Source organism: Klebsiella sp. w6, assembly GCF_033100215.1.
Taxonomy (GTDB): domain Bacteria; phylum Pseudomonadota; class Gammaproteobacteria; order Enterobacterales; family Enterobacteriaceae; genus Klebsiella; species Klebsiella variicola.
Genome location: NZ_CP136907.1, coordinates 5,476,102 through 5,532,946, shown reverse-complemented (window position 1 = coordinate 5,532,946; position 56,845 = coordinate 5,476,102). Strand labels below are relative to the sequence as shown.

52 protein-coding genes, 1 tRNA gene and 3 rRNA genes (2 of these 56 running past the window's edge) are annotated in these 56,845 nt (G+C 54.9%); 36 read left to right on the top strand and 20 right to left on the bottom strand.

Annotated features, from left to right (window positions below; translation table 11 throughout):
* A protein-coding gene (gene asnC, locus R0140_RS26870; protein WP_002882510.1) for a transcriptional regulator AsnC crosses the window boundary here: on the bottom strand, positions 1–323 show its 5' portion. 136 nt of this gene lie to the left of the window's left edge; the window shows 323 of its 459 coding nt (coding positions 1–323); the start codon lies at positions 321–323; its stop codon lies beyond the left edge, outside the window.
* Between the two features lie 151 nt (positions 324–474).
* Between asnC and asnA the strand changes: the two genes are divergently transcribed.
* The gene (asnA, locus tag R0140_RS26865; RefSeq protein WP_012543301.1) at positions 475–1,467 is read left to right on the top strand and encodes an aspartate--ammonia ligase; all 993 of its coding nucleotides are present in this window, start codon (positions 475–477) and stop codon (positions 1,465–1,467) included.
* Between the two features lie 4 nt (positions 1,468–1,471).
* Here the strand turns inward: asnA and viaA are convergent, their stop codons facing one another.
* Entirely contained in the window at positions 1,472–2,920 is a 1,449-nt protein-coding gene (gene viaA / locus R0140_RS26860; RefSeq protein ID WP_008806714.1) for an ATPase RavA stimulator ViaA, read from the bottom strand.
* A complete protein-coding gene (gene ravA, locus R0140_RS26855; RefSeq protein ID WP_016162028.1) occupies positions 2,917–4,416 on the bottom strand; it encodes an ATPase RavA in 1,500 nt (499 codons plus the stop codon). Before ravA ends, viaA begins: the two co-directional genes overlap by 4 nt.
* A gap of 217 nt (positions 4,417–4,633) precedes the next feature.
* On the opposite strand from ravA, the gene kup reads away from it, so the two are divergent.
* The 7 genes from kup to rbsR all read left to right on the top strand — a co-directional run bounded on the left by kup (position 4,634) and on the right by rbsR (position 12,541).
* Entirely contained in the window at positions 4,634–6,502 is a 1,869-nt protein-coding gene (gene kup, locus R0140_RS26850; RefSeq protein ID WP_008806712.1) for a low affinity potassium transporter Kup, read from the top strand.
* Positions 6,503–6,687: 185 nt separating this feature from the next.
* Positions 6,688–7,107 (top strand): D-ribose pyranase, encoded by a 420-nt coding sequence (rbsD, locus tag R0140_RS26845; protein WP_002882527.1) that lies wholly within the window; start codon positions 6,688–6,690, stop codon positions 7,105–7,107.
* A gap of 10 nt (positions 7,108–7,117) precedes the next feature.
* Positions 7,118–8,623, top strand: coding sequence for a ribose ABC transporter ATP-binding protein RbsA (rbsA, locus tag R0140_RS26840; protein WP_012543297.1), 1,506 nt, complete (start codon positions 7,118–7,120; stop codon positions 8,621–8,623).
* A gap of 5 nt (positions 8,624–8,628) precedes the next feature.
* Complete coding sequence (gene rbsC / locus R0140_RS26835) at positions 8,629–9,594, top strand: ribose ABC transporter permease (protein ID WP_048268358.1); 966 nt, start codon at positions 8,629–8,631, stop codon at positions 9,592–9,594.
* Positions 9,595–9,621: 27 nt separating this feature from the next.
* The gene (gene rbsB / locus R0140_RS26830; RefSeq protein WP_012969238.1) at positions 9,622–10,512 is read left to right on the top strand and encodes a ribose ABC transporter substrate-binding protein RbsB; all 891 of its coding nucleotides are present in this window, start codon (positions 9,622–9,624) and stop codon (positions 10,510–10,512) included.
* A 100-nt stretch (positions 10,513–10,612) separates the two neighbouring features.
* Positions 10,613–11,545, top strand: a complete 933-nt coding sequence (gene rbsK / locus R0140_RS26825) for a ribokinase (protein ID WP_023340863.1) — start codon at positions 10,613–10,615, stop codon at positions 11,543–11,545.
* Between the two features lie 3 nt (positions 11,546–11,548).
* Positions 11,549–12,541 carry a ribose operon transcriptional repressor RbsR gene (rbsR, locus tag R0140_RS26820; RefSeq protein ID WP_012543295.1) on the top strand — a complete coding sequence of 331 codons (993 nt, stop codon included), beginning with the start codon at positions 11,549–11,551 and terminating at the stop codon, positions 12,539–12,541.
* On the opposite strand, the gene mdtD is transcribed toward rbsR, so the two are convergent.
* On the bottom strand, positions 12,538–13,935 hold the full coding sequence (mdtD, locus tag R0140_RS26815) for a multidrug transporter subunit MdtD (RefSeq protein ID WP_008806705.1): 1,398 nt from the start codon (positions 13,933–13,935) through the stop codon (positions 12,538–12,540). The two genes, rbsR and mdtD, sit on opposite strands and share 4 nt — an antisense overlap.
* 12 nt (positions 13,936–13,947) lie before the next feature.
* Positions 13,948–14,649: a FadR/GntR family transcriptional regulator gene (locus R0140_RS26810; protein WP_008806704.1), complete on the bottom strand. Its 702-nt coding sequence runs from the start codon at positions 14,647–14,649 to the stop codon at positions 13,948–13,950.
* 477 nt (positions 14,650–15,126) lie between these two features.
* On the opposite strand from R0140_RS26810, the gene R0140_RS26805 reads away from it, so the two are divergent.
* From R0140_RS26805 to rrf, 4 genes are all read left to right on the top strand, one after another.
* Positions 15,127–16,666 (top strand): 16S ribosomal RNA (locus tag R0140_RS26805).
* Positions 16,667–16,751: 85 nt separating this feature from the next.
* Positions 16,752–16,827, top strand: a tRNA-Glu gene (locus R0140_RS26800).
* A 190-nt stretch (positions 16,828–17,017) separates the two neighbouring features.
* Positions 17,018–19,921, top strand: a 23S ribosomal RNA gene (locus tag R0140_RS26795).
* 96 nt (positions 19,922–20,017) lie between these two features.
* Positions 20,018–20,133, top strand: a 5S ribosomal RNA gene (rrf, locus tag R0140_RS26790).
* The 16S, 23S and 5S rRNA genes sit together here with 1 tRNA gene alongside, the layout of an rRNA operon.
* Positions 20,134–20,399: 266 nt before the next feature.
* On the opposite strand, the gene mobB is transcribed toward rrf, so the two are convergent.
* Both mobB and mobA read right to left on the bottom strand, forming a co-directional pair.
* Positions 20,400–20,906, bottom strand: coding sequence for a molybdopterin-guanine dinucleotide biosynthesis protein MobB (gene mobB / locus R0140_RS26785; RefSeq protein WP_044650426.1), 507 nt, complete (start codon positions 20,904–20,906; stop codon positions 20,400–20,402).
* A complete protein-coding gene (gene mobA / locus R0140_RS26780) occupies positions 20,903–21,484 on the bottom strand; it encodes a molybdenum cofactor guanylyltransferase MobA (RefSeq protein WP_032741506.1) in 582 nt (193 codons plus the stop codon). Before mobA ends, mobB begins: the two co-directional genes overlap by 4 nt.
* A gap of 71 nt (positions 21,485–21,555) precedes the next feature.
* Here mobA and R0140_RS26775 point away from each other — a divergent pair, with 71 nt between their 5' ends.
* From R0140_RS26775 to dsbA, 3 genes are all read left to right on the top strand, one after another.
* Positions 21,556–21,825: a YihD family protein gene (locus R0140_RS26775; protein WP_002882612.1), complete on the top strand. Its 270-nt coding sequence runs from the start codon at positions 21,556–21,558 to the stop codon at positions 21,823–21,825.
* Between the two features lie 75 nt (positions 21,826–21,900).
* Positions 21,901–22,887 carry a serine/threonine protein kinase gene (locus tag R0140_RS26770; RefSeq protein ID WP_008807918.1) on the top strand — a complete coding sequence of 329 codons (987 nt, stop codon included), beginning with the start codon at positions 21,901–21,903 and terminating at the stop codon, positions 22,885–22,887.
* 27 nt (positions 22,888–22,914) lie between these two features.
* Positions 22,915–23,538, top strand: coding sequence for a thiol:disulfide interchange protein DsbA (dsbA, locus tag R0140_RS26765; protein WP_022065755.1), 624 nt, complete (start codon positions 22,915–22,917; stop codon positions 23,536–23,538).
* A gap of 49 nt (positions 23,539–23,587) precedes the next feature.
* On the opposite strand, the gene R0140_RS26760 is transcribed toward dsbA, so the two are convergent.
* A complete protein-coding gene (locus R0140_RS26760) occupies positions 23,588–24,487 on the bottom strand; it encodes an acyltransferase (protein ID WP_008807916.1) in 900 nt (299 codons plus the stop codon).
* Between the two features lie 396 nt (positions 24,488–24,883).
* Between R0140_RS26760 and polA the strand changes: the two genes are divergently transcribed.
* The gene (gene polA / locus R0140_RS26755; protein WP_012543290.1) at positions 24,884–27,676 is read left to right on the top strand and encodes a DNA polymerase I; all 2,793 of its coding nucleotides are present in this window, start codon (positions 24,884–24,886) and stop codon (positions 27,674–27,676) included.
* A 347-nt stretch (positions 27,677–28,023) separates the two neighbouring features.
* Here the strand turns inward: polA and yihA are convergent, their stop codons facing one another.
* A complete protein-coding gene (yihA, locus tag R0140_RS26750; protein WP_008807914.1) occupies positions 28,024–28,656 on the bottom strand; it encodes a ribosome biogenesis GTP-binding protein YihA/YsxC in 633 nt (210 codons plus the stop codon).
* A 584-nt stretch (positions 28,657–29,240) separates the two neighbouring features.
* On the opposite strand from yihA, the gene yihI reads away from it, so the two are divergent.
* Positions 29,241–29,747, top strand: coding sequence for a Der GTPase-activating protein YihI (gene yihI / locus R0140_RS26745; RefSeq protein WP_008807913.1), 507 nt, complete (start codon positions 29,241–29,243; stop codon positions 29,745–29,747).
* Between the two features lie 188 nt (positions 29,748–29,935).
* On the top strand, positions 29,936–31,309 hold the full coding sequence (gene hemN / locus R0140_RS26740; RefSeq protein ID WP_032736908.1) for an oxygen-independent coproporphyrinogen III oxidase: 1,374 nt from the start codon (positions 29,936–29,938) through the stop codon (positions 31,307–31,309).
* Positions 31,310–31,348: 39 nt separating this feature from the next.
* Here hemN and R0140_RS26735 read toward each other — a convergent pair whose 3' ends face one another.
* From R0140_RS26735 to glnA, 4 genes are all read right to left on the bottom strand, one after another.
* A complete protein-coding gene (locus tag R0140_RS26735; RefSeq protein ID WP_004152951.1) occupies positions 31,349–31,459 on the bottom strand; it encodes a YshB family small membrane protein in 111 nt (36 codons plus the stop codon).
* Positions 31,460–31,569: 110 nt separating this feature from the next.
* Positions 31,570–32,979, bottom strand: a complete 1,410-nt coding sequence (glnG, locus tag R0140_RS26730) for a nitrogen regulation protein NR(I) (protein ID WP_008807911.1) — start codon at positions 32,977–32,979, stop codon at positions 31,570–31,572.
* An 8-nt stretch (positions 32,980–32,987) separates the two neighbouring features.
* Complete coding sequence (gene glnL / locus R0140_RS26725; protein ID WP_008807910.1) at positions 32,988–34,037, bottom strand: nitrogen regulation protein NR(II); 1,050 nt, start codon at positions 34,035–34,037, stop codon at positions 32,988–32,990.
* Between the two features lie 188 nt (positions 34,038–34,225).
* Positions 34,226–35,635 (bottom strand): glutamate--ammonia ligase, encoded by a 1,410-nt coding sequence (gene glnA / locus R0140_RS26720; protein ID WP_004203622.1) that lies wholly within the window; start codon positions 35,633–35,635, stop codon positions 34,226–34,228.
* 378 nt (positions 35,636–36,013) lie between these two features.
* Between glnA and typA the strand changes: the two genes are divergently transcribed.
* From typA to fabY, 5 genes are all read left to right on the top strand, one after another.
* A complete protein-coding gene (gene typA, locus R0140_RS26715) occupies positions 36,014–37,837 on the top strand; it encodes a ribosome-dependent GTPase TypA (RefSeq protein ID WP_008807909.1) in 1,824 nt (607 codons plus the stop codon).
* A 134-nt stretch (positions 37,838–37,971) separates the two neighbouring features.
* A complete protein-coding gene (yihX, locus tag R0140_RS26710; RefSeq protein WP_008807908.1) occupies positions 37,972–38,571 on the top strand; it encodes a glucose-1-phosphatase in 600 nt (199 codons plus the stop codon).
* On the top strand, positions 38,565–39,425 hold the full coding sequence (locus R0140_RS26705; protein WP_008807907.1) for a virulence factor BrkB family protein: 861 nt from the start codon (positions 38,565–38,567) through the stop codon (positions 39,423–39,425). Before yihX ends, R0140_RS26705 begins: the two co-directional genes overlap by 7 nt.
* Complete coding sequence (gene dtd / locus R0140_RS26700) at positions 39,422–39,859, top strand: D-aminoacyl-tRNA deacylase (RefSeq protein ID WP_032741510.1); 438 nt, start codon at positions 39,422–39,424, stop codon at positions 39,857–39,859. Before R0140_RS26705 ends, dtd begins: the two co-directional genes overlap by 4 nt.
* Before the next feature lie 44 nt (positions 39,860–39,903).
* The gene (gene fabY, locus R0140_RS26695; protein ID WP_012543287.1) at positions 39,904–40,845 is read left to right on the top strand and encodes a fatty acid biosynthesis protein FabY; all 942 of its coding nucleotides are present in this window, start codon (positions 39,904–39,906) and stop codon (positions 40,843–40,845) included.
* Between the two features lie 14 nt (positions 40,846–40,859).
* Here fabY and R0140_RS26690 read toward each other — a convergent pair whose 3' ends face one another.
* Positions 40,860–41,777 (bottom strand): alpha/beta hydrolase, encoded by a 918-nt coding sequence (locus R0140_RS26690; protein ID WP_032741512.1) that lies wholly within the window; start codon positions 41,775–41,777, stop codon positions 40,860–40,862.
* A 204-nt stretch (positions 41,778–41,981) separates the two neighbouring features.
* On the opposite strand from R0140_RS26690, the gene R0140_RS26685 reads away from it, so the two are divergent.
* Both R0140_RS26685 and R0140_RS26680 read left to right on the top strand, forming a co-directional pair.
* Positions 41,982–42,224, top strand: a complete 243-nt coding sequence (locus R0140_RS26685) for a ribbon-helix-helix domain-containing protein (protein ID WP_004150355.1) — start codon at positions 41,982–41,984, stop codon at positions 42,222–42,224.
* On the top strand, positions 42,224–42,607 hold the full coding sequence (locus R0140_RS26680; RefSeq protein ID WP_008807903.1) for a type II toxin-antitoxin system VapC family toxin: 384 nt from the start codon (positions 42,224–42,226) through the stop codon (positions 42,605–42,607). The genes R0140_RS26685 and R0140_RS26680 overlap by 1 nt, the downstream gene beginning before the upstream one ends.
* A gap of 173 nt (positions 42,608–42,780) precedes the next feature.
* Here R0140_RS26680 and fdhE read toward each other — a convergent pair whose 3' ends face one another.
* From fdhE to fdnG, 4 genes are read right to left on the bottom strand one after another with little or no spacing between them, the layout of a single operon-like run.
* Positions 42,781–43,710, bottom strand: coding sequence for a formate dehydrogenase accessory protein FdhE (gene fdhE, locus R0140_RS26675; protein ID WP_004150358.1), 930 nt, complete (start codon positions 43,708–43,710; stop codon positions 42,781–42,783).
* Complete coding sequence (gene fdoI, locus R0140_RS26670; protein ID WP_008807902.1) at positions 43,707–44,342, bottom strand: formate dehydrogenase cytochrome b556 subunit; 636 nt, start codon at positions 44,340–44,342, stop codon at positions 43,707–43,709. The genes fdhE and fdoI overlap by 4 nt, the downstream gene beginning before the upstream one ends.
* A complete protein-coding gene (fdxH, locus tag R0140_RS26665; protein ID WP_002882822.1) occupies positions 44,339–45,241 on the bottom strand; it encodes a formate dehydrogenase subunit beta in 903 nt (300 codons plus the stop codon). The genes fdoI and fdxH overlap by 4 nt, the downstream gene beginning before the upstream one ends.
* Positions 45,242–45,253: 12 nt before the next feature.
* Positions 45,254–48,304 (bottom strand): formate dehydrogenase-N subunit alpha, encoded by a 3,051-nt coding sequence (gene fdnG, locus R0140_RS26660; RefSeq protein ID WP_094030659.1) that lies wholly within the window; start codon positions 48,302–48,304, stop codon positions 45,254–45,256.
* Between the two features lie 156 nt (positions 48,305–48,460).
* On the opposite strand from fdnG, the gene fdhD reads away from it, so the two are divergent.
* The 9 genes from fdhD to R0140_RS26615 all read left to right on the top strand — a co-directional run bounded on the left by fdhD (position 48,461) and on the right by R0140_RS26615 (position 54,892).
* Entirely contained in the window at positions 48,461–49,297 is an 837-nt protein-coding gene (fdhD, locus tag R0140_RS26655) for a formate dehydrogenase accessory sulfurtransferase FdhD (protein ID WP_012969233.1), read from the top strand.
* A 128-nt stretch (positions 49,298–49,425) separates the two neighbouring features.
* Positions 49,426–49,638 (top strand): YdgH/BhsA/McbA-like domain containing protein, encoded by a 213-nt coding sequence (locus R0140_RS26650; RefSeq protein WP_004127125.1) that lies wholly within the window; start codon positions 49,426–49,428, stop codon positions 49,636–49,638.
* A 393-nt stretch (positions 49,639–50,031) separates the two neighbouring features.
* Complete coding sequence (locus tag R0140_RS26645) at positions 50,032–51,012, top strand: 6-phosphofructokinase (protein WP_008807898.1); 981 nt, start codon at positions 50,032–50,034, stop codon at positions 51,010–51,012.
* 11 nt (positions 51,013–51,023) lie between these two features.
* Positions 51,024–51,338, top strand: coding sequence for a PTS sugar transporter subunit IIB (locus R0140_RS26640; RefSeq protein ID WP_004151864.1), 315 nt, complete (start codon positions 51,024–51,026; stop codon positions 51,336–51,338).
* Entirely contained in the window at positions 51,331–52,698 is a 1,368-nt protein-coding gene (locus R0140_RS26635) for a PTS sugar transporter subunit IIC (protein ID WP_004203642.1), read from the top strand. The genes R0140_RS26640 and R0140_RS26635 overlap by 8 nt, the downstream gene beginning before the upstream one ends.
* Positions 52,685–53,527: a class II fructose-bisphosphate aldolase gene (locus R0140_RS26630; protein ID WP_008807896.1), complete on the top strand. Its 843-nt coding sequence runs from the start codon at positions 52,685–52,687 to the stop codon at positions 53,525–53,527. The genes R0140_RS26635 and R0140_RS26630 overlap by 14 nt, the downstream gene beginning before the upstream one ends.
* A gap of 58 nt (positions 53,528–53,585) precedes the next feature.
* Positions 53,586–53,855: a hypothetical protein gene (locus R0140_RS26625; protein ID WP_002882858.1), complete on the top strand. Its 270-nt coding sequence runs from the start codon at positions 53,586–53,588 to the stop codon at positions 53,853–53,855.
* A 9-nt stretch (positions 53,856–53,864) separates the two neighbouring features.
* Entirely contained in the window at positions 53,865–54,302 is a 438-nt protein-coding gene (locus R0140_RS26620; protein WP_008807895.1) for a PTS sugar transporter subunit IIA, read from the top strand.
* Positions 54,299–54,892, top strand: coding sequence for a P-loop nucleotide/nucleoside kinase family protein (locus R0140_RS26615; protein ID WP_317703925.1), 594 nt, complete (start codon positions 54,299–54,301; stop codon positions 54,890–54,892). Before R0140_RS26620 ends, R0140_RS26615 begins: the two co-directional genes overlap by 4 nt.
* On the opposite strand, the gene R0140_RS26610 is transcribed toward R0140_RS26615, so the two are convergent.
* Together R0140_RS26610 and R0140_RS26605 are read right to left on the bottom strand one after the other, a co-directional pair.
* Positions 54,889–55,212 carry an AzlD domain-containing protein gene (locus R0140_RS26610; RefSeq protein ID WP_008807893.1) on the bottom strand — a complete coding sequence of 108 codons (324 nt, stop codon included), beginning with the start codon at positions 55,210–55,212 and terminating at the stop codon, positions 54,889–54,891. The two genes, R0140_RS26615 and R0140_RS26610, sit on opposite strands and share 4 nt — an antisense overlap.
* On the bottom strand, positions 55,212–55,871 hold the full coding sequence (locus tag R0140_RS26605) for an AzlC family ABC transporter permease (protein ID WP_012969230.1): 660 nt from the start codon (positions 55,869–55,871) through the stop codon (positions 55,212–55,214). The genes R0140_RS26610 and R0140_RS26605 overlap by 1 nt, the downstream gene beginning before the upstream one ends.
* A 100-nt stretch (positions 55,872–55,971) precedes the next feature.
* Here R0140_RS26605 and R0140_RS26600 point away from each other — a divergent pair, with 100 nt between their 5' ends.
* Together R0140_RS26600 and R0140_RS26595 are read left to right on the top strand one after the other, a co-directional pair.
* The gene (locus R0140_RS26600; RefSeq protein WP_002882865.1) at positions 55,972–56,520 is read left to right on the top strand and encodes a helix-turn-helix domain-containing protein; all 549 of its coding nucleotides are present in this window, start codon (positions 55,972–55,974) and stop codon (positions 56,518–56,520) included.
* 87 nt (positions 56,521–56,607) lie between these two features.
* On the top strand, positions 56,608–56,845 hold the start of the coding sequence (locus tag R0140_RS26595) for a substrate-binding domain-containing protein (RefSeq protein ID WP_012969229.1). Its footprint extends 758 nt past the window's final position; only the first 238 of its 996 coding nucleotides appear in the window; its start codon is at positions 56,608–56,610; its stop codon lies off the right edge, out of view.

The window sequence follows — 56,845 nt, the reverse complement described above, 5'->3', positions numbered from 1 at the left end:
AAGATGCTGTAGTGGCCGGTGGTGTAATAAGCCTCGGTGACCTCCTCCAGGCTTTCCAGGCGGGCAAGGGCGGAAGGGTAGTCTTTGGCGCTCTTGAGAATAATGCCGATAAAGCAGCCGACATCATAGCCCAGCTGCTTGGGGCTGACGTCAATACGCGCACCGGTAATGATACCCGCCTGTTTCATCTTTTCGACGCGCACATGAATGGTGCCCGGGCTGACGCTGAACTGTTTGGCCAGTTCGGCATAGGCGGTACGGGCGTTGGCCATCAGCGCATCGAGAATGCCGCGGTCCAGATTGTCGATCTGATAATTTTCCATATCTTTTTCTTATGAAGTTTGAGGGTTCTTGCTATTTTAGCGCCATATTTTGATGAATTAAAAGTCGATGCGGCTTTTTATTGATTGATTATTGTATTGCGGCCCTGTTTTGTTGCTTAATCAATGGCAACAGGACGCAGGAGTTATAAAAATGAAAACCGCATATATCGCAAAACAACGCCAGATCAGTTTCGTTAAATCCCACTTTTCCCGTCAGCTGGAAGAGAAGCTTGGCCTGATTGAAGTCCAGGCACCAATCTTAAGCCGCGTGGGCGATGGGACGCAGGATAACTTGTCCGGCTGCGAGAAAGCGGTTCAGGTAAAAGTGAAAACACTGCCCGACGCCCAGTTCGAAGTGGTTCATTCGCTGGCGAAGTGGAAGCGTCAAACCCTGGGACAACACGACTTCAGCGCGGGCGAAGGGCTGTACACGCACATGAAGGCCCTTCGCCCCGATGAAGACCGTCTGACGCCTATCCATTCCGTTTATGTTGACCAGTGGGACTGGGAGCGCGTGATGGGCGATGAAGAGCGTCACGTCGGCACGCTGAAGGCAACCGTCGAGGCGATCTACGCCGGGATCAAAGCTACCGAGCTGGCGGTCAGCCAGGAATTTGGCCTGAAGCCTTTTCTGCCGGAACAGATCCATTTTGTTCACAGCCAGGAGCTGCTGAGCCGCTATCCCGATCTTGATGCCAAAGGCCGTGAGCGAGCCATTGCCAAAGAGTTGGGGGCCGTCTTCTTAATTGGTATCGGCGGCAAACTGTCTAACGGTAAGCGCCACGACGTGCGTGCGCCGGATTACGATGACTGGAGCACAGAGGTTTCTGAAGGCTTTGCCGGTCTGAACGGCGATATCCTGGTATGGAACCCGGTGCTGGAAGATGCCTTCGAGATCTCCTCAATGGGGATCCGCGTTGACGCCGAAGCGCTGAAGCGCCAGCTGGCCGTGACTGGCGATGAAGATCGCCTACAGCTTGAATGGCACCAGGCGCTGCTGCGCGGCGAGATGCCGCAGACTATCGGCGGCGGCATTGGCCAGTCTCGTCTGACGATGCTGCTGCTGCAGCTTGACCATATCGGCCAGGTACAGTGCGGCGTATGGCCGGCCCAGGTTCGCGAAAGCGTTTCCGCGCTGCTGTAATGAATTAGCGCCGCCAGCGTCGCAGCAGGCGGCTACGCAGCCCGGTATCAAAGCGCCAGATATGATCGAAGATGCGCATGATGCCGGGTTTGCCGTGTACCGACATCGCCACCGCGTGAAAACGGTGCTGGTGCTTACGCTGTAACTCCCCCACCTGAGCAATCACCTCATCCGGCAACCGCTGGGCGATAAAGTCAGAGATCACGACGGCATCCGCATCCACCCACTGCGGGTTTTGCAGACGTTCAATGATGGCGCGAAAACAGCTGGCCAGATCGGTACCGCCGCGAAAGCGCTGGCTTAAAAAGCGGATCGCCTGCTCCAGCCCGCGCTCGCTGGTCAGTTCGTAATGCACCACTTCGCTGGAGAACAGCATAATAAAGCAGCGACGGTTATCAGCCAGCGCCACGCGCATGAGGGCCAGACAAAAGGCCTTAGCGCACTGCTCGTTAAAACCGCCCATCGACCCTGACGTATCGACGCAGACAATGAACGGCCCGCGCGGTTGCTCATCAAAATCCTGCCGCGTTACCGGGCGTTCGGTGATTTTCTCACGCCAGGCGTCGCCATGCAGCCGGTAGGTGAGCAGCTGCTTCTCCACCAGCTTGCGATAAAATTCAAACTCCAGCTCCGTGATGCCGAGCGTCGCCAGCTCCGGCGGCAGCAGCCGCAGAATGTCGTCACTCTGCTGGAGGCCGTCGACTTGCTCCGGTACTGTCGCCGGCTCGCGCACCAGGCTGCGAAAGGTTTCCATCGGGGCGTCTTTCTTCGGCACCGATTTCGCTTCCCGTGAACGTCCGAGTTGTTCCGCCAGCTGCAGTAGCTCCGGTTGCTGGTTGAGAAAATCGCCATAGCGCACGATCAGCTGATAGTCGCCGCGTTTGAGTTCGCCAGCGCTCATATCCCACAGACGCCCGGCGGCAGTGTCATTTTCCGCCAGTACCGGATCGAGCTGACCGCTGAGCGTCATTCGTTCCTGGACCTCACTGAGTAACTGATCGCGTTCTTCATCCAGCAACTGCTGGTTAAGGCTGGTGGCTTGCACCACCAGGCTCAGGCGCCAGCGCTGTAAAAACAGCGTATGCAACGCCGGGGTAAAGGTGGCATTGTCATCCACCAGCTTCTGCGCCTGAGCGGCAAAAGGAGACTGTAGCTGGTGCAGTTTGCCTAGGATCTGCGGGAGCTGGACGATAAACTGCGAGGTAGAGAGTAGCTGAGCCTGCTGATAGGTTTGCACTTCGGCGTCCAGATCCGGCGGGACGTTAACTTCTTTCAAACGGGCGCGAACGGCTTCACGCCAGCGTGGAATATCCGCCGCGATGATGTTTTTCAGGCGGGGGAATTTCTCAAAGAACACCGCCAGCTGAGGAGAGGCCAGCAGCGCCAGCAGCATCTCCTCGATCATTCCCTCTTCGCTGACTGCCAGCATGACATTCAGCATATCGAGCGTCATGGCTGCTTCGCCTGTTTAATCTGCGCGCCGACGTCCTGCAGGCTGGCTTCGATTCTTCCCAGCCACTCGACCGGGATAAACAGACACTTTTGCTGCTCGCTGAAGCGGTTGTGTTGCTGGTGCCACTCATCATCGAGCGCCTCCAGCTGTTGGCGAATTTCTGCCGGCATGTTCTCCTGCGATGCGCTACCGGGCAGCGCGAGGCGTGAGCCCTGCAGGCTGACGTCGCGGACGACCAGGTGCTGGCTGGTGTCGACATCCATATTGAGCAGTTGGGCAAAGCCGATCCCGTTGAGCTTACCGCGGATCTCACCGCCCTTTTCCAGCCAGTTGGCTAACGCCTCGCGTTCAAAAGTAATGTGGATCACTTCCATATCGTGAAGTTTGAGCGGCTGCTGCAGCAGCAGCGTCAGGGTGGTCCCCTGGATCTCCGCCGGCAATTCATAATGCGGTTTGCGGCTAAACATCCCGCCAAGGCGGGTGACCTTCAACGCCGTTTTGTCGCTTTGCTGCTGTTGGATCTGAATGCGTCTCTGGACAATGGCCCCCAGCCGCGTCAGCATCGCCTGCTGTTGCCAGGCGTGACAGGTCATGAGCGTTTCCAGCTGCTGCGACATCAGGTTCATGCTCTCGACGTTGTGCCACAGACAATCTTTCAGCAGGATCAGATCTATCGGCGCGATGCTGTCGCGCCCGCTGAAGAAGGCGCTGGCCTGCAGCAGGCGAATGGCCTTTTTCCAGCGGCGATCCGAGACGTACGGCGCATTTGGCAGGGCATCCAGCTGCTGGCGGAGCTGGAATATCAGCTCAAACACCGCGTCTGGCAGTTTGATATTGCCGATCTGCTGCTGCCATTGGGTAAACTCTTCGTCGCTAACCTGCAGCGCGCTGGGCACTGGATTGATGTTTTCATCCTGCTGGCTGACCAGCATTGAACGGAAATTACCTTTATCCTGCACTTTATCAAGCCACAGACGGATCAGCATTCGGTCATACAGCGCTTCCAGACTGCTGTCGGCTTCGGGGAGTTCGTTCGACGCGGCCACCAGCAGGCGCATCGGGATTTTCTCTTCGTGCGCCCCATTGCGGAAGTGACGTTCGTTAATCGCCGTCAGCAGGGTGTTGAGGATCGCCGGACCCGCTTTCCATATTTCATCGAGAAAGACGATTTCGGCTTCCGGCAGGTAGCCGGCGGTTAAACGTTCGTAACGGCCTTCATCCTTCAGTGCCTGAATGGACAGTGGCCCAAAAACTTCTTCCGGGGTGGAGAAGCGGGTCATCAGGTATTCAAAAGCGCGCGCCTGCTGGAAGGCGAATTTGAGGCGGCGGGCAATCAGGCTTTTGGCGATCCCCGGTGGGCCGAGCAAAAAAACGCTCTCGCCGCTGAGCGCCGCCAGCAGGCAGAGGCGTATCGCGTGGCTGCGTTCAAAGAGTCCTTTTTCGAGTGCCGCGCTGAGCCGGGAAATTCTTTCAGCCAGTAAATGTGTTTGAGCCATAATTGAGTTGCGTGCTTTGTCATGTATCGTTATTGGGTCGAGTATAGATGTTAGAGCAGGGGCGGTAATAGCCTGAAGAATCGATTTATTTTTTTTGAGCCAGGTTAATATGGTGTCTGTTAGGGGTACGATTTCGCAAATAATCGTGCATACTGTGCGCTTTTTGTGGGCCAAGGGACTAGGCACACATTTGTTTTATAAACGAAAAGACTAGTCTATGAGCACTGATAATAAACAATCGTTGCCGGCATTAACGTTGGCGGCCATCGGCGTGGTGTACGGCGATATCGGTACCAGTCCACTGTATACCTTGCGCGAATGCCTGTCAGGTCAGTTTGGCTTTGGCGTTGAACGCGACGCCGTGTTTGGCTTTTTGTCGCTGATTTTCTGGCTGTTGATCTTTACCGTATCGATTAAATACATCACGTTCGTGATGCGGGCGGATAACGCCGGGGAAGGCGGGATCTTAACGCTGATGTCGCTGGCCGGACGTAATACCTCGGCCCGAATGACCTCCGTACTGGTGATCCTCGGCCTGATCGGCGGTAGCTTCTTCTATGGCGAAGTGGTGATTACGCCGGCGATTTCCGTTATGTCGGCGATAGAGGGGTTAGAAATTATCGCCCCGCAGCTTGATACCTGGATTGTCCCTATTTCCATTATCGTGCTGACTCTGCTGTTTGTGATCCAGAAGCACGGGACCGGCATGGTCGGTAAGCTGTTTGCGCCGATTATGCTGATCTGGTTCCTGTTGCTGGCGGTGCTGGGCGCGCGAAGCATTTACGCTAACCCGGAAGTTCTTCAGGCGCTAAACCCCTACTGGGCGGTGCATTTCTTCCTGCAGTACAAAACGGTTTCCTTTATTGCGCTCGGCGCGGTGGTGCTGTCGATTACCGGGGTGGAAGCGCTGTACGCCGATATGGGTCACTTCGGCAAACTGCCGATCCGCGTGGCCTGGTTCTCCGTCGTGCTGCCCTCGCTGGTGCTGAACTATTTTGGCCAGGGCGCGCTACTGCTGAAGCACCCGGAAGCGATTAAAAACCCGTTCTTCCTGCTGGCGCCGGAGTGGGCGCTGATCCCGATGCTGATTATCGCCACGCTGGCGACGGTTATCGCCTCGCAGGCGGTGATCTCCGGGGTCTTCTCCCTGACCCGTCAGGCAGTGCGTCTGGGCTATCTGTCGCCGATGCGCATTATCCACACCTCGGAAATGGAGTCCGGACAGATTTACATCCCGTTCATTAACTGGCTGCTGTACGTTTCTGTGGTCATCGTTATTGTCAGCTTTGAGCATTCGTCTAATCTGGCGGCGGCGTATGGTATCGCGGTCACGGGCACCATGGTGCTGACCTCCATTCTGTCGGCAACGGTGGCGCGCAAAAACTGGCACTGGAATAAGCTGTTTGTCGGCCTGATGCTGGTGGCCTTCCTGTGTATCGATATTCCGCTGTTTTCGGCGAACCTCGATAAGATTGTCTCCGGCGGTTGGCTGCCGTTGTCCCTGGGGCTGGTGATGTTCACGGTGATGACCACCTGGAAGAGCGAACGTTTCCGCCTGCTGCGCCGAATGCACGAGCATGGCAATTCGCTGGAAGCGATGATCTCTTCGCTGGAGAAGTCACCGCCGGTGCGTGTGCCGGGTACCGCGGTGTATATGTCCCGCGCCCTGAACGTGATCCCGTTTGCCCTGCTGCATAACCTGAAGCACAACAAGGTGCTGCATGAGCGAGTAATCCTTCTGACTCTGCGCACCGAAGACGCGCCTTACGTGCATAACGTTCGCCGGGTGCAGATTGAGCAGCTGTCGCCGTCGTTCTGGCGGGTGGTGGCCAGCTACGGTTGGCGGGAAACGCCGAACGTTGAAGAGGTGTTCCATCGCTGTGGCCTGGAAGGACTCAGCTGCCGAATGATGGAGACCTCGTTCTTCATGTCGCATGAGTCGCTGATTATCGGCAAACGACCGTGGTATCTGCGCCTGCGCGGCAAGCTTTATCTGCTGCTGCAGCGTAACGCCCTGCGGGCGCCGGATCAGTTTGAAATCCCGCCAAACCGGGTTATCGAACTCGGTACCCAGGTCGAAATCTGATGTCAAAAAAGCCCTTCCATTGCGAAGGGCTTTTTGTTTCTCACTCCGGCTGTCATCTCCTGTCGTTGCCTTGCGAAACGTTTCGATGGCGATCACATTTCTCTCTTCTGGTGATGGTTTTCTGCTCACACATTGATAATAATTATTTTAGCGAAACGTTTCGCTAGTGGAGCAAAAGAGAAAAAATGAAAAAAGGCACCGTACTTAACGCTGATATTTCCGCGGTCATTTCCCGCCTGGGCCACACCGATACGCTGGTGGTCTGCGATGCCGGATTACCGGTTCCCCGCAGCAGCACGCGCATTGATATGGCGCTGACTCAGGGCGTACCTTCCTTTATGCAGGTGCTGGAAGTGGTGACGACGGAAATGCAGGTTGAAGCGGCTGTTATCGCGGAAGAGATTAAAACCCATAATCCGCAGCTCCACGCGACGTTGCTCACTCACCTCGAGCAGCTGCAGCAGCACCAGGGAAATACCATTGAAATTCGTTACACCAGCCATGAGCAGTTCAAAAAACAAACCGCAGACAGTCAGGCGGTAATTCGCAGCGGGGAGTGTTCCCCGTTTGCGAATATCATTCTCTGTGCCGGCGTCACGTTCTGAGGTCGCCGCCATGGAAGCCTTATTGCAACTAAAAGGGATCGATAAAGCGTTCCCTGGCGTCAAGGCGCTCTCCGGCGCGGCGCTGAATGTCTATGCCGGTCGGGTGATGGCGCTGGTAGGGGAAAATGGCGCCGGCAAGTCCACCATGATGAAGGTGCTGACCGGGATCTACACCCGTGATGCCGGCTCTTTGCTGTGGTTAGGCAAAGAGACGACCTTTAACGGCCCCAAATCCTCCCAGGAAGCCGGGATCGGTATCATCCACCAGGAACTGAACCTGATCCCGCAATTGACGATTGCCGAGAACATCTTCCTTGGTCGCGAATTTGTTAACCGTTTTGGCAAAATCGACTGGAAGCAGATGTATGCCGAAGCCGACAAGCTGCTGGCAAAGCTGAATCTCCGCTTTAACAGCCAGAAGCTGGTGGGCGATCTGTCGATTGGCGATCAGCAAATGGTGGAGATCGCCAAAGTGCTGAGCTTTGAATCGAAAGTCATCATTATGGATGAACCGACCGATGCGCTGACCGATACCGAAACCGAATCGCTGTTCCGCGTCATCCGCGAACTGAAGTCGCAGGGGCGCGGCATCGTCTATATCTCCCACCGTATGAAAGAGATCTTCGAGATTTGCGACGACGTGACCGTCTTTCGTGACGGGCAGTTTATCGCCGAGCGCGAAGTGGCTTCGCTGGATGAGGACCGACTGATCGAGATGATGGTCGGCCGTAAGCTGGAAGATCAATATCCACATCTCGATAAGGCGCCGGGCGCGGTGCGCCTGAAGGTCGATAATCTCTGCGGCCCGGGCGTGGAAAACGTGACCTTTACCTTGCGCCAGGGGGAAATCCTGGGTGTCGCCGGGCTGATGGGCGCCGGACGGACCGAACTGATGAAAGTGCTGTACGGCGCGCTGCCGCGCAGCAGCGGCTCCGTGACGCTGGATGGCCATGAAGTGGTGACCCGCTCGCCGCAGGACGGTCTGGCGAACGGCATTGTCTATATCTCCGAAGATCGTAAGCGCGATGGCCTGGTTCTCGGGATGTCGGTAAAAGAAAACATGTCCCTGACTGCGCTGCGCTACTTCAGCCGGGCGGGCGGCAGCCTCAAACATAAAGATGAACAGCAGGCGGTCAGTGATTTCATTCGGCTGTTTAACGTCAAAACACCGTCCATGGAGCAGGCGATCGGCCTGCTTTCCGGCGGCAACCAGCAAAAGGTCGCCATTGCCCGCGGGCTGATGACCCGGCCAAAGGTGCTGATCCTTGATGAACCGACCCGCGGCGTCGACGTCGGGGCGAAGAAAGAGATCTACCAGCTCATCAATCAGTTCAAAGCCGATGGCCTGAGCATCATTCTGGTCTCCTCTGAGATGCCGGAGGTGTTGGGCATGAGCGATCGCATCATTGTGATGCATGAAGGGCATCTCGGCGGTGAATTCACACGCGAGCAGGCCACCCAGGAAGTATTGATGGCTGCCGCTGTGGGCAAGCTTAACCGTGTGAATCAGGAGTAAGAAAGATGACAACCCAGGCTGTTACTGGTCGCCGTTATTTCACGAAAGCGTGGCTGATGGAGCAAAAATCGCTGATTGCCCTGCTGGTGCTGATCGCGGTGGTATCGACCATGAGCCCCAACTTTTTTACCGTCACTAACCTGTTCAATATCCTGCAACAGACCTCCGTTAACGCCATCATGGCGGTAGGGATGACGCTGGTTATACTGACCTCGGGGATCGACCTGTCCGTCGGCTCCCTGTTGGCGCTCACCGGTGCGGTGGCAGCGTCGATTGTTGGCATTGAGGTTAATGCGCTGGTGGCGGTCGCTGCTGCCCTCGCATTGGGTGCCGCGATCGGCGCAGTCACCGGGGTGATTGTGGCGAAAGGCCGCGTGCAGGCCTTCATCGCTACCCTGGTGATGATGCTGCTGCTGCGCGGCGTGACCATGGTGTACACCAACGGCAGTCCGATCAACACCGGCTTTAGCGATAACGCCGATCTGTTTGGCTGGTTTGGCATCGGGCGTCCGCTGGGGATCCCGACGCCGGTATGGATCATGGCGATTGTCTTCCTGGCGGCCTGGTACATGCTGCACCATACTCGCCTGGGCCGTTATATTTACGCGCTGGGCGGTAATGAAGCGGCGACGCGTCTGTCCGGGATTAGCGTCAATAAAGTCAAAATTATCGTCTACGCCTTGTGCGGGATGCTGGCGTCGCTGGCCGGGATCATCGAAGTGGCGCGTCTCTCCTCCGCGCAGCCGACGGCGGGGACGGGCTATGAGCTGGACGCCATTGCGGCGGTGGTGCTCGGTGGCACCAGCCTCGCGGGCGGCAAAGGACGCATTGTCGGCACGCTGATTGGCGCGCTGATCCTTGGCTTCCTGAATAATGGTCTTAATCTTTTAGGCGTTTCTTCCTATTACCAGATGATCGTTAAAGCGGTGGTGATTTTGCTGGCGGTACTGGTAGATAACAAAAAGCAGTAACTGAGAACTCTACAGGACATCTTAACTATGAATATGAAAAAACTGGCGACCCTGGTCTCTGCTGTTGCGCTAAGTGCGACCGTCAGCGCGAACGCGATGGCCAAAGACACCATCGCTCTGGTTATCTCTACCCTGAATAACCCGTTCTTCGTGTCGCTGAAAGACGGCGCGCAAAAAGAAGCTGACAAGCTGGGCTACAACCTGGTGGTGCTGGACTCCCAGAACAACCCGGCGAAAGAGCTGGCGAACGTCCAGGATTTGACGGTGCGCGGCGCCAAGCTGCTGCTGATCAACCCCACCGACTCTGATGCCGTCGGCAACGCCGTGAAGATGGCAAACCAGGCGAAAATCCCGGTCATCACCCTTGACCGTCAGGCCACAAAAGGCGATGTCGTGAGCCACATTGCGTCTGACAACGTGCAGGGCGGAAAAATGGCTGGCGATTACATCGCGAAAAAAGTGGGTGAAAGTGCGAAAGTCATTGAGCTGCAGGGCATTGCCGGGACTTCTGCGGCGCGCGAGCGCGGCGAAGGCTTTAAACAGGCCGTGGCGGCGCACAAGTTTAACGTCCTGGCCAGCCAACCAGCCGATTTCGACCGTACCAAAGGGCTGAACGTGATGCAGAACCTGCTGACCGCGCATCCTGACGTGCAGGCGGTATTCGCGCAAAATGATGAAATGGCGCTGGGCGCCCTGCGCGCGCTGCAGACCGCAGGCAAGTCCGATGTGATGGTGGTTGGATTTGACGGCACTCCGGATGGCGAAAAAGCAGTAAACAGTGGCAAACTGGCGGCGACCGTCGCACAGTTGCCGGAGCAGATCGGCGCGAAAGGCGTTGAGACGGCTGATAAGGTACTGAAGGGCGAAAAAGTGGAAGCTAACTACCCGGTTGAGCTGAAGCTGGTCGTTAAGCAGTAAAATGCGATTCGGACTGGCAACGGTCCGAGGGACAATATAAAAAAAGAAAAGCAGGGCATGCGCCACCGGATCCCGGTGGCGCGCTTTCCCGGGAACAGAAATGATGAAAACTGCAGGCAAACTTGTCGTCCTTGGCAGTATCAATGCCGATCACATTCTTAACCTTGACGCTTTCCCGACGCCGGGCGAAACCGTCACCGGCAACCATTATCAGGTGGCTTTCGGTGGTAAAGGGGCCAACCAGGCGGTCGCCGCCGGGCGCAGCGGAGCGGATATCGCGTTTATCGCCTGCACCGGCGATGACGACATCGGTGAACGCATCCGCCGCCAGCTGGCGAGCGATAAAATCGACGTGGCGCCTGTGCGCGCAGTCGCCGGGGAAGCGACCGGCGTGGCGTTAATCTTCGTTAACGCCGAAGGTGAGAATGTCATCGGTATTCATGCCGGCGCCAATGCGGCGCTTTCCGTCTCCCAGGTTGAGGCGGAAAAGGAACGTATCGCTAGCGCACAGGCGCTGTTAATGCAGCTGGAGTCGCCGCTGGAGAGCGTGTTGGCGGCGGCGAAAATCGCCCATCACCATCAGACCACCGTGGTGCTTAATCCCGCGCCAGCGCGTGAACTGTCCGATGAACTGCTGGCGCTGGTGGATATCATTACCCCCAACGAAACCGAAGCGGAAAAGCTGACCGGTATTCGCGTTGAGAGCGACGAGGATGCGGCAAAAGCCGCCGACGTGCTGCATGCCAAAGGCATTGGTACGGTGATGATCACCCTCGGCAGCCGCGGCGTCTGGCTCAGTGCCGAAGGCGAAAGCCGTCGGATCCCGGGCTTTCGTGTGCAGGCCATTGATACTATCGCGGCCGGCGATACCTTTAACGGCGCGCTGGTAACCGCGTTGCTGGAAGGGACTTCCCTGCCGGAAGCGATCCGTTTTGCGCATGCCGCGGCGGCGATCGCCGTGACCCGCAAAGGCGCGCAGCCATCCGTGCCGTGGCGCACAGAGATTGATGAATTTTTAGCGCAACAGGGGTAATGCTTGGCTACGATGAAAGATGTGGCCCGCGTCGCGGGCGTTTCCACATCGACGGTGTCACACGTCATCAATAAGGACCGCTTTGTCAGTGAGGCGATTACCGCCAAAGTAGACGCTGCGATCAAAAGCCTCAACTACGCCCCCTCTGCGCTGGCGCGTAGCCTTAAGCTTAATCAAACCCGTACCATCGGCATGCTCATCACTGCCAGTACCAATCCGTTTTATTCGGAGCTGGTGCGGGGCGTGGAGCGCAGTTGTTTTGAGCGGGGTTATAGCCTCGTACTCTGTAATACGGAAGGTGATGAGCAGCGAATGAATCGTAATCTGGAGACGCTAATGCAAAAACGCGTCGATGGACTACTGCTGCTGTGCACGGAGACCCATCAGCCCTCTCCGGAAATTATGCAGCGCTATCCATCGGTACCGACGGTCATGATGGACTGGGCTCCCTTTGATGGCGATAGCGATCTGATTCAGGATAACTCGCTGCTTGGCGGCGATATGGCGACCCAGTATCTGATTGACCAGGGGCATTCGCGCATTGCCTGTATTGCCGGCCCGCTGGATAAAACCCCGGCGCGTCTGCGCCTTGAAGGTTACCATGCTGCGATGGCGCGCTGCGGCCTGCCGGTTGCCGACGGATACGTGGTGACCAGTGATTTTGAGTTTGGCGGCGGGTTTAGCGCGATGCAGCAGCTGCTGGCTTTGCCGCAGCGGCCGCAGGCGGTATTTGTCGGCAACGATGCCATGGCGGTTGGCGCTTATCAGGCGTTGTACCAGGCCGGTTTGCACATTCCGCAGGACATGGCGCTGGTGGGCTACGATGATATTGAGCTCGCACGCTATATGACACCGCCGTTGACCACCATTCACCAGCCAAAAGATGAGCTGGGAGAACTGGCCATCGATGTGCTGATCCATCGAATGGCCGATCCGCAGCAAAAGCAGCAACGCGTTCAGTTAACGCCGGAGCTGGTGGTTCGTGGCTCCGCTTAGCGTTTGTGCCGCTCGCTAATCAGATTACGGCCATCTTTCGCTCTTAACAGCATAAACATCAGCGCCGACACGATGGTGATCACGCCCATGGTTATAAAGGTGTAGTGAAACTGCTGTACCGTGCTGGCATTGTCAAAACCTTCATAGAAGCGCAGCACCGCAGCGCTGATGGCCACCCCGAGACTGATTGAAAGTTGCTGGGTCACCGCCAGCAGGCTGTTACCGCTGCTGGCATTGTCATCCGTCAGATCGGCCAGCGTAATGGTATTCATCGAGGTGAACTGCGTGGACATCGCCATCCCCAGCACAAACAGTGGCAGAAGAAGCATCCACAGCGGCATCTCTGGCGACTGCAGCGAGAACTGGGCAATCATGAGGCCAATAAATACCGTGATCCCCACCAGGGTCTTACGATAGCCAAACCAGCGCAGCACCTGGGTAACGGTAGATTTCGCAATAATGGAGCCGATAGCGGTAGGGGCAATCATACAGCCGGCGATAATGGCCGGATAGCCGAAGCCAACCTGCAGCATCAGCGGCATCAGAAATGGCACACAGCCGGTACCCAAACGCGTGGCAAGGTTGCCAGCAATGCCGACTGAGAAAGTATGCGTCTTAAATAAAGAGAGCGAGATAAGCGGCGCCGGATGGCGGCGCGCGTGGCGAACATAGGCCACGAGCAGTAACAGACTGACGGCAATCACGGCCAGCGCCAGCCATGTCGCCACGATTTTTTCTCCAAACAGTTCAATACCGCTGGAAAACAGTACCAGGCTTAAGCCAAATAACAGAAAACCGGTTATATCGAAGCGCCTGCGCGGCGTCGTGAAATTTGGCATGAATTTGCGGGCATACAGAATGCCAATCACCCCGATGGGAATGTTTATCAGGAAAATCCAATGCCAGCTGGCCCAGGTGACAAACACCCCGCCGAGCACCGGGCCCAGTATCGGCCCCACCAGACCTGGCATGGTCACAAAGTTCAGCACCGGAAGCAGCTCGCTGCGGGGATAGGCGCGCAGCAGCGCCAGCCTCGCCACCGGCATCATCATCGCCCCGCCGATCCCCTGAATCACCCGAAAAATGACCAGCTCCATTAATGAGCTGGAGAGCGCGCAGGCGAGAGACCCCAAAGTGAACAAGCTAACAGCGATGATAAAGACCCGGCGCGTGCCGAAGCGATCGGCCAGCCAGCCGCTGACCGGGATCAGCATCGCTACCGTCAGCGTATAGCTGATAATGGCCGACTGCATCGCTAAGGGAGAACGATTAAGACTGTGGGCAATAGCCGGGAGGGCGGTGTTAAGAATGGTGGCATCCAGCGCCTGCATAAAGAAGGCCATCGCCGCGATCCACGGCAGGCCGGCCATGCTGCGCCCTTTTTTTCTGCTCATGCCAATTCCTTGTTATTGATTTACGGGGTGAGGGGCGTTCAACAACGCCTGGCAGGCGAGCAAGGCACCTGGCGCATCACTGTTGAGAATGGCATCGACAATCGCCTGGTGGAGATCCAGCTTCACTACTTCATTTTGCGTAATCGACGTGAAGTAGGTGTGGTAGACGGAATGAAATAAAGAAGCGAATGAGCTGAGGAAAGGATTACCGCTCATTTCATAGATATGTTCATGCCAGGCCATATCGACCTCTATCCAGCGATCGCGCTGAAAATGACGTTTCAAGGCAATCATCTCTTCCATTAAAGTATTGAGCTGCGCTTTTTGTTCTGCGGTGCCGTTAGCGGCAGCGAGAAAACAGGCTTGTGGCTCCAGGCTGCTGCGCATGACGAGAAAGTGGCTCACCACTTCTTCGAAGTTATCTTCTGTTAGCCACCAGGACAGGAGTTCCTTATCAAGGAAGTTCCAGCTGCTGCGCGGCATCACCCGGGTGCCAATGCGAGGGCGGGGCAGCAACATGCCTTTTGCCGTTAGCGTCTTCACCGCTTCACGGACGGCGGTACGGCTCACACCGAACTGCTCCCCCAACTCCATCTCGCCGGGAAGAATGCTTTCCGGCTGATATTCGCCAGTCAGTATTTTTTGGGCGAGCTTCTCGGCCAGTACCCAGGAGATGTTCTTTTGTGCCGCCAGTTGCTGTGCGCTTAAAGACATAAATGCCGTTCCTTTCTTTTCTTTACTCTAACAGTATGCCACCAGGCGTCCCGTTTCGTCGGTTAAAACAGCAAAACGGCAGTTTTTTGCGACATTCCTCGCCGCATTGTTGAAAAAAGAGACGGTTGAAAAGTTTTTTTGAATTTCCCCTTGTCACCTCAGAATTACTCCCTATAATGCGCCTCCACTGACACGGAACAACGGCAAACAAGCCGCCGGGTCAGCGGGGTTCCGGTGAGAACCTCGCAGAGAAAAGCAAAAATAAATGCTTGACTCTGAAGCGGGAAAGCGTAATATGCACACCCCGCGCCGCAGCGAAAAACGAAGCGGCACTGCTCTTTAACAATTTATCAGACAATCTGTGTGGGCACTCAAAGTGACATGGATTCTTAACGTCCTCGGACGAAAAATGAATACCAAGTCTCTGAGTGAACATACGTAATTCATTACGAAGTTTAATTCACGAGCATCAAACTTAAATTGAAGAGTTTGATCATGGCTCAGATTGAACGCTGGCGGCAGGCCTAACACATGCAAGTCGAGCGGTAGCACAGAGAGCTTGCTCTCGGGTGACGAGCGGCGGACGGGTGAGTAATGTCTGGGAAACTGCCTGATGGAGGGGGATAACTACTGGAAACGGTAGCTAATACCGCATAACGTCGCAAGACCAAAGTGGGGGACCTTCGGGCCTCATGCCATCAGATGTGCCCAGATGGGATTAGCTAGTAGGTGGGGTAACGGCTCACCTAGGCGACGATCCCTAGCTGGTCTGAGAGGATGACCAGCCACACTGGAACTGAGACACGGTCCAGACTCCTACGGGAGGCAGCAGTGGGGAATATTGCACAATGGGCGCAAGCCTGATGCAGCCATGCCGCGTGTGTGAAGAAGGCCTTCGGGTTGTAAAGCACTTTCAGCGGGGAGGAAGGCGGTGAGGTTAATAACCTCATCGATTGACGTTACCCGCAGAAGAAGCACCGGCTAACTCCGTGCCAGCAGCCGCGGTAATACGGAGGGTGCAAGCGTTAATCGGAATTACTGGGCGTAAAGCGCACGCAGGCGGTCTGTCAAGTCGGATGTGAAATCCCCGGGCTCAACCTGGGAACTGCATTCGAAACTGGCAGGCTAGAGTCTTGTAGAGGGGGGTAGAATTCCAGGTGTAGCGGTGAAATGCGTAGAGATCTGGAGGAATACCGGTGGCGAAGGCGGCCCCCTGGACAAAGACTGACGCTCAGGTGCGAAAGCGTGGGGAGCAAACAGGATTAGATACCCTGGTAGTCCACGCTGTAAACGATGTCGATTTGGAGGTTGTGCCCTTGAGGCGTGGCTTCCGGAGCTAACGCGTTAAATCGACCGCCTGGGGAGTACGGCCGCAAGGTTAAAACTCAAATGAATTGACGGGGGCCCGCACAAGCGGTGGAGCATGTGGTTTAATTCGATGCAACGCGAAGAACCTTACCTGGTCTTGACATCCACAGAACTTTCCAGAGATGGATTGGTGCCTTCGGGAACTGTGAGACAGGTGCTGCATGGCTGTCGTCAGCTCGTGTTGTGAAATGTTGGGTTAAGTCCCGCAACGAGCGCAACCCTTATCCTTTGTTGCCAGCGGTTAGGCCGGGAACTCAAAGGAGACTGCCAGTGATAAACTGGAGGAAGGTGGGGATGACGTCAAGTCATCATGGCCCTTACGACCAGGGCTACACACGTGCTACAATGGCATATACAAAGAGAAGCGACCTCGCGAGAGCAAGCGGACCTCATAAAGTATGTCGTAGTCCGGATTGGAGTCTGCAACTCGACTCCATGAAGTCGGAATCGCTAGTAATCGTAGATCAGAATGCTACGGTGAATACGTTCCCGGGCCTTGTACACACCGCCCGTCACACCATGGGAGTGGGTTGCAAAAGAAGTAGGTAGCTTAACCTTCGGGAGGGCGCTTACCACTTTGTGATTCATGACTGGGGTGAAGTCGTAACAAGGTAACCGTAGGGGAACCTGCGGTTGGATCACCTCCTTACCTTAAAGAACCTGCCTTTGTAGTGCTCACACAGATTGTCTGATGAAAGTAAAGAAGCAAGGCGTCTTGCGATTGAGACTTCAGTGTCCCCTTCGTCTAGAGGCCCAGGACACCGCCCTTTCACGGCGGTAACAGGGGTTCGAATCCCCTAGGGGACGCCACTTGCTGGTTCGTGAGTGAAAGACGCGTGCCGATGTATCTCAAAACTCATCTCCGGGTGATGTTTGAGATATTTGCTCTTTAAAAATCTGGATCAAGCTGAAAATTGAAACGACACACTGTTTAAGTGTGTTCGAGTCTCTCAAATTTTCGCGACACGATGGTGTTTTACGAAACATCTTCGGGTTGTGAGGTTAAGCGACTAAGCGTACACGGTGGATGCCCTGGCAGTCAGAGGCGATGAAGGACGTGCTAATCTGCGAAAAGCGTCGGTAAGGTGATATGAACCGTTATAACCGGCGATGTCCGAATGGGGAAACCCAGTGTGATTCGTCACACTATCGTTAACTGAATACATAGGTTAACGAGGCGAACCGGGGGAACTGAAACATCTAAGTACCCCGAGGAAAAGAAATCAACCGAGATTCCCCCAGTAGCGGCGAGCGAACGGGGAGCAGCCCAGAGTCTGAATCAGCTTGTGTGTTAGTGGAACGGTCTGGAAAGTCCGACGGTACAGGGTGATAGTCCCGTACACCAAAATGCACAGGTTGTGAACTCGAAGAGTAGGGCGGGACACGTGGTATCCTGTCTGAATATGGGGGGACCATCCTCCAAGGCTAAATACTCCTGACTGACCGATAGTGAACCAGTACCGTGAGGGAAAGGCGAAAAGAACCCCGGCGAGGGGAGTGAAAAAGAACCTGAAACCGTGTACGTACAAGCAGTGGGAGCACCTTCGGGTGTGACTGCGTACCTTTTGTATAATGGGTCAGCGACTTATATTCTGTAGCAAGGTTAACCGTATAGGGGAGCCGCAGGGAAACCGAGTCTTAACTGGGCGTTAAGTTGCAGGGTATAGACCCGAAACCCGGTGATCTAGCCATGGGCAGGTTGAAGGTTGGGTAACACTAACTGGAGGACCGAACCGACTAATGTTGAAAAATTAGCGGATGACTTGTGGCTGGGGGTGAAAGGCCAATCAAACCGGGAGATAGCTGGTTCTCCCCGAAAGCTATTTAGGTAGCGCCTCGTGAACTCATCTTCGGGGGTAGAGCACTGTTTCGGCTAGGGGGTCATCCCGACTTACCAACCCGATGCAAACTACGAATACCGAAGAATGTTATCACGGGAGACACACGGCGGGTGCTAACGTCCGTCGTGAAGAGGGAAACAACCCAGACCGCCAGCTAAGGTCCCAAAGTCATGGTTAAGTGGGAAACGATGTGGGAAGGCACAGACAGCCAGGATGTTGGCTTAGAAGCAGCCATCATTTAAAGAAAGCGTAATAGCTCACTGGTCGAGTCGGCCTGCGCGGAAGATGTAACGGGGCTAAACCATGCACCGAAGCTGCGGCAGCGACACTATGTGTTGTTGGGTAGGGGAGCGTTCTGTAAGCCTGCGAAGGTGGCCTGTGAGGGTTGCTGGAGGTATCAGAAGTGCGAATGCTGACATAAGTAACGATAAAGCGGGTGAAAAGCCCGCTCGCCGGAAGACCAAGGGTTCCTGTCCAACGTTAATCGGGGCAGGGTGAGTCGACCCCTAAGGCGAGGCCGAAAGGCGTAGTCGATGGGAAACAGGTTAATATTCCTGTACTTGGTGTTACTGCGAAGGGGGGACGGAGAAGGCTATGTTAGCCGGGCGACGGTTGTCCCGGTTTAAGCATGTAGGCGGAGGTTCCAGGTAAATCCGGTACCTTTTAACGCTGAGGTGTGATGACGAGGCACTACGGTGCTGAAGTAACAAATGCCCTGCTTCCAGGAAAAGCCTCTAAGCATCAGGTAACATTAAATCGTACCCCAAACCGACACAGGTGGTCAGGTAGAGAATACCAAGGCGCTTGAGAGAACTCGGGTGAAGGAACTAGGCAAAATGGTGCCGTAACTTCGGGAGAAGGCACGCTGGTGTGTAGGTGAAGTCCCTGCGGACGGAGCTGAGACCAGTCGAAGATACCAGCTGGCTGCAACTGTTTATTAAAAACACAGCACTGTGCAAACACGAAAGTGGACGTATACGGTGTGACGCCTGCCCGGTGCCGGAAGGTTAATTGATGGGGTTATCCGTAAGGAGAAGCTCTTGATCGAAGCCCCGGTAAACGGCGGCCGTAACTATAACGGTCCTAAGGTAGCGAAATTCCTTGTCGGGTAAGTTCCGACCTGCACGAATGGCGTAATGATGGCCAGGCTGTCTCCACCCGAGACTCAGTGAAATTGAACTCGCTGTGAAGATGCAGTGTACCCGCGGCAAGACGGAAAGACCCCGTGAACCTTTACTATAGCTTGACACTGAACATTGAGCCTTGATGTGTAGGATAGGTGGGAGGCTTTGAAGCGTGGACGCCAGTCTGCGTGGAGCCAACCTTGAAATACCACCCTTTAATGTTTGATGTTCTAACGTTGGCCCCTTATCGGGGTTGCGGACAGTGTCTGGTGGGTAGTTTGACTGGGGCGGTCTCCTCCCAAAGAGTAACGGAGGAGCACGAAGGTTAGCTAATCCTGGTCGGACATCAGGAGGTTAGTGCAATGGCATAAGCTAGCTTGACTGCGAGCGTGACGGCGCGAGCAGGTGCGAAAGCAGGTCATAGTGATCCGGTGGTTCTGAATGGAAGGGCCATCGCTCAACGGATAAAAGGTACTCCGGGGATAACAGGCTGATACCGCCCAAGAGTTCATATCGACGGCGGTGTTTGGCACCTCGATGTCGGCTCATCACATCCTGGGGCTGAAGTAGGTCCCAAGGGTATGGCTGTTCGCCATTTAAAGTGGTACGCGAGCTGGGTTTAGAACGTCGTGAGACAGTTCGGTCCCTATCTGCCGTGGGCGCTGGAGAATTGAGGGGGGCTGCTCCTAGTACGAGAGGACCGGAGTGGACGCATCACTGGTGTTCGGGTTGTCATGCCAATGGCACTGCCCGGTAGCTAAATGCGGAAGAGATAAGTGCTGAAAGCATCTAAGCACGAAACTTGCCCCGAGATGAGTTCTCCCTGAGACTATAAGTCTCCTGAAGGAACGTTGAAGACGACGACGTTGATAGGCCGGGTGTGTAAGCGCAGCGATGCGTTGAGCTAACCGGTACTAATGAACCGTGAGGCTTAACCTTACAACGCCGAAGCTGTTTTGGCGGATTTGAGAGAAGATTTTCAGCGTGATACAGATTAATCGATGCGTCCGCAGGACGTGTTGAAAACAGAATTTGCCTGGCGGCGATAGCGCGGTGGTCCCACCTGACCCCATGCCGAACTCAGAAGTGAAACGCCGTAGCGCCGATGGTAGTGTGGGGTCTCCCCATGTGAGAGTAGGGAACTGCCAGGCATCAAACAAAGCAGAAAGCTCAGTCGAAAGACTGAGCTTTTTGTTTTTGCGTTTTAACAAGAACCCCGTCCCGAAAGGTGCGGGGTTTTTTGCTGTGTGGGGTATATCTCCCCGGTGGCGCTGCGCTTACCGGGGCTACGGATTCGCACCCGCCCTGCACGACCTGTAGCCCGGACAAGGTGCGCAGCACCGCCTCCGGGGAGGCCCCTGTCTGCCGATGCCATTCATTAACGTCTGTGTTAAGAAGCAACCCTACCGATAAACTGCTAATGCCTGTCTAACCAATTCGCAATAAATGTCGCGATCTGTTGAATATCATTTAAATCCAACTGCGGAAGCGAGGTCGCGATGGGCATATCGCTGGCCACGGCGATGGTATGTTCATCAATTATCAGCTCTTCTACACGATGGCCGCTGTTTTGCCGAAAAAGTAGGATCTTCGGCACGGGTTCATGTTTGAACCCCTCCACTAAAACCAGGTCCAGTTTGCTGGCATCCATTCGACTGACAAGCCACGTGAGATCTAATTCCGGCGTCTCTGGCGTCTCCGTCATCAACGCCCAGCGCTGTTCGCTGGCGACAATGGTCTGCGCAGCGCCCGCCTTACGTAATTCATAGCTATCTTTGCCGGGTTTATCGACGTCCATATCATGATGGGTATGTTTTATGAGCCCGGGACGCAGACCTCTGACGCAAAGCTCAGGGATAAGACGCTTTAATAATGTTGTTTTTCCGGTACCGCTCCATGCGGCGATCGCCAGTAATGGGGTCATGATGGCTCCTGCATCTGCTGCAAATCTTCAAGCGTATTTACATTGATGAACGCTGATTTCACATCGCTGAAATTCACCGGGCGCCCACCCACTTGTCGCATAAAGACCATCACCCTGCGCTCTCCATGAGCCAGATAAGCCTCCAGTTCCGGAATGATTTGACGATGAACTAATGCAACGGCGGGATGATCCCGTTCGCCGTCATGGGCCCAAACGACCGGCGCGGCCCCTCTCTGCTGGATAAAGCGCTCCACCAAAAAGGACGGAATGAACGGCGTGTCGCAGGGGCAAAAAACAAACCATGGGCTCGCGACCTGCTGCATCACAGCAAGCATTCCGGCCAGCGGCCCCTGATAACCCTTCTGTATGTCTCGAAAGACCGGATATCCGCTGGCACGCCACTGTTCAAGATGACGATTGGCGCTAATGACTAACTCATCTACCTGCGGGGCTAATGTCTCCGCGACGTGACGCCAGAGAGGGCGACCATTTAGCGCCTGTAATCCTTTATCAATGCCGCCCATTCGCGTGGCTTTGCCGCCTGCCAGCACGACGCCGGTTATCGCCTCGCTTTGCATCTGAATATCGCCTCTTTCATTGTGGGATTGACCCTGTTAACTTGTCCCTATCAAGAGTAAGGAGCATGACCATGAAATGTAAACGTCTGAATGAAGTAATTGAACTCCTCCAGCCTGCCTGGCAGAAAGAGCCTGAACTGAATCTGATGCAATTTTTGCAGAAACTGGCGAAAGAGGCTGGCTATGATGGCGAACTGAGCGATCTTTCCGACGATATTCTGATCTATCACCTGAAGATGCGTGACTCTTCTAAAGATGCTGTCATTCCTGGTATTCAGAAGGATTATGAAGAGGACTTTAAAACCGCGCTGCTGCGCGCCCGCGGGGTAATAAAAGAGTAAAAGGTTGTAAGCGCTGCCGCGTAAAGTGCAATGAGATGATATCCTGAACTATTCGTACGATTATCGGAAGTCAGGATGCACGATAAGGCTTTTACTTTTCAGACGCTTCGCCCGGATACCATTATCGATGGGTTATTCGATCTGGGTATGCGGGTGGACTCCGGTCTCACCCCGCTAAACAGCTATGAGAACCGCGTTTATCAGTTCCAGGACGAAGAGCGCCATCGCTATGTGGTAAAGTTCTATCGTCCTGAGCGCTGGTCCGCAGAACAGATCCTTGAAGAACACCAGTTTGCGCTTCAGCTTGTAGAAGATGAAGTGCCCGTTGCTGCGCCGCTCTTCTTTAACGACAGCACGCTTCATCAGCATCAGGGATTCTACTTTGCCGTTTTCCCAAGCCTTGGCGGTCGTCAGTTCGAAGCGGATAACCTTGATCAGATGGAATGGGTTGGCCGCTATCTGGGGCGCCTGCACCAGACGGGCCGCAAACAGCGCTTTACTGCCCGCCCGGAAATTGGCGTCCAGGAGTACCTGCTGGAACCGCGCCAGGTGTTTGAACAGGCGACGCTGATCCCCTCTGGCCTGAAGGCCGATTTCCTGAAGGCGACCGATAAACTCATTGCTGCCGTCATGGAGCAATGGCACGGCCGCGGGAACACGTTGCGCCTGCACGGTGACTGCCATGCCGGTAATATCCTCTGGCGCGACGGACCACTGTTTGTCGACTTAGACGATGCGCGAACCGGCCCGGCGATTCAGGATCTGTGGATGCTGCTCAACGGTGATAAGGCTGAACAGCGTATGCAACTGGAGACCATTGTCGAGGCCTATGAGGAATTCAGCCCCTTTAACAGCGATGAAATCGCGCTAATTGAACCTTTACGCGCTATGCGACTGGTTTATTATCTGGCGTGGTTGCTCAGACGCTGGGACGATCCCGCTTTCCCGGTCAATTTCCCCTGGTTAACCGGGGAGGATTACTGGCGGGGGCAGACGTCGACTTTTCTTGAGCAGGTGAAGGTTCTACAGGAACCCCCGCTTCAGTTAACGCCAATGTATTAATGTGATATATCCAGGAGAGAGTAAATCATGAAAAAAGTTTGGCTGGCGCTGGCTGGTATGATTCTGGCTTTTAGTGCATCCGCTGCCCAGATCACCGATGGCAAGCAGTACATCACCCTTGATAAGCCGATTGCTGGCGAGCCGCAGGTGCTCGAGTTCTTCTCATTCTACTGCCCGCACTGCTACCAGTTTGAAGAAGTGCTGCATGTTTCTGACAATGTGCGTCAGAAACTGCCGGAAGGCACCAAAATGACCAAATACCACGTTGAGTTCCTGGGCCCTCTGGGCAAGGATCTGACGCAGGCGTGGGCGGTGGCCATCGCGCTGGGTGTTGAAGATAAAATTACTGCGCCGATGTTCGAAGCCGTGCAGAAAACCCAGACCGTGCAGAGCGTGGCTGACATTCGTAAAGTGTTTGTCAACGCTGGCGTGAAAGGGGAAGACTACGATGCCGCATGGAATAGCTTCGTGGTGAAATCTCTGGTCGCTCAGCAAGAGAAAGCGGCAGCCGATCTGCAGCTGCAGGGGGTACCGGCTATGTATGTTAATGGTAAATACCAGCTGAACCCGCAGGGGATGGACACCAGCAATATGGATGTCTTCGTCGCTCAGTATGCGGATACCGTGAAGCAACTGGTAGAGAAGAAATAAAAAAAACGCCGGTCACTGACCGGCGTTACCTTAGCTGTTCTGGCAGTGACTACCTTTCTTTGTCCCGCATGATGTCAGTCAACTGACGGTCTTTCTCTTCCCATAGCCCATTGAGCCAGCGCTGGAAGCCGCGCTTAAAGTTCTTATCGTTAACGTAATCGCCGTGCAGCTCTTCACCAATAGGAACCAGATTGATACGTACTACAATGCGCGTCAGGCGGCCGCTTAACATATCGTAAAACGGCTTTGTATTATTCTCCGGGTAGCACAGCGTGACATTCAGTAGTTTATCGAACTGCGAACCGAGCACGTTTAACGCCATGGCGATACCTGCCGCTTTAGGCGGTAGCAGGTTATCGTAAGGCGAGCGCGTCTCGTGCTTTTTGGCTTCGGTAAAACGCGAGCCTTCCACAAAATTGACGATAGTCGTCGGATGCGCGCGAAATTTTTCACATGAACGGCGGGTGGTTTCGACATCTTTACCGCGGCGTTCCGGGTGTCTAATAAGGTAACTGCGTGAATAGCGGCGCATAAAGGGCATATCCAACGCCCAGCAGGCGAGGCCGATGAAGGGTACCCACGCCAGCTGTTGTTTAAGGAAGTACTTATTCATCGGAATATGCTTGCGGAACAGCACGCATAGCACCACGATATCTGCCCAGCTATGATGGTTACTGATCAGCAGATACCAGTTCTTTTTATTTAAGCCTTCCAGACCCTCGACGTCCCATTTAAGCCAGGGATTGAGATGCAACAGCAGCGCCAGCCCTTCGCACCAGCAATACATCATAAAATTGCAAAAAACAGATATAGAGCGCCATACCGCTGGAATGGGGACCAGCAGTTTAATCAGCCCGGCGACGATGATCGGTACAGAGCAGATAATGGTGACTAAGATGGTTAAGGCGATACTCAGCGGAAGTGTTATCGCAGCGAGTAATCTCGACATAGTTAGTTTATTCAGAAAGTTAGGCTGACAAAGAGCGCCTTTAAGCTGCGCAAGGGGCTGATTTTACCAGAAAACGCGGCAAATGACGGGTCTTACGAGAACAGAAAAAAACAAGGATCTTCTATCCACATGGAACATTGGGTCATCAAATTGATGCCAGGATCGTCGATCTGTTTTTAATTAACTGATATATAAAGAGTAATAGTATTTGTTCATTTATTTTCAGGGGCGGTAAAGCTGACGCTGTAAAACTATACACAAAGTTATCCACAAGCAAAGTTCTTATGCGATCGCGACGATCGTTGAATCTTTTCCGCGAAATGCGGGAAAAATTCAGGATTTCATGCCCGTCTGTGGCATCCTTTACCCATAATCTGATAAACAGGCACGGAAATTATGGTTCAGATCCCAGAAAACCCTCTCATCCTCGTTGACGGCTCATCCTATCTTTATCGGGCGTATCATGCGTTTCCGCCGCTGACTAACAGCGCAGGGGAGCCGACCGGGGCTATGTACGGCGTACTGAATATGCTGCGCAGTTTGATCCTGCAGTATCAACCGACTCACGCCGTCGTGGTCTTTGATGCGAAAGGGAAAACCTTCCGTGATGAATTGTTCGAACATTACAAGTCCCACCGCCCGCCGATGCCGGACGATCTGCGCGCGCAGATTGAGCCGTTGCATAAGATGGTGAAAGCGATGGGGCTGCCGCTAATGGCAGTTCCGGGTGTTGAAGCCGACGATGTGATTGGCACCCTGGCGCGGGAAGCGGAAAGGGCGGGTCGTCCGGTGCTGATCAGCACCGGTGATAAAGACATGGCTCAGCTGGTGACGCCGGGGATCACCCTAATCAATACCATGACTAACACCATCCTTGGACCGGATGAGGTGGTCTCCAAGTATGGCGTCCCGCCGGAGCTGATTATCGATTTCCTGGCACTGATGGGCGACTCTTCGGATAACATTCCTGGCGTGCCGGGCGTGGGCGAGAAGACCGCCCAGGCGCTGCTGCAAGGCCTTGGCGGCCTTGATACGCTGTATGCGGAACCGGAGAAAATTGCTGCACTGAGCTTCCGCGGCGCGAAAACGATGGCGGCGAAGCTGGAGCAGAACAAGGACGTGGCTTATCTCTCTTATCAGCTGGCGACCATTAAAACCGACGTCGAGCTGGAGCTCACATGCGAAGAGCTGGAGGTGCAGCCACCGGCGGCTGACGATCTGCTGGCGCTGTTCAGGCAGTATGAGTTTAAGCGCTGGACAACCGACGTCGAGGCCGGGAAATGGCTGCAAGCGAAGGGCGGCAAACCGGCCGCTAAACCTGCAGAGCCTGCGGCAGCGGCACAGGCAGAAGCAGAGGATGAACCGGCCTCCGCCCTTTCAGCAGAGCACTACGTCACTATCCTTGATGAGGCCACGCTGGTCACCTGGATCGATAAGCTGAAGCAAGCGCCGCTCTTTGCCTTTGATACGGAAACCGACAGCCTGGATAATATCTCTGCCAATATGGTCGGTCTTTCATTCGCTGTTGAGCCTGGCGTGGCCGCCTATGTCCCTGTGGCGCATGATTATCTTGATGCGCCGGATCAGATCCCCCGCGAGCGCGTACTGGCGTTACTTAAACCGCTGCTGGAGGATGAGAAGCTGCTCAAGGTCGGGCAAAATCTCAAATACGATCGCGGTATTTTGGCCAACTATGACATTGAGCTGCGCGGGATTGCATTCGATACCATGCTGGAATCCTACATTCTCGACAGCGTGGCGGGCCGCCACGATATGGACAGTCTTTCCGACCGCTGGCTGAAGCATAAAACCATTACCTTTGAAGAGATCGCTGGTAAAGGTAAGAACCAGCTCACCTTTAACCAGATTGCACTGGAGGAGGCTGGCCGCTACGCGGCGGAAGATGCCGACGTCACGCTCCAGCTGCATCTGAAGATGTGGCCGAAGCTGCAGCAGCATGAAGGTCCGCTGAATATCTTTAAGCATATCGAAATGCCGCTGGTGCCGGTGCTGTCTCGGGTTGAGCGCAATGGCGTGAAAATCGACCCTGCCGTGTTGCATGCGCATTCCCAGGAGATCGCCCAGCGTCTGGTTGAGCTGGAGCAGCGCGCACATGAGATTGCCGGGGAAGCGTTTAATCTCTCCTCCACTAAACAGCTGCAAACGATCCTGTTTGAGAAACAGGGTATCAAGCCGCTGAAGAAAACGCCGGGTGGCGCGCCATCCACGTCTGAAGAGGTCCTGGAGGAGCTGGCGCTGGATTATCCGTTGCCAAAAGTGATTCTGGAGTATCGCGGGCTGGCGAAACTGAAGTCGACCTATACCGATAAACTGCCGCTGATGATTAACCCTAAAACGGGGCGCGTGCATACCTCCTATCATCAGGCGGTTACTGCCACTGGCCGTTTGTCATCTACCGATCCAAACCTGCAAAATATTCCAGTGCGTAACGAAGAAGGACGGCGCATTCGCCAGGCGTTTATCGCGCCGGAAGATTACGTCATTGTCTCAGCGGACTACTCGCAAATCGAACTGCGTATTATGGCGCACCTGTCGCGGGATAAAGGCCTGCTAACCGCCTTCGCTGAAGGGAAAGATATTCACCGGGCGACGGCGGCTGAAGTGTTTGGCTTACCACTGGACAGCGTCAGCAGCGAACAGCGCCGCAGTGCGAAAGCCATCAACTTCGGTCTGATCTACGGCATGAGCGCCTTCGGCCTGGCCCGCCAGCTGAACATCCCGCGTAAAGAAGCACAGAAGTATATGGATCTTTATTTCGAGCGTTACCCGGGCGTCCTGGAGTATATGGAGCGCACCCGCGCTCAGGCGAAAGAGCAAGGGTACGTTGAAACGCTGGATGGCCGTCGACTCTATCTGCCGGATATTAAATCCAGCAATGGTGCCCGTCGCGCCGGCGCGGAACGTGCGGCGATCAACGCCCCGATGCAGGGGACTGCGGCAGACATTATCAAGCGGGCGATGATTGCTGTTGATGAATGGCTGCGGAAGGAGCAACCTCGCGTGCGGATGATCATGCAGGTTCACGATGAACTGGTCTTTGAAGTGCATAAAGATGAGCTCGATGCCGTGTCGAAAAAAATCCATGAACTGATGGAGAACAGCACTACGCTGGCGGTGCCGCTGCTGGTGGAAGTCGGTAGTGGCGAAAACTGGGATCAAGCGCACTAAGTATACAAAGCGCAAAGCGATTTTCTGTAAGTAAGCAACATAACTTATAGCGTTTTGTGAGGATCATTTGAATTTGCTATGTAAATAGTGAAAAAAAACTACAAAAAATGCTTTATCCGTGAGCGAAAGAAGAGTAGAGTTAATCGCGTAGGGTACAGAGGTAAGATGTTCTATCTTTCAGACCTTTTACTTCACGTAATCGGATTTGGCTGAATATTTTAGCCGCCCCGGTCATTTATGACCGGGGCGTTTTTTATTGCGCGAAAGAAAAGTTTGATGCAGTTAAAAGCGCGTAATATGAACGTCCGGATAGGGCGCTACGCGCCGTTATCCGGAAAAAGCGGGGGTTACTCGGCGTCTTCAACGGCTTCTTGCGGCGGGATTTCGTTAAACCAGCTATCCAGCTTCTGTCGCAGCTTATCCACGCCAGATTTTTTCAGCGAAGAGAAAGGTTCAACCTGAATATCGCCATTGAAGGCCAGTACCGCTTCACGCACCATATTCACTTGCGCTTTACGCGCGCCGCTGGCGAGCTTATCGGCTTTGGTCAACAGCACCAGCACCTGAATATCGCTTTCTACCGCCCACTCGATCATTTGCTGATCGAGATCTTTAAGCGGGTGGCGAATATCCATTAGCACCACCAGGCCCTTCAGGCACAGACGTTTTTCCAGGTACTCTCCCAGCGCGCGCTGCCACTTGATCTTCATCTCTTCAGGTACTTGCGCATAACCATAGCCGGGCAGGTCAACCAGGCGTTTGCCCTCGGCGACTTCGAACAGGTTAATCAGCTGCGTACGTCCAGGAGTCTTGGAGGTACGCGCCAGGCTCTTCTGGTTGGTCAGCGTATTTAGCGCGCTGGATTTTCCCGCGTTGGAGCGGCCGGCGAACGCCACTTCAATGCCGGTATCGGCAGGAAGATGGCGGATATCTGGCGCGCTAGTGACAAAGTGCGTCAGTTGATAATTCCAGTTGGTCAAGACGGTCGTCTCCGTTAAAACAGGCTATGGCAGGGATTATACCTGAACAGCAGAAAAAGGCTGTTTTTACCGCACGCCGTTCCTGTAAGTAAAAACCATATGGTTTGTGAGACATTGACTATTCTTCGTATAGGACATACCTGAGAAAAATAAGACGATACAGATGTAATTAACTGAAAACAAACAAGTTATAAAAATAGAGAAATCTGAAAATGTTTTTTTAACGGCCTGGCTGGTTGTCGATTTTTGTCAACAGGGTAAAGTAATACACAACGGCGGGGATGCTGAAAGGATTAAGACTCAGGACGAGGGGTCAGGAAGCGCCAGGAGGCGAAGACCACAGGATAGTCAGGATGACGCGCGTCTTGGAGACGTTTCAAAGGGAAAAGGAAGAAACAGGGACCGTTGGACGCTAAGGGAAAGACAGGGTAAGTCGTTAGCGAACAGGGAAAGAAGAAGCCCGTTAAGGGTGGTCAGTGAGGAAAAAGGCGACAGAGTAATCTGTCGCCTTTTTTCTTTGCTTGCTTTCTGCTAGATTCCGCCTCAATTCTATACTGAATAATACTGTCTGAAGATTACACACCATGAAAAAACCGACATCCGCCACCCGTGGCAAATCCGGCCGCAAGTCGCGTGAAGAGTTAAATCAGGAAGCTCGCGATCGCAAACGGCAGAAGAAACATCGTGGCCACGCGGCAGGCAGTCGCGCGAACGGCGGCGATGCGGCTTCAGCGGGCAAAAAACAGAGCCAGACGCAAGACCCGCGCGTCGGCAGTAAAAAACCGATCCCGCTGGGCGTGAGCGAAAGCAGCACCCCAGCCCCCAAGCAGCATAAACCAAAGAGCGAGAAACCTATGCTTTCACCGCAGGCTGAGCTGGAGTTGCTGGAGAATGATGAGCGCCTGGACGCGCTGCTGGAACGTCTGGAAGAGGGGGGCACCCTGAATGCTGAAGAGCAGAGCTGGGTGGACGCCAAACTGGATCGCATTGATGAGCTGATGCAGCAGCTCGGCCTCTCTTACGATGACGAAGATGAAGAAGAGGAAGAGCGTCAGGAAGATATGATGCGTCTGCTGAAGGGTGGAAACTAACATTTGCATCCCATCGGATTCCCGGTACTGCTTATAACCCTTCTGGTTATATGTTATCTGCTGTGGTTATTCGTTAAACTACGACGGTTGTCGCGGCGTCAGAAATGGCTGCGCAACCGGCTCATGACCCGCGGTGCGGTGGGGCCGGGACGGCGTACCCGTCGGCGGCACCATCGGAAGGAGTGAGCATGTCTGAGCAGATAATCGACTGGGATCTGGCCCTGATCCAGAAATATAACTATTCCGGGCCGCGCTATACCTCGTATCCCACCGCGCTGGAGTTTTCACCGCAATTTGGCGCGGCGGAATTCGATGCCGCTGTGGCCCGTTACCCACAGCGTCCCCTGTCGCTGTACGTGCATATCCCGTTTTGCCATAAGCTGTGTTATTTCTGCGGCTGCAATAAGATAGTCACCCGCCAGCAGCATAAGGCCGATCAATATCTCGATGTCCTTGAACAGGAGATCATCCACCGCGCGCCGCTGTTTGCCAGTCGCCAGGTTAAGCAACTGCACTGGGGTGGCGGCACGCCAACCTATCTCAATAAGGCGCAAATCAGTCGCCTGATGGATCTGTTGCGCAGCCACTTCCATTTCAGCGCGGAAGCCGAGATTTCCATTGAGGTCGATCCACGTGAGATCGAGCTGGATGTCCTCGATCATTTACGCACCGAGGGGTTCAACCGCCTGAGTATGGGCGTGCAGGACTTCAATAAAGAGGTTCAGCGCCTGGTTAACCGTGAGCAGGACGAAGCGTTCATCTTTGATTTGCTCCACCATGCGCGGGAGATTGGTTTTACCTCGACCAATATCGACCTCATCTACGGCCTGCCGAAGCAAACGCCGGAGAGCTTCGCCTTTACCCTGCAAAAGGTCGCCGAGCTCAGTCCTGACCGCCTGAGCGTGTTTAACTATGCGCATCTGCCCACGCTCTTTGCCGCACAGCGCAAAATTAAAGATGCCGATCTGCCCACCGCTGAACAGAAGCTGGAGATCCTCCAGGAGACCATCGGTTCACTGACGGCGGCAGGCTATCAGTTTATCGGCATGGACCACTTTGCTCGCCCAGACGATGAATTAGCGGTCGCGCAACGTCATGGCATACTGCACCGCAATTTCCAGGGTTACACCACCCAGGGGGATACCGATCTGCTGGGGATGGGCGTGTCCGCGATCAGCATGATTGGCGACAGCTACGCCCAGAACCAAAAAGAGCTGAAGCTGTACTACCAGCAGGTGGCAGAGCAAGGGGACGCTCTATGGCGCGGGATCGCGTTAACCCGCGATGACTGTTTACGTCGCGACGTGATTAAGGCGTTGATCTGTAATTTCCGTCTGGATATTGAGGCTGTAGAGGCGCAGTGGGATGTGGATTTTCAGTCTTATTTTGCCGAAGACCTGAAGCTGCTGGCGCCGCTGGCGCATGACGGGCTGGTGGCTGTGGATGATAAGGCCATTCAGGTGACGGCGAAAGGCCGACTGCTGATCCGCAATATCTGCATGTGCTTTGATGCCTATCTACGGCAAAAAGCTCGGATGCAACAGTTCTCCCGGGTCATTTAATGTTTTCCCCTCTCCCGCGGCCGCAGGAGAGGGGAACCATTAGCTGAACAGCCCGACCAGCGCAGCGCACAACACGGCAGCGACTGCCGTTTGTGGCGTGTGACTGGCTGCGGCGCCGCTCGATATCATACTCACCAGTGATTCAAACATGATGCTCTCCCCTAATGCCGGGCACGATCATACTCAACTCATCGGAACAGTAAAGTACAAAATAGCAGCACTTTGCGCTGAACGGCTAATTTTCATCATGCCGTTAATCACTACTCCATTCCCAGCTCTTTTAGCTTACGCGTCAGGGTATTACGACCCCATCCCAGCAGACGCGCAGCCTCCTGCTTGTGCCCCTGGGTATGGCGCAGGGCGGTCGTCAGCAGCGTGCGCTCCATTTCGGGTTGCGCTTCTGAGAGCAGGTTTTGATGACCGGATCGCAACGCCCGATCGGCCCACTGACCCAGCAGCGTCGCCCAGCTGTCGGGCTGCATCTGCGTCGGGCTGTCCGGAACCGTAGTCTCAAACAGTTCGCTCGGCAGATCCTGCGTCAGTACCTCCTGGCCGGCGGCCATGACGGTGAGCCAGCGACAGGTGTTTTCCAGCTGACGGACGTTGCCAGGCCACGCCAGGCGTGTCAGCGCTGTCTCCGTTTCCGGATGCAGCTGTTTGGCTTCAACACCGAGCTCGCGGGCGGCTATCTGCAGAAAATGGCGGGCCAGGCGTGGAATATCTTCCCGGCGCTCGCGCAGCGGCGGTAAATGCACCCGGATCACGTTCAGGCGGTGGAACAAATCTTCACGGAATTTCCCCTCCTGCACGCGCTGTTCCAGGTTCTGGTGGGTGGCGGCGATGATCCGCACATCGACCTTCACCGGCGCGTAACCGCCCACGCGATAAAACTGGCCATCCGCCAGTACGCGCAGCAGACGAGTCTGGACATCAAGCGGCATATCGCCAATTTCATCCAGGAATAGCGTGCCGCCGTCAGCCTGTTCGAAGCGTCCCTGGCGGACGGTATTGGCGCCGGTAAAGGCCCCTTTTTCATGCCCGAACAGCTCGGACTCAATCAGGTCTTTGGGTATTGCCGCCATATTCAGTGCGATAAACGGCGCTTTTGAACGTGGGCTATGACGATGCAGGGCGTGAGCGACGAGCTCTTTACCGGTACCGGATTCGCCATTAATCAGCACGCTGATGGATGATCGCGACAAACGGCCAATAATGCGAAAGACATCCTGCATTGCCGGCGCTTCGCCGATGATGTCGGCAGTTGGGCTGCTTATTGGCGCATTTCGCGGCTGTTGCTGCTCCTGATAGTGGCTTATCGCCCGGTCGACCAGGGCGACGGCTTCATCAATATCAAAAGGTTTGGGCAGATAATCAAACGCGCCTTGCTGATAAGCGCTGACCGCAGCGTCCAGATCGGAATGTGCGGTCATTATGATGACCGGAAGCATTGGATGACGCTGCTTAATCTGTTTGAGCAGCGCCAGACCATCCATTCCCGGCATACGGATATCTGACAGCAGTACATCCGGGGTTTTGGTGGTGAGGGCATCTAGCACCTCATTGCCGCTTTCGAACGTTGTGCAGCTCAAGCCGGCTCCGGTGAGCGCGCGTTCAAGCACCCAGCGGATGGAGCTATCGTCATCAACGATCCAGGCTATCCCTCGTTGCATAAACACCTCTACTTCCGAATAGGCAGGTATACCGAAAATTCGGTATGACCCGGCCAGCTGGTGAATTCAATTTTGCCGGAGTGCTGATCGATAAGGCTGCGGGCGATAGATAAGCCCAGGCCGGTACCGCCTTCGCGGCCGCTGACCATCGGATAAAACAGCGTATCCTGGAGATGGGGCGGAATACCCGGGCCATTATCTTCAACGTCAATACGTGCGGCGAGGCGATAACGCACCCCGTGCAGCGTCAGCTGGAAAGCGGTGCGGGTGCGGAGAACAATTTCGCCCCCTTCCGGCCCCAGCGCCTGCAGCGCATTACGGACGATGTTCAGCAACACCTGTTCAATTTGATCCGGGTCGTGGGGCAGCTCTGGTAGGCTGGGGTCGTAATCACGGATTAACTTCACGTTGTCCGGTAACTCCATGGAGACCAGTTTCACTACCCGCTCGGCGACTTTATGGATACTTTCAGTAACGTGCATGCCCGGATGCTGTGGCCCAAGCAGGCGATCGACCAGATTTCTCAGCCGGTCAGCCTGCTCGATGATCACTTTGGTGTATTCCGTTAGCGCCGGGTCGGGCAGGGCTTTGCTGAGCAGCTGTGCCGCGCCGCGCAGGCCACCTAACGGGTTTTTTATCTCATGTGCCAGGCCGCGGACCAGATCGCGGGCGGCGACCTGCTGTGCGTGCTGCAGTTGCTCCTGGCTCAGGCGGCGCTGGTTATCCATTGGCGCCATTTCCAGCAAAATAAAGCCTTCCGGTAGCCGCTGGGCGGTCAGCGACAGGATGTGTGAGCGGCCATCGATAACCAGCGTGACTTCGTTATCGGTAAAACCCTGGCCCGCCTGCAGGCTCTCCTGCATCAGCCCGATATTCAACGAAAAATAGCTCAACAGCTCAGGTAACGGGGTGCCAAACAGCTTGCGTGAACTTTGCGCCAGCAGCTGCTGCGCCGCAGGATTGGCAAAGTGCACCGCCAGGTCATCATCGACCAGTAAGATACTGTTGATAAGAGAGTTGAGGATCTGCCCAGCATCGGGCAGTGTGCCTGTTGCCATTCGACAGTCTCCTGAAAAAGAGTGCACCAATTTAGTGCAGTATAGCTTTTTATCGGTAAAAAGCTCGCGAGATCAGCGTGTTGGTGGAGAAAAAAGCCCATCCTGAGATGGGCTGAAAGTTTCCACGGCAACAAAATATCCCGGGCATCCCGCGCCACAACACGACATACCCTGGATTTACAGCAAAATTAGACGCTGTAGTACAGTTCGAACTCAACCGGATGCGGAGTCATGCGTACGCGGTCGTTCTCTTCCAGACGCAGGGCGATGTAAGCATCGATAGCGTCATTGGTGAACACGCCGCCAGCCGTCAGGAACTCGCGGTCAGCATCAAGGGCCTGCAGGGCTTCTTCCAGAGAGCCTGCAACCTGCGGGATCTCTTTCGCTTCTTCCGGCGGCAGGTCATACAGGTTTTTGTCCATTGCTTCGCCCGGATGGATTTTGTTCTTGATACCATCAAGGCCAGCCATCAGCAGCGCCGCAAAGCACAGGTACGGGTTGGCAGCCGGGTCCGGGAAGCGCACTTCGATACGACGCGCTTTCGGAGAGGTCACCACCGGAATACGGATGGAGGCAGAGCGGTTACGCGCAGAGTAAGCCAGCATAACCGGCGCTTCGTAACCCGGGACCAGACGCTTGTAGGAGTTGGTGGTCGGGTTCGCCAGGGCGTTGATAGCTTTAGCGTGTTTGATTACGCCGCCGATGTAGAACAGCGCCTGCTCAGACAGACCTGCGTATTTGTCGCCGGAGAACAGGTTAGTCCCGTTTTTCGCCAGAGACATATGGCAGTGCATGCCGGAGCCGTTATCGCCGAACATTGGTTTCGGCATAAAGGTCGCGGTTTTACCGAAGCGGTGAGCGACGTTGTGAACAACGTATTTGTAAATCTGAATTTCGTCCGCTTTTTTGGTCATGGTGTTGAAGCGGGTTGCCACTTCGTTCTGACCTGCGGTAGCCACTTCGTGGTGGTGAGCTTCAACAACCAGGCCCATCTCTTCCATGATCATACACATGGTGGAACGGATATCCTGAGAAGAGTCTACTGGCGGAACCGGGAAGTAACCCCCTTTCACGCCCGGACGGTGACCTTTGTTACCGCCTTCGTATTTGGTGGAGGAGTTCCACGCACCTTCGATGTCATCGATCGCGACATGGGAGCCGGAGATAGAGGCGCCAAAACGGATGTCGTCGAACAGGAAGAATTCTGGTTCTGGCCCGAACAGGACGGTGTCAGCGATGCCGGTGGCGCGCAGGTACTCTTCAGCGCGTTTCGCGATGGAGCGCGGGTCACGGTCATAGCCCTGCAGGGTGCCTGGCTCGAGGATATCGCAGCGGATGATCAGGGTCGGTTCTTCGTAGAACGGGTCAATGACCGCGGTGGAAGCGTCCGGCATCAGGACCATGTCAGATTCGTTGATACCTTTCCAGCCACCGATCGAGGAGCCATCAAACATTTTGCCTTCTTCGAAGAATTCGGCATTTACCTGATGAGACGGAATCGTGACGTGCTGTTCTTTACCTTTGGTATCGGTGAAGCGCAGATCGACAAACTTCACTTCGTGCTCGTTCAGCATCGTCAAAACGTGTTCAGCGGACATACTTAAACTCTCCCGGATTGGTCATTGTCGTCGTGGTAACGAAAACTTCATACTGCTTAAAAGTGGCGTTGTTGCCTTAAAAAATATAAAGCGAAATCTGTGCCAACTTTTAAATGCCCTATAAAACGCTGTATCATGCGCACCATAGTGCAAAAGGACTGCACCATGATGGAGATAATGCACCAAAGTAGTGCCTCAGTGTGAACATTGAGCACCATTTTGGTGCAATTTTTGTTACGGTGCCCTTTTATCGCTCCGTGAAAGCGGTCACAAAGAAACTCTGCAATACTTGTTTGCGGAGGATGTTTGTGATCCTGTTCAGTCCTTCGCTTAATACGTGTACAATAACGCGCTATTTCTAATGCCTGAGGCAAAGTTGTGATCGAAAATCTGCGTAATATCGCCATCATCGCGCACGTTGACCATGGTAAAACTACCCTGGTTGACAAGCTGCTACAGCAATCCGGTACGTTCGACGCACGTACTGAAGCACAAGAACGTGTGATGGACTCCAACGATTTGGAGAAAGAGCGTGGGATTACCATCCTCGCGAAAAACACCGCAATCAAATGGAATGATTACCGTATCAACATCGTTGATACCCCAGGGCACGCCGACTTCGGAGGTGAGGTTGAGCGTGTTATGTCCATGGTTGACTCTGTGCTGCTGGTGGTCGATGCCTTTGATGGCCCGATGCCGCAAACGCGCTTCGTGACCAAAAAAGCTTTTGCCCACGGCCTGAAGCCGATCGTGGTCATCAACAAAGTTGACCGCCCGGGCGCCCGTCCGGACTGGGTTGTCGATCAGGTCTTCGACCTGTTCGTTAACCTTGATGCGACCGACGAACAGCTGGACTTCCCGATCGTTTACGCGTCCGCGCTGAACGGTATCGCGGGCCTGGACCACGAAGACATGGCTGACGACATGACCCCGCTGTACCAGGCGATTGTTGATCGCGTGCCGGCGCCGGACGTTGACCTTGACGGTCCGCTGCAGATGCAGATCTCCCAGCTGGACTACAACAACTACGTTGGCGTCATCGGTATCGGCCGCATCAAACGCGGTAAAGTGAAGCCGAACCAGCAGGTCACTATCATCGATAGCGAAGGCAAAACCCGTAACGGTAAAGTCGGTAAAGTGCTGACTCACCTGGGTCTGGAGCGTATCGAGAGTGACGTAGCCGAAGCTGGCGACATCATCGCGATCACCGGTCTGGGCGAGCTGAACATCTCCGACACCATCTGCGATCCGCAGAATGTCGAAGCGCTGCCGGCACTGTCCGTTGATGAGCCGACCGTAACCATGTTCTTCAACGTCAACACCTCGCCGTTCTGCGGTAAAGAAGGTAAGTTCGTTACCTCTCGCCAGATCCTGGACCGTCTGAACAAAGAGCTGGTGCACAACGTGGCGCTGCGCGTTGAAGAAACCGAAGACGCTGATGCGTTCCGCGTTTCCGGCCGTGGTGAACTGCACCTGTCCGTTCTGATTGAAAACATGCGTCGTGAAGGTTTCGAGATGGCGGTTTCCCGTCCGAAAGTTATCTTCCGCGAAATCGATGGCCGTAAACAAGAGCCGTTCGAAAACGTGACGCTGGACGTCGAAGAGCAGCACCAGGGTTCTGTCATGCAGGCGCTGGGCGAGCGTAAAGGCGACCTGAAAAACATGAATCCAGACGGTAAAGGCCGCGTACGTCTCGACTACGTGATCCCAAGCCGTGGTCTGATCGGCTTCCGTTCAGAGTTCATGACCATGACTTCTGGTACCGGTCTGCTGTACTCCACCTTCAGCCACTACGACGACGTTCGTCCGGGCGAAGTGGGTCAGCGTAACAACGGCGTACTGATCTCTAACGGTCAGGGTAAAGCGGTTGCGTTCGCCCTGTTCGGTCTGCAGGATCGCGGTAAGCTGTTCCTCGGCCACGGCGCTGAAGTTTACGAAGGCCAGATCATCGGTATTCACAGTCGTTCTAACGACCTGACGGTAAACTGCCTGACCGGTAAGAAACTGACCAACATGCGTGCGTCCGGTACTGACGAAGCAACGGTTCTGGTTCCGCCGATTAAGATGACCCTGGAGCAGGCTCTGGAGTTCATCGATGACGACGAACTGGTAGAAGTGACCCCTACGTCTATCCGTATCCGTAAACGTCACCTGACTGAGAACGACCGTAAACGCGCAATGCGCGGTGCAAAAGAAGAGTAATTTTTCTTCTTGTTGTTCGCTAAACCCCGCCTCTCCGGCGGGGTTTCTTTTTTTCATTCCTGCATCATACGCCAATAGTCAAATCCTGCCTTTCCCGCTAAAGTTAATTTTCCACGGCGCGGAAGGAGACAAAAATGCTCTATATCTTTGATTTAGGTAATGTGATTGTCGACATTGACTTCAACCGGGTATTGGGAGCCTGGAGTGATTTAACCCGCATCCCGCTGGCGACGCTGAAGCAGCATTTCACCATGGGAGAGGCTTTCCACCAGCATGAGCGTGGCGAGATTAGCGATGAAGACTTTGCCGCCGCCATGTGTCATGAAATGAATATGTCCCTCAGCTATGAGCAGTTTGCTCACGGCTGGCAGGCGGTATTTGTCGCGCTGCGCCCGGAGGTAATTACCATCATGCATAAACTTCGTGCCCAGGGGCATCGGGTGGTGGTGCTCTCCAATACCAATCGTCTTCACACCACATTCTGGCCCGATGAATACCCGGAAGTGCGCGCTGCCGCCGATCGCATTTATCTGTCACAGGAGATGGGATTGCGTAAGCCTGAAGCGGAAATTTATCTGCGAGTACTGGAAGAAGAGGGATTTTCCGCCGCAGATACGGTCTTTTTTGATGATAACGTCGATAATATAGCAGGGGCCAACCGGTTAGGGATCACCAGTATTCTGGTGACCGGGAAGAAGACCATCCCTGACTATTTCGCGAATCAGCTATGCTAAAAACCGTTCAGCAAAAATTACACCACCATACCCGGCCGCTGCTGGCTTGGCTTAAGCTGCTGTGGCGGCGCATTGATGAAGACCATATGACGACCCTGGCGGGGAACCTCGCCTATGTGTCATTACTTTCCCTGGTGCCGCTGATAGCCGTCGTGTTCGCGCTGTTTGCGGCCTTTCCCATGTTTTCCGAAGTCAGCGTGCAGATTCGCCATTTTATCTTCGCCAATTTTATTCCGGCGACCGGGGATGTGATTCAGGGGTATATCGAACAGTTCGTGGCTAACTCCAGCCGTATGACCGCCGTAGGCGCGTTTGGCCTGATCGTCACCTCGCTGCTGCTGATGTACTCGATCGACAGCGCGCTAAACACCATCTGGCGCAGCACGCGCAGCCGTCCCAAAGTTTACTCCTTTGCCGTTTACTGGATGATCCTGACTCTTGGCCCGCTGCTGGCAGGCGCCAGCCTGGCGATCAGTTCGTATCTGCTGTCGCTGCGCTGGGCGAGCGATCTGGACGGCGTGATTGATAATCTACTCCGCCTCTTCCCGCTGATCCTTTCATGGGCGGCATTCTGGCTGCTCTACAGTATTGTACCGACCACCCAGGTGCGTAACCGCGATGCAGTGATCGGGGCGCTGGTGGCGGCGCTGCTGTTCGAGGCAGGTAAAAAAGCGTTTGCCCTCTATATCACCACCTTTCCGTCCTATCAGTTAATTTATGGCGTGATTTCGGTGGTGCCGATTTTGTTCGTCTGGGTGTACTGGACCTGGTGTATCGTCTTGCTTGGCGCTGAAATTACTGTCACTCTCGGTGAATACCGCAAACTTAAAACAGAAGAAACAGAACAACCATGATTGGATTAATTCAACGCGTATCCCGTGCAAGCGTTACCGTGGAGGATGAAGTGACGGGCGAAATTGGTCCGGGGCTTCTGGTGCTGCTGGGCGTCGAGAAAGACGATGATGAACAAAAAGCGAATCGCCTTTGTGAACGTGTGCTGGGCTACCGCATCTTTAGCGATGCGGAAGGGAAAATGAACCTGAATGTCCAGCAGGCGGGCGGCAGCGTGCTGGTGGTTTCGCAATTTACGCTGGTGGCGGATACCGAGCGGGGGATGCGACCGAGTTTCTCGAAAGGCGCTGCCCCTGACCGCGCCGAGGCGCTATATGAGTATTTCGTCGCCCGCTGTCGCCAGCAGGAAATGAACACCCAGACCGGAAGATTCGCTGCGGATATGCAGGTTTCTTTGGTCAATGATGGTCCCGTGACCTTTTGGTTGCAGGTATGACCCAGCTTCCGGGCAGGCTGCGGGTAACAAAAGAGAGTACGACTATGTATCACCTTCGTGTACCGCAAACAGCAGAAGAGTTAGAGAGCTACTACCAGTTCCGCTGGGAGATGCTGCGTAAGCCGCTGCATCAGCCAAAAGGATCGGAACGCGACGCCTGGGATGCGATGGCGCATCATCAGATGGTGGTGGATGAAGAGGGTAATCTGGTTGCCGTCGGTCGGCTATATATCAATGCGGAAAATGAAGCCTCCATTCGCTTTATGGCCGTTCATCCCTCCGTACAGGATAAAGGGCTGGGGACGCTGATGGCGATGACCCTGGAGTCCGTCGCGCGTCAGGAAGGGGTTAAGCGGGTCACCTGTAGTGCCCGCGAAGATGCGGTGGAGTTTTTCGCCAAGCTGGGCTTTGTGAACCAGGGGGAGATCACTACCCCGACCACCACGCCGATCCGTCATTTTCTGATGATTAAACCGATCGCGTCGCTGGACGATATTTTGCACCGCGGTGACTGGTGCGCGCAGCTCCAGCAGGCGTGGTATCAGCATATCCCGCTGAGTGAAAAAATGGGCGTACGCATTCAGCAGTACACCGGGCAGAAATTTATAACCACCATGCCGGAAGCGGGGAACCAGAATCCGCACCATACGCTGTTTGCCGGTAGCCTGTTTTCGTTAGCGACCCTGACCGGATGGGGACTTATCTGGCTGATGCTGCGCGAGCGGCATCTGGGGGGCACCATCATTTTGGCGGATGCGCATATTCGATACAGTCAGCCCATTAGCGGCCGCCCCAGCGCCATCGCCGACCTGGGATCGCTGAGCGGCGACCTCGACCGCCTGGCGCGTGGGCGTAAAGCCCGCGTGCAAATGCAGGTGGAGCTTTTTGGCGATGATAAACAGGGTGCGGTTTTCGAGGGGATCTACATCGTGCTGCCGGCGAAGCCTTTTGGTTCGTACGAAGAGGGCGGTAACGAGGAAGAGTAAGCGCCCTCTGGCCGTTATCGTCCTGGCGATGCCACACGCCAGGCGATATCCCGCATAGCATCACGCGCGGCGTGGCTGACGCCCCCCAGCTGAAAGAAGCCGTGGATCACCCCCAGATAACGCTGACAGGAACTCTCCACCCCTTGCTCCGTCAGCCTTCGGTACAGCACTTCGCCCTCATCGCGTAAAGGATCGAACTCAGCTGTCAGAATATGCACCGGTGGCAGCCCGTTAAAATCTTCTCGCCAGAGTGGACTGGCATCCGGATGGTTTGCCGGCGTCGAGGCGAGGTACATTTCGTAGCCGCTCAGTAGCGTGTCCCGGGTAATCACATAGTCATCGCCATTGCTGAGGTAGCTCGCCATGCTGGCGGTGGGGTCAAGCATCGGATAAATCAGAATCAGTTGTGCAGGATTCCACGCCGCTTTCGCTTTCAGGCGCAGAGCCGTGACCAGGGCGAGGTGCCCGCCGGCGCTGTCGCCGGCCAGCGTGATACGCGAGGCATCAACGCCAAGCTGCTTTGCGTGCTGGTGAATAATCGTAGCACCTCGTTCTGCATCATCGTGCGCCGCCGGAAAGGTATGCTCCGGCGCCAGGCGGTACTGTACAGCGATCACCCGGCAACCGCTGAACATGGCTAACTGACGGAGTTGGTTATCGTGGGTGGTAAAGCCGCCGCTGACAAAACAGCCGCCGTGGTAGTAGATAAGCGTGGGTAGCAGGCCGTCGGCAGTGGGCGGTGAAACGACGCGGAAGTGCATCCCCTCCAGGGTGATATCCTCCACCCGCACTCGCGTTTCCGTCTCCCCGGCGAGTACCGCACTGGCGATATAGCCGGCCCTCCGATCATCAATATGTTGATCGCGCGATGACGGACGACCTGCCGCAATAAATGCCTCAACCAGCGAAGCAATCCCTTTCTCCAGCGCCATATGTAGTTCCTTGTACTGTTTTAATATCCAGTGTTATAGCCTGGATTATGGCGAAAATACAGGCCTGTTGAGGTCGCCTGTGCATTATGGAAAGCGGCTCGCAAAAAAGCGTTTACCTGGCAAAATCCTTTTTGTTTCCGATTTCAAAAGCTGTAGATTGCTCATAACTTCATCACTGGTGATATACTTGAGGTATATATGAGCATGATGGCTGAAAGGGATATGGGCAGAATTCTTCTCGATTTATCAGACGATGTCATTCAACGTCTCGATGACCTCAAAGTGCAGCGTAACATTCCGCGAGCGGAACTGTTACGTGAAGCGGTTGAACAATATCTGGAGAAACAAGATCGAGCTAAAGATACCATCTCCAGTGCGCTGGGTCTGTGGCAAGACTGCGAAGAAGACGGCATGGAATATCAACGTCAGCTACGCAAGGAGTGGTAATGACCTCCGGATCTGCGCTTTTTGATACCAATATTCTTATTGATTTATTTAGCGGGCGTCGCGAAGCCAAACAGGCGCTGGAGGCCTGGCCACCGCAGAATGCGATCAGTCTGATTACCTGGATGGAGGTGATGGTTGGCGCTAAAAAATATCACCAGGAGCAGCGTACGCGAATGGCGCTAAGCACCTTTAATATCATTAACATCTCACAGGATATTGCAGAGCGAAGCGTTGCGCTGCGGCAGGAGTATAAGCTTAAGCTGCCGGATGCCATCATTCTGGCGACGGCGCAACTCCATCGTCTGGAACTGATTACGCGGAATACGAAGGATTTTGCCGGTATTCCTGGCGTAGTCACGCCGTACGAACTACACCCTGAATAATTCGAGTGGCAGGAGGACGACAAGGGAGCGACAAACTCGTCTGAAACGAGTGTGTCGAGCCAAAGGCTGGTCTCTGATGACAGTCAGTGACGCGGGTGAGTCATTCCTGACTACGCTCGTATCGCAAGAAGGAAAGCGGGCGGCAAGAGCCGCCCGAAATCACACTGCAGAACTTACTCCCCTTCGCCGGGGAACATGAACGGGTTAATTGAGCTCCTGGCGAAGCCTTCCTGTTCCATACGGGCGTCGAGCACCAGGGACGCCAAATCGTCGGCGACGGCTTCGACTTTCGGATCCTTCTCCTGATACATAATCTTCAGGTAGGTTCCGCAGTCGCCACAGCTTTCGGCTTTCACCGCTGCCTGCTCGTTGTCCAGCGACCAGTAGTGCAGGTCGCGGCTCTGTTCACAGTTGCTGCACTTGACGCGCACCACGTGCCACTCGGTTTCGCACAGGTTGCAGTGCAGATAGCGCAGCCCCTGAGTGGTGCCGATCTGCACGATGCTGGAGACCGGCATCGAGCCGCATACCGGGCAGAACTGACGCTGTTCGCCGTATTCGGCGCGCGCTTTCCCCGGGATCAGGCTGGCCATCTGCGCCCAGTAGAGCGACAGCGCGGCCCAGATGAACGGCGCTTTATCACTGCTGACGGAGGCGAAGTCGGAAACAAACAGCGCGCTGGCCATCTGCTCCAGCTCCTGCTCAGAGGCTTTTTCCAGATTCTCAATGACCGCCAGCGCCGGGCCGCTCATTTCCGGCTTCAGCTCGGCAATCAGCGAGTGCAACAGCTTGTGCCAGTGCTTGTCGCGCGGCAGAACGTGGATATCCAGCGGCGGTTTACCCTGTTCGCTGGCCGCTTTAATGCGAGCCGTCAGATCCATCTGCAGCGGATGGTCGTACAGCACCACTTCCTGGGCATGGGCGATCAGCGCGGCAAAGCGCAGGTAATCGCCCAGCGGGTTGTTGGCGGCCAGCTCACGCAGGCGTTCAGCGCGGCGGTTATAAAGATTCTTCAGTCTGGGGAACAGTAGCGGCGGAATTGCTTCCGCCGTGCGTTTCTCGCTCGAACCCAGCTCGTCTTGCGGGATTATGCGAATACTCATTCAGATGACTTTTCCTGTTTCTGGCGGACCTCTCGGTACCAGCGCGGGTGATGTTTCTTCGCCCACGTTTTGGTAACCCAGCCTTCCACCATCGCGGTAATGGTGCCTTTCACCCAGAGGGCGGCGTAGATATGCACCATGATAACCACAATTAACGCCACTGCGGCAAATGAATGCAGCATCAGCGCAAATCGGATCACCGGGATTGAGAAAGCCGGCGCAAAATACGGACGCCAGATGATCACACCGCTCACCAGCAGCAGTACCAGCAAAATAATCGCCGCCCAGAACACGCATTTCTGGCCGAAGTTATAGCGCCCGGTATCGCCCACCTCCTCGTTGACGACGATCTTACGAATATTCTTCGCCCAAAAGATATCATCCCGATTGATTAGGTTGTGGTGCCAGTAACGGAAAAACATGATGATAAACGACGCGAACATCACCACCCCGACGAACGGGTGGAGAATACGCGCCAGCTGCGGCGTACCGAGAATATGCATCAGCCAGTTAAAGGACGGGAAGAAAAAGCCTAACCCGCTCACTGCCGCCAGGACGAAGCAGAAGGCGGTGACCCAGTGGTTGATGCGTTCCGGCGCCGTGTAGCGCACGATGGTGTCACGTCTTTTCATTTGCGCACCTCGTCTTTCTCTTCATGCAGGTTGTCCTCTTCCTCTTCCGCGCGGTTCGGACCGACGCCGACGTAGTGGAAGATACTGGCTGCGAAGGTCGCGGCGAAGCCGACGGCCGCCAGCGGTTTCCAGATGCCTTTCCAGAACTTCACGGTCTGGCTGATCTCCGGGTTTTCCGGCAGGCCATGGTACAGATTCGGCTTGTCGGCATGGTGCAGCACGTACATGACGTGGGTGCCGCCGACGCCGGCCGGATCGTACAGGCCCGCATTGTCATAACCGCGGGTTTTCAGCTCAGCCACGCGTTCACCGGCCAGCGTTTTCATATCCTCTTTGGAGCCAAAGTGGATTGCGCCGGTCGGACAGGTTTTCACGCAGGCAGGCTCCTGGCCGACGGTCACGCGGTCTACGCACAGGGTACATTTGTAGACGCGGTTGTCTTCCGGGTTCAGACGCGGTACATCGAACGGACAGCCGGCGATACAGTAGCCGCAGCCGATACACTGCTCGGACTGGAAGTCGACGATACCGTTGGCGTACTGAATGATCGCGCCTTCTGACGGGCAGGCCTTCAGGCAGCCCGGGTCCGCGCAGTGCATGCAGCCATCCTTGCGAATGAGCCATTCCAGCTTGTCGTTTTGTTCCACTTCCGAGAAGCGCATGACCGTCCATGACTTGGCGGTCAGATCCGCCGGGTTGTCATACACCCCGACGTTGTGACCGACTTCATCACGAATATCGTTCCATTCGGAGCAGGCCACCTGACAGGCTTTGCAGCCGATACAGGTGGTGACGTCGATAAGCTTCGCCACCTCCTGCTGGTGGTCCCGCGCCTGAGGCGCGGGGGTGAAACCGTTAGTCGCGGAACGACGAATAATATCTTGCGATTGATAAGCCATAAGTCGTCTCCGTTACACCTTTTCCACGTTCACGAGGAAAGCTTTGAACTCCGGTGTCTGCGTATTCGCATCACCGACGAACGGCGTCAGCGTATTGGCAATAAAGCCTTTTTTCGCTACGCCCTCATAGCCCCAGTGAATAGGAATGCCGATGGTATCGATATCCTTACCGTCAACTTTCAGCGTGCGAATACGCTTGGTCACCACTGCCTTGGCTTTGATATAGCCGCGGTTAGAGGAAACTTTCACGGTATCGCCGTGGCCGATGCCGAGCTTATTCGCCAGTTTTTCACCGATCTCCACAAACTGCTCCGGCTGCGCGATGGCGTTAAGCAACGCGTGCTTGGTCCAGTAGTGGAAGTGTTCGGTCAGGCGGTAAGTGGTGCCGACGTACGGGAATTTGTCCGCTTTGCCCATCTGCTCGAGATCGCCTTTGAAGACGCGAGCGGCCGGGTTAGAGACCACGTTTGGATGCAGCGGGTTAGTCCCCAGCGGCGTTTCAAACGGTTCGTAGTGTTCCGGGAACGGCCCTTCCGCCATTTTATCAATAGCGAACAGACGGCCCATCCCTTCCGGCTGCATGATAAACGGACCGACGTCGCTGCCAGGGGCGGCGGCGCTGTAGTCCGGAATATCCACGCCGCCCCATTTCGCGCCGTCCCACTTCAGCAACTGACGCTTCGCATCCCACGGTTTACCCTGCGGGTCCGCGGAGGCGCGGTTATACAGGATGCGGCGGTTGAGCGGCCAGGCCCAGGCCCAGCCCAGCGTGTTGCCGAGGCCTGACGGGTCGGCGTTATCGCGGCGCGCCATCTGGTTGCCGTCCGGCGTCCAGCTACCGGCGAAGATCCAGCAGCCGCTGGAGGTGGTGCCATCATCGCGCAGCTGGGCAAAGGAGCTCAACTGCTGCCCTTTCTTAACGATCACCGCGCCGGTCGCCGGGTCGGTGATATCCGCCAGCGCTTTACCGTTGCTTTCCATCGCCACTTCTTCAGATGCCGGCTCGTGCGGAGTGGAGTAGTTCCACGTCATGTTGAGCACCGGCTCCGGAGCTGGTCCGCCCTCTTCGGCATACATCTTACGCAGGCGAGTGAAGATACCGGCGAGGATTTCACCATCGGTGACAGCGATCCCCGGGGCGTCCGCGCCTTTCCAGTGCCACTGCAGCCAGCGGCCGGAGTTGACGATCGACCCGTTCTCTTCAGCGAAACAGGTGGAGGGCAGGCGGAACACTTCGGTCTGGATTTTCGACGGGTCAACATCGTTCGACTCACCGTGGTTTTGCCAGAAGGTGGACGTTTCGGTGTTCAACGGGTCGATGGTCACAAGGAACTTCAGCTTCGACAGAGAAGCCACCACCTTGTTTTTGTTCGGGAACGAGGCGACCGGGTTAAAGCCCTGGCAAATATAGCCATTCACTTTGCCCTGATTCATCATCTCGAAATACTGCAGAACGTCGTAGCTCTTATCCCACTTCGGCAGCCAGTCAAAGCCCCAGCTGTTTTCTGCCGTAGCTTTGTCGCCGAAGAAAGCTTTCATCATGGAGACGAAGAACTTCGGATAGTTGCCCCAGTAGTTGACCTGGTCTTTCAGCAGCGGCTTCGGCGTGTTAGCCGTCAGGTAGGTCTGCAGGTCGGCCTGTTTTTCATTCGGCAGCGACATGTAGCCCGGCAGGCTGGTGGAGAGCAGGCCGAGGTCGGTCAGACCCTGGATATTGGAGTGACCGCGCAGGGCGTTGACACCGCCGCCGGCCATCCCCATGTTGCCGAGCAGCAGCTGGATCATCGCCATGGTGCGGATGTTCTGTGCGCCGATGGAGTGCTGGGTCCAGCCGAGAGCATACAGGAACGACGCGGTCTTATCCGGCGCGCTGGTTTCGGCAATGTATTCGCAAACTTTAAGGAAGTCGGCCTTCGGCGTACCGCAGATGTTTTCGACTACATCCGGGGTATAACGAGAAACGTGCTGCTTCAGCAGGTTCCAGACGCAGCGCGGATGTTGCAGCGTGGTATCGCGTTTGGCGAAGCCGTTCTCATCCAGCTCATAGTTCCAGCTGGTTTTGTCGTACTGGCGTTTTTCTGCGTTATAGCCGCTGAACAGCCCGTCGTCGAAGCTGTAGTCCTCACGCACGATCAGGCTGGCGTTGGTGTAGGCTTCGGTGTATTCGCGGTTGAATTTTTCGTTATTCAGCAGGTACAGGATCACGCCCGACAGGAAGGTTATGTCGGTACCGGAACGAATTGGGGTATAGAAGTCAGCCACCGACGCCGTACGCGTAAAGCGCGGATCGATAACGATGAGCTTGGCGCCATTATGAATTTTGGCTTCCATCGCCCAGCGGAACCCCACCGGATGCGCTTCTGCGGCGTTACCGCCCATCACCACGATCAGGTTGGCGTTCTTAATATCCACCCAGTGGTTGGTCATCGCACCGCGACCAAATGTTGGAGCAAGACTTGCTACCGTTGGTCCGTGTCAGACACGCGCCTGGTTATCCACCGCCAGCATCCCGAGGGCGCGGGTGAATTTTTGCGTTAAATAACCGGTCTCGTTACTGGAGGCGGAGGCGCACAGCATCCCGGTGGTCAACCAGCGGTTGACGGTGGTGCCGGCGTCGTTTTGTGCGATAAAGTTGGCGTCGCGGTCCTCTTTCATCAGCTTCGCGATGCGATCGAACGCTTCGTCCCAGCTGATTTGCTGCCATTTATCGGAGCCTGGCGCGCGATATTCCGGGAATTTCAGGCGGCTTTCAGAATGGATAAAGTCCACCAGACCAGCCCCTTTCGGACAGAGCGCACCACGGTTAACCGGATGATCCGGATCGCCTTCGATATGGAAAATGGATGCTTTGGCGTTTTTTGCGCCGTCGCCGAGGCTATACATCAACAGCCCACAGCCGACAGAACAGTATGTACAGGTGTTACGGGTTTCTCGCGTGCGCAGCAATTTGTACTGCCGTGTCTCCGCGAGCGCAGTTGCCGGGGCAAAGCCCAGCGCTGCTGCCGTGGTTCCCGCCATACCGCCAGCGCAGATCTTAAAGAACTGCCTTCTGCTGACCTGCATGGTTCGCTCCTTGTTTCGACATTGTCACATGTAGTTATTTGCTTTGCGGTGAAGGCCGCAAAGGTTCAGAATTAGGGCTAATTTCCCTCATTCCTGAAGGGATAAAAACAGAATACCACATTGTGTGTATGCCTGTTCCAATACGGTTAAAGCAAAGTGAACAAGAAGCCTCTCGAACAAATCAAAAATGTGACGAATGTCACAGGATATCGCCAGGTCTCCCTCTGGAAACGCGAGGATCTGCAACACCCTCAGCCAGACGAGTTAGCCGAAGAAATTCCCGTCGCGCTGGTCTACAACGGTATCTCCCATGTGGTGATGATGGCCACGCCGAAAGACCTGGAACAATTCGCCGTCGGCTTTTCCTTATCCGAAGGGATTATCGAGCATCGGCGGGAGATTTTCGGCATGGACGTGGTGTCGGTGTGCAATGGCCTTGAGGTACAGATTGAGCTCTCCAGCCGACGTTTTATGGGGCTCAAAGCCCGGCGTCGCGCGCTGGCCGGGCGCACCGGCTGCGGGGTATGCGGCGTCGAGCAGCTCAATGATATTGGTAAGCCAGTTCAGCCGCTACCGTTCACTCAGACGTTCGATCTAGCCAACCTCGACCACGCCCTGGCGCATCTTAACGACTTTCAACCGGTCGGCCGGCTCACCGGCTGTACCCATGCGGCTGCCTGGGTCAGGACGACTGGCGAGCTGGCGGGCGGCTTTGAAGACGTTGGCCGGCATGTCGCCCTGGATAAACTGCTGGGCCAGCGCGCGGAAATTGGCGAGGACTGGCAGCATGGCGCCGCGCTGGTCTCCAGCCGCGCCAGCTATGAAATGGTGCAGAAGGCCGCGATGTGCGGCGTCGAGATCCTGTTCGCAGTCTCGGCGGCCACTACCTTAGCGGTGGAAGTGGCCGAGCGCTGCAATCTGACGCTGGTGGGCTTTTGCAAGCCGGGCAGGGCGACAGTCTACACCCATCCGCAGCGTTTAATTGCGGGTTAAATATCGATCAATAAATTTGAACAATGACAGCAAATCCTTCCGCTTTTTGTTTAGCGATGTGCGGGCTACTATTTAACACATCAAGGCACGGCGCCTTATCTAAACAACTAAATGAAAGGGTTTATATCATGAAAAGCATCAAAACTTTTGTCGCAGTAATCGCACTGGCCGCTTCTTTTGGTTCATTCGCTGCTGAAACCGTGACCGCCACCGCTGCCACGATGGATGGTGCGGAAGCGAAAATCGCTGCTCAGGCGCAGGCTGCTGGCGCTTCGTCTTACAAAATTACCGAAGCCTTTACCGGCAACCGCGTGCATATGACTGCGGAACTGAACAAATAAGCATAAAGTTACTGTCGAAAGAGCGCCTTAGGGCGCTTTTTTTGTTTCGCTTCCCGCATCGGCGAAATTACCCGATATTCCCCTCTGCTACGAAAAAATGTGGCAGTAATCACGTTTCCGCTCTTTTCTTAAATCCCCATATTAACGGCAAAGGAAAGGTCTGCACGCCTGAATATCTCGATATTTTAACGCTATGAAATATAAAGATATTAAAAACAGAAAGCGATGGCGATCACCCTCTTTAAATGAGATGTTTATCACATAAATAAGCATGTCACTGCTACTGTCAACCATTCACTGACGTAATTTAATACGCATTATGTGATCTTTATTGCAAATAGAAGGCTTGTACTCAGGGAAAAATGTTGTCAGGCAAATGAGCGAGGAAGCGTCATGAAAATTGGCATCGTTATTAGCGGCGGGGATGTTTCGGGAATGAATAATTTTATATTCCAGGTAGCCAGGCAGGCTAATGCCGATATCACGCTGTTTAATGGCGGTATTCCAGGGCTACTGGAGAAAAGTCATCAGGATATGGCGTGGCGCGATCTGGTTGATTTCTCCATTACCGCGGTGCCGATCATTACCTCGGGGCGAACCAGTCGCAAACTGCAGCGCAGTGAATATGAAAGCATTGCTAAAAAACTTAAATCTCTGCGTATTGATGTGCTCATTATGGCCGGGGGGGATGGCAGCCTGCAGTTTCTGAATACCCTTAGTGAATTTGAGATTAATTGCTTTGGTGTCGGGATGACTATCGATAATGATGTGTATGGCAGTGATTATACGATTGGTTTTTCCACGGCCTGTGAGCAAATTATTAAAGAAGTCTCCCGTTTAAGAAATACCGGAAGAGCGCTGCCGGGTCGGGTTTTTATGGTTGAGATATTAGGAGGCTATTGTGGAGAACTAACGTTACAGTCCGCCATTAAATGTAATGCTGATATTGCCCTGATCCCGGAGGCACAGATGCCGCTGACCATGCTTGCGGAACGGATTACCCGGAAGCTGAGCATGCAAAATAGCGTCGTGATCCTCTGCTCAGAAGGCTATACCAAAGAGTACTCTCCCGGCTTTCAGGGGGCGATTGATACCATGATTAAACAGCTGGAACCACAAATAGGTGTCCGTATCCGTAAAACGATCGTCGGCTATGGTTTACGCAGCGGTGATCCAACCTGTGAAGAGATTTATCAGGGTACCATTATGGCCAGTGAAGTGGTTCGCTGTATTCAGTCAGGTATGAAAAATAAAGCCATAATAATTAATTCCAGTAACAAACCTATTCCGATTGATCTAGTCAGTATGAAAAAACGTCTGGTCGATACTGAAGGACATCATTATAAACTTGCCAAGCAACTCAATATTATTTGAGGAGACCCTCCATGCTGAAAATTTTATGCGTATGTGGCTGCGGCCTCGGTTCAAGCTTTGCCATTGAAATGACGGCGAAGGCAGTTTTAAAGAAGCTGGAAATTCCCGCTCATATTGAACACACCACCGTTTCCGAAGCTGGGGCCTTTAAATCGGATATGATTCTGACGCAAAAAACCTTTGCCGACATCTTAACCGCCGATGCCAGTGAAGAAGAAATTAAACGTGTCGTGGTATTGAATAAACTTACTGATAAAGAGGAGATTGAAACCAAGATCGTCGCATTCTTAAAAGAACGTCATCTGAAGGTGGCTGATTATGAATAGCTTCGTTGCGTTTATCGTTAAGGATTTACTCGGCCAGGCATCCATCCTTATTGCTTTTATTGCCATGCTTGGCCTGATCCTGCAAAAGAAATCGCCAGGCAAAACCGCGGAAGGGACATTTAAAACGCTGCTCGGTTTCTTAATTATGATGGCCGGGATAAACATCATTGTCGCCACCCTGACCTTCCTGAATGATATCTTCACCCAGGGGTTTGGCATGAAAGGCTATATTACCGATGTGGCCGCCATCGCCGGGTTAGCGAATCGGGAATTAGGTTCGGAAGTGGCGCTGACGCTGCTGGTGATCTTTGCTGTCAACATTATTATCGCCCGTCTGACGCCGCTAAAATATATTTTCCTGACCGGCCAGGCGCTGCTGTGGATGGCGACAATTGGGGCTGTGATTGGCTATAAGTCCGGGCTCACTGGCGTACCGCTGATTTTAACCGGGGGTATCTTCGGCGGTGTGATGGCGGTCTTAATGCCGGCCCTGGCGCAGCCGGTGGTCAGGCGCATTACCGGGTCTGACGATGTGGCCCTGGGGCACTTCTGTACCATCGGCTATCTGGTGCAGGCTGCGGTCGCTAAAGTTGTCGGAAAAGGCTCTCGCTCCACGGAAGATCTCGAACTGCCTGATAACTTTAAGTTTCTGCAGGATACCTATCTGGCCATGGCGGTGGTGATGGTGCCGATGTATCTCATCCCGGCTATTGCGGCGGGGCCGCAGTACATCGCGCAATTCTCCGGCGGCATTAATTACCTGATGTATGCCTTCATGCAGTCCATTCAGTTTGTCGCCGGGGTCTTTGTCCTCTATAGCGGTGTGCGTTTATTACTCAATGAGCTGGTGCCGGCTTTTCGCGGTATCGCGATGCGTATTGTCCCGGATGCAAAGCCTGCTCTCGATTGCCCGGTGCTGTTTCCCTATGCGCCAAATGCGGTGATTGTCGGATTTCTGGCGACGACTGTCGGCTCGATTATCGGCATGCTGGTTTTCCCGATGTTCGGTCTGGCGATGATCCTCCCCGGGCTGTTAACCAACTTTTTCGCCGGCGGTACGGCAGGGGTATTTGGTAATGCGCTGGGCGGACGTCGCGGGGCGATGATCGGCGGGGTTATCCACGGTCTGTTTATCACTTTTCTGCCGGCTATTCTGGTGCCCATGCTGGAGAGCTACGGCTTTACGGGCGTCACCTTCAGCGATTCTGACGTCATCAGCTCCGGTCTGGTATTAGGCCACGCCTTCCAGAATAACTGGCTCTTTGTCGCCTTGTTTATTGTGTTTGTCGCCGCACTGGCATGGTTTGTAAACGGTAAATCCGCTAAGCCGAAAGGGGAAAATGTTCATGAGTCTGTATAATTTTAATGAGATTTTAAACATCGCTCAGGAAAGAAATTTTAAAGCGATTGGCTCGTTTAACTTGCACTGTATTGAGATGTTACCGGCTTTTTTCAAAGCCGCGCAAAACAGCCACAGCCCATTAATGATCCAAATATCAACCGGTACCGCAGAGTATCTGGGGTATCGGTTACTGGTCGATGCCGTGCGTTCATTAGCAGACAGTGAAAATATCCCGACCTGCCTGCACCTCGATCACTGCTCCGATATTAAAGCCATCGAGACGGCAATGAATGCGGGCTTTTCTTCGGTGATGTACGACGGGTCTCACTTAAGCCTCGAGGAAAATATCGGTAACACGCGGATTGTGGTGGAAATGGCCCGGCCGCGGAATATTACGGTAGAAGGTGAGCTGGGGGCGATCGGCGGGTCAGAGGATGGAAAAGCGGTGGCTGCCGAAGATATCTGTTTTACTACCGTCGACGACGCGAAACGTTTTGTGGAGGAGACGCAGGTCGATATGCTGGCCGTCTCGGTGGGCACTGTGCATGGCCTGTACACCGGTAAAGCGCAGATACAGCATGCGCGGCTGAAGGCGATAAGCGAAGCGACTGGCGTGCCGCTGGTGCTGCATGGCGGCACAGGCGTTAGTGACGACGATATGCGGCTGGCCGTCACTGAAGGGATTAATAAAGTGAACGTCGGAACGGAAATGAACGTGCAGTGGGTCGACCGCTGTAAATCAACGTTCGAGAAAGGAAAAGTAAATGACAGCGTACGGAAATTTTTAATTCCCGCCAACCAGGCAGTGACTGCCGTATTAATGGAAAAAATGGCGCTATTTAAATAGCGTTTTTACCGACACATATCTTTTGTTGCCCTGTCTTCCGCCAGGGAGGGAGCTTGCTATGTTTGAATCATTGAAAACGCTGTGGAAAAAAGAGCAAAACCCGCTGCAGGATTATGATCAACAGTCCCGTCAGCTGGCGGAAGAGATCGCCAGACTGGAAGGCGAATTACAGCGCCAGCCCGATAATAGCGACGTGCAAAAAACATTGATGTTGACTTACAACCGGGCATTATCGGTATATGCCAAGAGTAAGAGCCACCGGCAGGATATCGATGCGCTGTTTCTGCAGATTGATAATTTACGCAATATTATTCGTCGCAATATCTAGGAACAGAGAATGACCATAAAAGAACTGCTTATTGAGGCCGATGCCATTCAGGTTGGCGTTGTGGAATCCGACTGGCAGCGGGTAATAAAGTTGGCTGCCCGCCCGCTGGAGGCGAAAGGCTTTATTTCGGCGGAATATAGCCAGGCGGTGATCGATAATACCTTGAATCATGGCGCTTATTACGTTTTTGATGAAGGGATTGCCATCCCCCATGCCCGCCCCGAGTGCGGCGTCAGACGCAACTGCTTTAGCCTGGTGGTGCTGAAAAAGCCCATCCCGTTTGCGGACAGTGAAAAGGCGGACATTGTTATTATGTTTGGTGCCCGGGACAGCAATGCGCATATCGAGGAGGGCATCCGTTCCATCGTCGCGCTGCTGGATAACAATGACACCATGGCCAAACTGCGGACGGCCCGCAGCCGGGAGGAGGTCGTCGCATTACTATGAACAGACATCTGACCTCAGGCTGCAAAACGGCCATATTAATCAACGGCATTCCGGCGTCGGGGAAGAGCACCATCACCCGTTTGCTGGCGGAGACCTTTAGCCTGCCAGTGTTGACGATCGACGGCATCAAAGAGCCGTTTATGGCGCGCCTGGCCCCTGTCGACCGGCCGATGAATCGCCAGCTGGGCTGTGCGGCGTATGAGGTGATTTGGTCGATTGTCGGCGCGTCGCCTGCCAGCATGGTTTGGTTGATCGACGCCTGGTTCGGTTTTCAGCCGCGGGAGACCTTGCAGCGACTGCTACAGCAGGCGGGCGTGGAGCAGGTAATTGAGATCTGGAACCATATCACCCCGGAGCTGGCCGTCGCACGCTATGCCTCGCGGCTGGCGACGCGGCCGCCGGGCCACCCCGGCGAGGAGTATCTGCCGGAGCTGGCCCAGCTGGCCGGGCGGGCGCAGCCCATGTCTTTAGGGCCCGTATTGACGATAGACCAGCGGTATCCGCTGGAGATAAAACCGATTATTCACTGGCTTGAAGGCACGATCGCTGGAAAGCACGCCGGTTTGGCGGATTACGCTTACCCGCCCTAAGGCATACCCGCCAGGCGCAGCAGCGCGGTCACCACGGCGGCGGCGATAATCACGCCGATCAGCGGGACCTTGCGCCAGGCGAGGAACACGGCGACAGCCACACCCAGAACGCGCGCCATGCCGGCGAAATGCGCCCCTTCATAGAAGGTGGTGGCCAGGGCGACGGAAAAAAGCAGCACCGTCGCCGCATCGGAAAGCAGCGCCTGCGAGCGCTCGGAAAATGCCAGCCGATTGCCGAGCTTCGCGCCGCCGAGGCGCATCAGATAGGTTCCCAGCGACAGGATGGCGATACCGGCGATAAACAGCGTCATATTGCCCATTATTTTTTCCTCGACAGTAAACCAAACAGCGAAAGCAGCACCGGCAGCCCGGTGGGCACAAACGGTACGGCGGCAAGCGCCAGTGCGGCGCCGCTGGCGGCGCGGATCAGCGTAGTGCGGTTTTTAAAGACCGGGATCACCAGCGCCAGCAGGATCGCCGGGAAGACCGCATCAAGCCCGATGGTTTCCGGCGCTGGCAGCAGTTTGCCGACGGCCGCGCCGGTTAGCGTGCCGAGGGGCCAGATCAGCGCGACGCCGGCGCCGCACAGCCAGTAGGCCGCTTTGCGCTGCGCAGGGGTGGGCTGCGACAAGCCAAAGACCACGCTCTCGTCGTTCATAATGTGGCACCCGATAAAGCTTAAGGCGCGCCGACCAACCAGTTCGCGCACGGTCACTCCGAACGGGATATGGCGCGCGTTGACTAACAGGCCAGCGGCAGCGGCGGCCAGTGGGCTACCGCCGCTGGCGATAATGCCGATAAACATGAATTCAGAAGCGCCTGCCAGCACGGACACCGAAAGCAAGAGCGGCACCCATAAGGGGAAGCCGTAAGCCACCGCCAGCGACCCATAGGACATACCCACCACCCCGACGGCAAGGCAGACCAAAACGATCGCTTTTATCGTGTCTCCGCTGAGACTGGAGAGAGTTTGTTTCATATCACTTAGCCATATCGAACGATTTCCCATTATAATGAACACATAATGAACGTTTTTCAAGGCGAACGAATCGTTCGATATAAAAAACAAAGGGGCGGGTATGACACAGCCAATCAGCGTTATTGCCAAAAGCCTGGTGCGGGAGCGGGCGCGGACCGGTCTCTCGCTGGCGGAAGTCGCGCGTCGGGCGGGTATCGCAAAATCCACGCTATCGCAACTGGAGTCCGGCAACGGCAATCCGAGTCTGGAAACGCTGTGGTCGCTCTGCGTGGCGCTGGATATCCCGTTTGCCCGCCTGCTTGAGCCGCAGGTGAACAAAACGCAGGTGATCCGCCGCGGAGAGGGGACAAAGGTGGTGGCGGAGCAGGCGAACTATCAGGCCATTTTGCTGGCCGCTTGTCCGCCAGGCGCGCGTCGGGACATCTATTTACTGTTAACCCAGCCCGGCGCCGATCGTATTTCGCATCCGCATCCGCCAGGCTCGGTGGAACATATTATCGTCACCCAGGGGCGGGCGCGGGTAGGGCTGACGTCGGCGCCGGAAGAGCTCGGCGAGGGCGACTATATCTGCTACCCGGCGGATCAGGAGCATGTTTTTCAGGCGCTGGAGCCGGATACGCAGGCTCTGCTGATCGCTGAGCAAAACTGACATCGCGTCGGCGGGGGACGCGCGCTCGCTGGACGTCATAGCCATATTGCGGGAAACTAGCTTTCCTATGCGAAAACAGGGATATTTATGTCGCTGAAAGCCATTGCCAAACAACTTGGGATCTCCGTCACGACCGTCAGCCGGGCGTTGAACGGCTATGACGATGTGTCACAGGAGACCCGCGCCCGGGTTGAGGCTGAAGCGCAGCGCCGGGGCTATCGCCCCAACACTTTCGCCCGCCGTCTGAAAATGGGCACCATTGATGCCGTTGGTCTCGTCTTTCCTGTCCGCCCCGTGCCGCTCAACAATAACGTTTTTCTTGAGA

What these genes read in the sequence shown, in the direction of transcription:
- asnA (WP_012543301.1), top strand. Translation starts at nt 475, where the DNA reads ATGAAAACCGCATATATCGCAAAACAACGCCAGATCAGTTTCGTTAAA.
- viaA (WP_008806714.1), bottom strand. Translation starts at nt 2,920, where the DNA reads ATGACGCTCGATATGCTGAATGTCATGCTGGCAGTCAGCGAAGAGGGA.
- ravA (WP_016162028.1), bottom strand. Translation starts at nt 4,416, where the DNA reads ATGGCTCAAACACATTTACTGGCTGAAAGAATTTCCCGGCTCAGCGCG.
- kup (WP_008806712.1), top strand. Translation starts at nt 4,634, where the DNA reads ATGAGCACTGATAATAAACAATCGTTGCCGGCATTAACGTTGGCGGCC.
- rbsD (WP_002882527.1), top strand. Translation starts at nt 6,688, where the DNA reads ATGAAAAAAGGCACCGTACTTAACGCTGATATTTCCGCGGTCATTTCC.
- rbsA (WP_012543297.1), top strand. Translation starts at nt 7,118, where the DNA reads ATGGAAGCCTTATTGCAACTAAAAGGGATCGATAAAGCGTTCCCTGGC.
- rbsC (WP_048268358.1), top strand. Translation starts at nt 8,629, where the DNA reads ATGACAACCCAGGCTGTTACTGGTCGCCGTTATTTCACGAAAGCGTGG.
- rbsB (WP_012969238.1), top strand. Translation starts at nt 9,622, where the DNA reads ATGAATATGAAAAAACTGGCGACCCTGGTCTCTGCTGTTGCGCTAAGT.
- rbsK (WP_023340863.1), top strand. Translation starts at nt 10,613, where the DNA reads ATGATGAAAACTGCAGGCAAACTTGTCGTCCTTGGCAGTATCAATGCC.
- mdtD (WP_008806705.1), bottom strand. Translation starts at nt 13,935, where the DNA reads ATGAGCAGAAAAAAAGGGCGCAGCATGGCCGGCCTGCCGTGGATCGCG.
- R0140_RS26810 (WP_008806704.1), bottom strand. Translation starts at nt 14,649, where the DNA reads ATGTCTTTAAGCGCACAGCAACTGGCGGCACAAAAGAACATCTCCTGG.
- mobB (WP_044650426.1), bottom strand. Translation starts at nt 20,906, where the DNA reads ATGACCCCATTACTGGCGATCGCCGCATGGAGCGGTACCGGAAAAACA.
- mobA (WP_032741506.1), bottom strand. Translation starts at nt 21,484, where the DNA reads ATGCAAAGCGAGGCGATAACCGGCGTCGTGCTGGCAGGCGGCAAAGCC.
- R0140_RS26775 (WP_002882612.1), top strand. Translation starts at nt 21,556, where the DNA reads ATGAAATGTAAACGTCTGAATGAAGTAATTGAACTCCTCCAGCCTGCC.
- R0140_RS26770 (WP_008807918.1), top strand. Translation starts at nt 21,901, where the DNA reads ATGCACGATAAGGCTTTTACTTTTCAGACGCTTCGCCCGGATACCATT.
- dsbA (WP_022065755.1), top strand. Translation starts at nt 22,915, where the DNA reads ATGAAAAAAGTTTGGCTGGCGCTGGCTGGTATGATTCTGGCTTTTAGT.
- R0140_RS26760 (WP_008807916.1), bottom strand. Translation starts at nt 24,487, where the DNA reads ATGTCGAGATTACTCGCTGCGATAACACTTCCGCTGAGTATCGCCTTA.
- polA (WP_012543290.1), top strand. Translation starts at nt 24,884, where the DNA reads ATGGTTCAGATCCCAGAAAACCCTCTCATCCTCGTTGACGGCTCATCC.
- yihI (WP_008807913.1), top strand. Translation starts at nt 29,241, where the DNA reads ATGAAAAAACCGACATCCGCCACCCGTGGCAAATCCGGCCGCAAGTCG.
- hemN (WP_032736908.1), top strand. Translation starts at nt 29,936, where the DNA reads ATGTCTGAGCAGATAATCGACTGGGATCTGGCCCTGATCCAGAAATAT.
- R0140_RS26735 (WP_004152951.1), bottom strand. Translation starts at nt 31,459, where the DNA reads ATGTTTGAATCACTGGTGAGTATGATATCGAGCGGCGCCGCAGCCAGT.
- glnG (WP_008807911.1), bottom strand. Translation starts at nt 32,979, where the DNA reads ATGCAACGAGGGATAGCCTGGATCGTTGATGACGATAGCTCCATCCGC.
- glnL (WP_008807910.1), bottom strand. Translation starts at nt 34,037, where the DNA reads ATGGCAACAGGCACACTGCCCGATGCTGGGCAGATCCTCAACTCTCTT.
- glnA (WP_004203622.1), bottom strand. Translation starts at nt 35,635, where the DNA reads ATGTCCGCTGAACACGTTTTGACGATGCTGAACGAGCACGAAGTGAAG.
- yihX (WP_008807908.1), top strand. Translation starts at nt 37,972, where the DNA reads ATGCTCTATATCTTTGATTTAGGTAATGTGATTGTCGACATTGACTTC.
- R0140_RS26705 (WP_008807907.1), top strand. Translation starts at nt 38,565, where the DNA reads ATGCTAAAAACCGTTCAGCAAAAATTACACCACCATACCCGGCCGCTG.
- dtd (WP_032741510.1), top strand. Translation starts at nt 39,422, where the DNA reads ATGATTGGATTAATTCAACGCGTATCCCGTGCAAGCGTTACCGTGGAG.
- fabY (WP_012543287.1), top strand. Translation starts at nt 39,904, where the DNA reads ATGTATCACCTTCGTGTACCGCAAACAGCAGAAGAGTTAGAGAGCTAC.
- R0140_RS26690 (WP_032741512.1), bottom strand. Translation starts at nt 41,777, where the DNA reads ATGGCGCTGGAGAAAGGGATTGCTTCGCTGGTTGAGGCATTTATTGCG.
- R0140_RS26685 (WP_004150355.1), top strand. Translation starts at nt 41,982, where the DNA reads ATGATGGCTGAAAGGGATATGGGCAGAATTCTTCTCGATTTATCAGAC.
- R0140_RS26680 (WP_008807903.1), top strand. Translation starts at nt 42,224, where the DNA reads ATGACCTCCGGATCTGCGCTTTTTGATACCAATATTCTTATTGATTTA.
- fdhE (WP_004150358.1), bottom strand. Translation starts at nt 43,710, where the DNA reads ATGAGTATTCGCATAATCCCGCAAGACGAGCTGGGTTCGAGCGAGAAA.
- fdoI (WP_008807902.1), bottom strand. Translation starts at nt 44,342, where the DNA reads ATGAAAAGACGTGACACCATCGTGCGCTACACGGCGCCGGAACGCATC.
- fdxH (WP_002882822.1), bottom strand. Translation starts at nt 45,241, where the DNA reads ATGGCTTATCAATCGCAAGATATTATTCGTCGTTCCGCGACTAACGGT.
- R0140_RS26650 (WP_004127125.1), top strand. Translation starts at nt 49,426, where the DNA reads ATGAAAAGCATCAAAACTTTTGTCGCAGTAATCGCACTGGCCGCTTCT.
- R0140_RS26645 (WP_008807898.1), top strand. Translation starts at nt 50,032, where the DNA reads ATGAAAATTGGCATCGTTATTAGCGGCGGGGATGTTTCGGGAATGAAT.
- R0140_RS26640 (WP_004151864.1), top strand. Translation starts at nt 51,024, where the DNA reads ATGCTGAAAATTTTATGCGTATGTGGCTGCGGCCTCGGTTCAAGCTTT.
- R0140_RS26635 (WP_004203642.1), top strand. Translation starts at nt 51,331, where the DNA reads ATGAATAGCTTCGTTGCGTTTATCGTTAAGGATTTACTCGGCCAGGCA.
- R0140_RS26630 (WP_008807896.1), top strand. Translation starts at nt 52,685, where the DNA reads ATGAGTCTGTATAATTTTAATGAGATTTTAAACATCGCTCAGGAAAGA.
- R0140_RS26625 (WP_002882858.1), top strand. Translation starts at nt 53,586, where the DNA reads ATGTTTGAATCATTGAAAACGCTGTGGAAAAAAGAGCAAAACCCGCTG.
- R0140_RS26620 (WP_008807895.1), top strand. Translation starts at nt 53,865, where the DNA reads ATGACCATAAAAGAACTGCTTATTGAGGCCGATGCCATTCAGGTTGGC.
- R0140_RS26615 (WP_317703925.1), top strand. Translation starts at nt 54,299, where the DNA reads ATGAACAGACATCTGACCTCAGGCTGCAAAACGGCCATATTAATCAAC.
- R0140_RS26610 (WP_008807893.1), bottom strand. Translation starts at nt 55,212, where the DNA reads ATGGGCAATATGACGCTGTTTATCGCCGGTATCGCCATCCTGTCGCTG.
- R0140_RS26605 (WP_012969230.1), bottom strand. Translation starts at nt 55,871, where the DNA reads ATGAAACAAACTCTCTCCAGTCTCAGCGGAGACACGATAAAAGCGATC.
- R0140_RS26600 (WP_002882865.1), top strand. Translation starts at nt 55,972, where the DNA reads ATGACACAGCCAATCAGCGTTATTGCCAAAAGCCTGGTGCGGGAGCGG.